Genomic DNA, 54,502 nt, shown 5'->3' on the forward strand with positions numbered 1-54,502 from the left:
TTTTTGTTTAACCCCCCCCGGGGGGGGGGCCCCCCGCACCCCCCGGGCCCCCCCCAACGGCGTTGCCGATCGGCTGGGGAGAGGTCAGCCGAGCGGAATCCCGTTGATCGGCAGGCCGTGCGTGGGCAGGCCGTGGAGCGGCAGTCCACCGAGGAGGCCGGCGACGGGCTTGGCCGGGCCGTCGGCGAGGACCTGCTGGACGGCGGGCTGGACGGCGGTCAGGCCGGCCCCCAGGGCGGTCTGCCCCTGCGCGAGGGCCCCACCGGCGCCCGGCAGGGCCTTGGCGACGTTCTCGACCGGCAGGGTCTTGGTGACGGTGCCCAGGGCCTGCGAGGCGTCCGGGACGGCCGGGGCCGCGTTGGCCGCGCCCGCGCCGGCGGCGGCGAAGGCGGCACCGAGGGCGGCGACACCGAGGGTCTTGGCAGCAGACTGCTTCATCGTTAATGCGTCCTTGGAATGCGGTGACGGGGATCGATAACGCGCTGAGCGGTCCTCGACCGTAAACATGCCGGGCCGCCCGCCGCAAACATCGAAATGCGGACGAACAGTGAAGGCCCGTCCGCATTCCGTTCCCCGCCCGGATACCCGATCAGCTCTCCGAATCGACAGAACCGCTGGTGGAGGCGGTCTGCCGGAACAGCCATTCGGATTTCAGCTCCGCATAACCGGGCTTGACGACGTCATTGATCATGGCAAGCCGTTCATCGAAAGGAATGAACGCTGATTTCATCGCATTGACGGAGAACCACTGCAGGTCGTCGAGCGTGTAACCGAACGCCTCGACGAGATGCTCGAATTCCCGGGTCATGCTGGTCCCGGACATCAGCCGGTTGTCGGTGTTCACGGTGGCCCGGAAGTGCAGCCGGCGCAGCAGCCCGATCGGGTGCCCGGCATAGGAGTCGGCCGCCCCGGTCTGCAGGTTGGAACTGGGGCACAGCTCCAGCGGGATCCGCTTGTCGCGGACGTACGACGCCAGCCGGCCGAGCTTGACCGTGCCGTCCTCGTGGACCTGGATGTCGTCGATGATCCGCACCCCGTGCCCGAGCCGGTCGGCACCGCACCACTGGAGCGCCTGCCAGATGGACGGCAGCCCGAAGGCCTCACCGGCGTGGATGGTGAAGTGGTTGTTCTCCCGCTTGAGGTACTCGAAGGCGTCGAGGTGCCGGGTGGGCGGGTAGCCCGCCTCGGCCCCGGCGATGTCGAAGCCCACCACCCCCAGGTCCCGGTAGCGGTTGGCGAGCTCGGCGATCTCCAGGGAGCGGGCCGCGTGCCGCATGGCGGTGAGCAGGGCGCCGACCCGGATCCGCCGGCCGTTCTCCCGGGCCAGGGCCTCGCCCTGGCGGAAGCCCTCGTTGACGGCCTCGACGATCTCTTCGAGGGAGAGCCCCTGCTCCAGGTGCTGCTCGGGGGCGTACCGCACCTCGGCGTAGACGACGCCGTCCTCGGCGAGGTCCTCGGCGCACTCGCGGGCGACCCGGACGAGGGCGTCCCGGGTCTGCATGACACCGACGGTGTGCGAGAACGTCTCCAGGTACCGCTCCAGCGAACCGGAGTCGGCGGCCTCCCGGAACCAGATGCCGAGCTTGTCCGGGTCGGTCTCGGGAAGGCCGGCGTACCCGGTCTCCCGGGCGAGGTCGGCGACGGTGCCCGGACGCAGGCCGCCGTCGAGGTGGTCGTGCAGCAGAACCTTCGGCGCCCGGCGGATCTGGTCCGGCGTCGGGGTGTTCGCGGTGCTCTGGCTCGTCATTTCCGCACTGTAACTCCTACGCGCGTAGATCGCCCGGTACTCGGAGATTCCCGTTTTCGTCGATACGCAATGGTGACCGCACGGACGGGTCGCGTACACCGCCTCTTCTGACACTGTTCTGTCATGGCACAGCAAGCGACGCCGACCCGAACGGCAAGCCTGAGCAGGCCAGTCGGCCAGGAACCGACGACGGCGACCGGGGCGGTCCTGCTCCTCCCCGGCGGGGAGGAGGTCTCCGCGCGCAAGCCGTCCCCCGTATGGGCGACGGCCTTCGTCCGCGCGCTCGGCCGCCGGCTCGCCCGGGACGGCCGGGACGAGGGGCTGGCCGCGCACGTCGTCCACTACCGCTATCGCGGCTGGAACGGCAACGAGGCGCATCTCGCGGGGGACGCCGGCTGGGCGGCGGACGAGGTGGTACGACGGTACGGCGATGTGCCGGTGTGCCTGCTCGGCGTGGGGATGGGCGGGCGGGCCGCGCTGCACGCGGGCGGCCACGAGGCCGTCAACTCCGTCGTCTCCATCGCCCCCTGGCTGCCCGAGACGGACGTGGCGGCGCCCGAGGAACCGGTTCGGCAGCTGGTGGGGCGGCGGGTGCTGATCGTGCACGGCACGAACGACGAACGGACCGACCCGGAGCTGTCGTTCCGGCTGGCGGCGCGGGCGAAGAAGGCGAACCGGGAGGTGTGCCGGTTCGAGGTGCACTCGGACGGCCACGGGTTGCATCAGCACCGGGACGAAGTCCTCGCTCTCGCTTCGGACTTCGTCATGGGGGCGCTGTACGGGCATGCGGTGTCGCGGCCGGTGGAGGACGCGTTGGCTGCGCCGCCGCCGATCGGGTTGCGGATGCCGTTGGCTGCGGGGTTCGGGCGGTCGCTTCGTAAGGGCTGAGGTCCGGTTTCGGGGTGCGGGTCGTGGGTGGTTTTGCGCAGTTCCCCGCGCCCCTAGGGAAGGAGACTCCCCCGCCTTGAAAGCAGAAACCTTTTGAAGGCGGCCACCGGGGGTGTGTCCGGGTGGCCCTCCAGCCATGCCACGCCGATTTCTCTCGCCGCTCTCGGGGCCGTGACCGTCAGTTCCACGACTCCCGGGCGGGGAAACGCGGGCGGGGGGAGCAGCGCCACCCCCAGCCCGGCCGCCACCAGGCCCCGCAAGGTCTCCGCCTCCTCTCCCTCGAAGGCGATCCTCGGCCTGAAACCCGCCTCCTTGCAGAGGTCGTCGGTGATGCGGCGCAGACCGTAGCCCGGTTCCAGGGTCACGAAGGTCTCGTCGGCCGCCTCGGCGAGGCGGATGCGCTTGCGGGACGCCAGTGGGTGGTCCGCGGGCACCACCAGGCGCAGCTTCTGTTCGTCGAGGCGGCGGGCGGCCAGGTCCGGGGCGTCCGGCACCGGGGAGGTCAGACACAGGTCCAGCTCGCCCGCCCGCAGCTTCTCGATCATCGCCTCGCCGTAGTTCTGGACGAGGCTGAAGCGGATGCGCGGGTGGTCGATCCGGAACGCCTGGAGCAGGCCGGGGACCGTCTCCGCGCCCATGGTGTGCAGGAACCCGAAGGCGACCTTGCCCGTGGTGGGGTCGGCGTCGGCGCGTACCTCGTCGGCGGCGCGCTGCACCTCGCCGAGGGCGCGCTCGACCGAGGTGAGGAAGGTGCGGCCGGCAGGGGTGAGGGAGACGGTGCGGCCGTGCCGGGTGAAGAGGTCGACGCCCAGGTCCTGTTCCAGGCGGACCAGCGCGCGGGAGAGGGTGGACTGGGGGACGCCGAGCTCCTGGGCGGCCCTGGTGACGTGCTCCGTACGGGCCACGCCGGCGAAGTACGCGAGGCGGGGCGCGAGCAACATCGTCATGTCTTCTGTGTCACTGTCCGGTGACAGGCGCTCCGCTGACCTCTGCTGATGCTCCATGGGAACGATTATGGCGATTCCATGCATTGGACGGATCAGCGTGGGGGTCCGTACGTTCGAGGCATGTCTCCCGCCAGTACCGGGGCGTCCACCACCGTGGACGCCGTCCCGTCCCTCCCCGCCTCCGACTCCCGCCTGACCCCGGGCGGTCCCGGCTACCGCCGGATGAGCTTCGCGCTCTTCCTCGCCGGTGTCGCGACCTTCGCCCTCCTCTACTCCACGCAGGCCCTGCTCCCGCTGATCTCGGACGGCTACGGCGTGTCCGCGAGCGACGCGAGCTGGACGGTGGCGGCGGCGACCGGCGGTCTGGCGTTGTTCGTCATCCCGATGAGCGCGCTCTCCGAGCGCTTCGGGCGTCGTACGGTCATGACGGCCTCGCTGGCGGTGGCGGTGACCGTCGGACTGCTGGTCCCCTTCGCGCCCTCCCTGGGCGTGCTGATCGTGCTCCGTGGCGTCCAGGGCGCGGCGCTGGCCGGCCTGCCGGCGTCGGCGACCGCGTATCTGGCGGAGGAGGTCCGCCCGAAGGCGCTGGTCACGGCCATCGGCCTGTTCGTCGCGGGCAACAGCGTCGGCGGGATGAGCGGCCGGGTCATCACCGGCTGGGTCGCGCAGGAGTGGGGCTGGCAGGTCGCCGTGGGCGTGATCGGTGTGATCGCGGTCGGCTGCGCGGTCGCCTTCCGGCTGCTCCTGCCCGCCCCGCAGCACTTCAAGGCGGGTTCGCTGCACCCGCGCCGGCTGCTCGGCACGGTCCGCGACCACCTGGCCGACCCGCTGCTGCGCCGCCTGTACGCGATCGGCGCGCTGTTCATGACCGTCTTCGGCGGCGTCTACACGGTGATCGGCTACCGCCTGACCGAGGAGCCCTTCTCGCTCCCCCAGGGCATCATCGGCTCGATCTTCCTGGTGTACCTGGTCGGCACGGTGTCGGCGTCGACGGCGGGCCGCCTGGTCGGCCGCCTGGGCCGCCGGGGCGCCCTCTACCTGGCCGGCGGCACGACGGCCACCGGCCTCCTGCTCTCCCTGGCCGACTCGCTCCCCCTGGTCCTGCTGGGCCTCGTCCTGATCACCGCGGGCTTCTTCGCTGGCCACGCGGTGGCCTCCTCGGCGGTCAGCAGGACAGCCACCCACGGCAGGGCCCAGGCGTCGGCCCTCTACCAGTCCGCCTACTACATCGGCTCCAGCGCGGGCAGCACGGTGGGCGCGATGGCGTTCCACGCCGGGGGCTGGGCGGGCACGGTGAGCGTGGGCCTGCTGGCGATCGCGGGTGTGGTGGCCATCACCCTCCTGGGCACGGTGGCGGCCCGCCGGCACGTGATGGCCAACGCCCACTGATTCAGCGCCCCCGCTGGAGCGCCCCGAAAGGGGCGCGGGGAACTGCGCGACAAGCGACGACGGCGCCGCCCACGGACCGGACCCTCCGAGCTCGTGGGCGTACCCCATCCCACCTGCACGTTTCCCCACTCCGGGGGCCATTGTCAGTCCCCTGCGGTAGCTTCCGAAGTGCTGGAGCGCAATGGCGCGCGGACAGGAACGGCCACAGGGGTGGGTGGACGGACGATGAGTGACAGCACGGCGACGGCGGAGCTGGACGTCGCACTGGACAAGTACCGGACCGAGTTGACCGGGTACTGCTACCGCATGCTCGGCTCGTCCTTCGAGGCCGAGGACGCGGTGCAGGACACGCTGGTGCGGGCCTGGCGGAGCTACGAGAAGTTCGAGGGCCGCTCCAGTCTGCGGTCGTGGCTGTACCGGATCGCGACCAACGTGTGCCTGGACATGCTCAGCGCGGGCAACAAGCGGGCCCGGCCGATGGACCTGAGCGAGTCGACCCCGCTCGCCCAGGCGGCGCTCTCCCCCCGGTCCGACAACACCTGGCTCGAGCCGGTGCCGGACGCACGCGTGCTGCCGACCGTGGACGACCCGGCGGAGGCGGCCGTGGCCAAGGAGTCCATCCGGCTCGCCTTCATGGCCGCGCTCCAGCAGCTGCCGCCCAAGCAGCGGGTGGTGCTGATCCTGCGCGAGGTTCTGGCCTGGAAGGCGACCGAGGTCGCCGAGCTGCTCGGCACCACCGTCGCGTCGGTCAACAGCGCGTTGCAGCGGGCCCGGGCCACCCTGGCCGAGCAGCGGCAGTCGGGCGCCGGCGCCGAGGTCTCCGACCCGCTCGACGAGGAGCAGCAGAAGCTCCTGGAGCGCTATGTCGCCGCCTTCGAGGGCTACGACATGACGGCGCTGACGGCACTCCTCCACGAGGACGCCATCATGACGATGCCGCCGTTCGACCTGTGGCTCACCGGCCACGACGACATCACCGGCTTCATGACCACCATCGGCTCCGCCTGCGAGGGCTCGCGGCTGTTCCCGGTCCAGGTCAACGGCCTGCCCGGGTTCGCCCAGTACAAGCCCGACCCGGACATCGGCGGCTGGAGCCCCTGGTCCGTCCAGGTCCTGGAGATCTCAGACGGCCGGCTGACCGGGTTCCACTTCTTCCTCGACACCAAGCGCTGGTTCCCGCTCTTCGATCTCCCCCTCCACCTGGAGGCGAAGGCCGACGAGACGGAGGAGGGAGCGTAGGGCGGGGTCGGGGTCGCGGAGCCGTATCCGCCCTCCGGCCCTCCGGGCCGCCAGCTCCAGCCGGGCCAGCAGGTCGACGGCCGCCAGGCCCGGCGGTCCGGGACCGAGTCCGCCCACATCGCAGACGACCGCTCCGGCACCGGTGACCGCCAGCAGCTCACGCACGTCGTCGCACAGCCCCGGCACCTCGTCCCTGGTGACGGGGCCCGACAGCACGATCACGGCGGGGGTCGCGGCATCCACGAGGCGGTAGACCCCCGACGGGTTCACAACTCATCGGTAGGGGCCGGCCACAGGGGTGCGGGCCGTCGGGGTGCGGATCTCCGCACGGTCGCGCAGATCACAAGCACCACAACGTTGACCTGCACCTGACCGACCCAGAGGGTTGGCTGCATGCCCCACGGATCAGCAGCGCCCGGTACGCCCTACGGTCTCCTCCCCCGCAAGGGGGTCCCGTGCAGGGGGTGCTGAGCGGCTTCGCGGTCATCGCGATCGTCATCGCCGTCGGCTACGTCCTGGGCCGCGGCGGCCATCTGGGAGCGAACGGCCGCGAGGTCCTCACCAAGCTCGCCTTCCACGTCGCCTCCCCCGCCCTGCTCTTCACCACCCTCGCCAGGGCCGACCTGGCGGTGATCTTCTCCAGCCGCCTGCTGGTGACGGCCCTGAGCACGGCAGCGGCGGCAGGCACGTTCGTGGCGGTGGGTGTCATACGGCACTGGGGCGTCGGCCGCACCACCATCGGCGCGCTGTGCTCCAGCTACGTCAACTCGGGCAACCTCGGCATCCCGATCGCGGTGTACGTGCTGGGCGACGCGTCCCTGGTGGCCCCGGTGCTGCTCTTCCAGGTGGTGGTCCTCACCCCGGTCGCCCTGACGATCCTCGACCTGGCCGGCACGGGCGAGAAGGGCCCCTGGTGGCGCCGCCTGCTCACACCGCTCCGCAACCCGATAGCCGTCGGCTCCCTCACCGGCGTCGCGGTCTCGGGGCTCGGTATCCATGTGCCCGGCCCGGTGATGGACCCCCTCACCCTGATCGGCAACATGTCCGTCCCGGCCGTGCTCCTCGCCTTCGGCATCTCCCTGCGCGGCAGCACCCCGCCGGGCCGCGGCCGCGACCGCCACCCGGTGTTCCTGTCCGTCGCCCTGAAGTCGGTGGGCCAGCCGCTCGCCGCCTGGGCCCTGGCCTCGGCCGTCTTCGACCTGCACGGGGCACCCCTGCTCGACGTCACGGTGACCTCGGCGCTCCCGGCCGCCCAGAACCTCTACACCTACGCCAGCACCTACGGCGTCGGCGAGGAACTGGCCCGCGACTCGATCCTGCTGTCGACGGTGCTGGCGGTGCCGGTGCTGGTGGTCGTGGCGGCGCTGCTGGGGTGACGTGACGGTCAGTCGACGGGGAACTCGCCGGTGTCGATGGTGAGGTCGAACGGCGCGGGCAGCTTGATGGGGTCACCGAACTTGACAGAGCTGAGCACCTGGTAGACATCGCCCTTCGGCTCGCCGTAGAGCGTTGCGGTGGGTCCGCCGGGGGCCCAGCGGTCGATCAACAGGTAGAGCGGGATGCCTGCGGTGGCGTAGGCGGCGGGCTTGCTGACGCGGTCGTGCCGGGCGTTGGACTTTGAGGTGACCTCAACGACGAGTTCGGCGAGGGCGGCGGGGATGTGGGAGTCCGCCTCCGGCTGCTCCGGTACGGGCGTCACCAGCAGGTCCGGGATGAGCATCCCCAAGCGCGACGGCACAGAGATCGCCAGCGTCTGAAAGATCTCCCAGTCCTCCGGGATCACTGAGTAGAGGCGGCGCTGGACGCGGACCGCGATGACGTTGTGGCGGAAGGCCGGAGCAGGTGACACGGTGATGATCCCCTCGATGATCTCCACCTTGCTGCCCTCGGGCCATTCCATCTCCTCCCAGTACCGGACGAGTTCGTCCCAGCTCTGCTCGGGGTCGTGGCCCACGGTGAGTGCGCTCATGGCGGTCTCCTATCGGTGCGTCACCGATCCCAGCATGCCGAACGGGACCGGCGCAGGTCCACCGATCCCGTTCACCCGATCGAGCAATCCCCTGGTCAGGCGATACGTTCCAGCACGACGGGCGACGCCGTGAAGGCCGTACCCGCCGCCGCGATGTCGTACGACCCCTCGACCGCCTGGAGCGCGTACTCGAAGCGCTCCGGCGTGTCCGTGTGCAGGGTGAGGAGGGGCTGGCCCGCCGTGACGGTGTCGCCCGGCTTGGCGTGCAGCTCGACGCCCGCGCCCGCCTGCACCGGGTCCTCCTTGCGGGCACGCCCCGCGCCCAGGCGCCAGGCGGCGACACCGATGCCGTAGGCGTCGAGGCGGGTCAGGACACCGGACGACGGAGCCTTGATCACGTGCTGTTCCTTCGCCACCGGGAGGACCGCGTCCGGGTCGCCGCCCTGGGCCGCGATCATCCGGCGCCAGACGTCCATCGCCGAGCCGTCGGCCAGGGCCTTCGCCGGGTCGGCATCGCGAACGCCGGCCGCGTCGAGCATCTCGCGGGCCAGGGCGATCGTCAGCTCCACGACGTCCGCGGGGCCGCCGCCGGCGAGGACCTCCACCGATTCGCGGACCTCCAGGGCGTTGCCCGCCGTCAGACCCAGCGGCGTCGACATGTCCGTCAGCAGCGCGACCGTCTTCACGCCGTGGTCGGTGCCGAGGCCCACCATGGTCGAGGCCAGTTCGCGGGCATCGGCCAGCGTCTTCATGAAGGCGCCCGTGCCGACCTTCACGTCCAGGACCAGGGAGCCGGTGCCCTCGGCGATCTTCTTCGACATGATCGAGGAGGCGATCAGGGGGATCGCCTCGACCGTGCCGGTGACGTCGCGGAGTGCGTAGAGCTTCTTGTCGGCGGGGGCCAGGCCGTCGCCCGCCGCGCAGATCACCGCGCCGGTGGTGTCCAGCACCGACAGCATCTCCTCGTTGGAGAGCAGGGCGCGCCAGCCGGGGATCGACTCCAGCTTGTCCAGGGTGCCGCCGGTGTGGCCGAGGCCGCGGCCGGAGAGCTGGGGGACGGCCGCGCCGCAGGCGGCGACGAGGGGGGCCAGAGGCAGGGTGATCTTGTCGCCTACGCCGCCCGTGGAGTGCTTGTCGGCGGTCGGGCGGGACAGGGAGGAGAAGTCCATGCGCTCACCGGACGCGATCATCGCCGCGGTCCAGCGGGCGATCTCGCGACGGTTCATGCCGTTGAGCAGGATGGCCATCGCGAGCGACGACATCTGTTCGTCGGCGACCTCGCCGCGCGTGTACGCGTCGATGACCCAGTCGATCTGCTGGTCGCTGAGTTCACCGCGGTCCCGCTTGGTGCGGATGACGGAGATGGCGTCCATGGTGGCCATGGCGTTCCCTTCGGAGAAGTGCGATGCGTACGGCCCCTCCGAACGCGGAGGGGCCGTACGGGAGTTACTTGGTGAGATGGGCCGGGCCGAAGGCCTGGGGCAGCATCTCGGAGAGGGGCAGGACGCCCTCCGGGGTGTCCAGGAGGAGGTCCGGGCCGCCGAACTCGTAGAGCAGCTGGCGGCACCGGCCGCACGGGACGAGCAGCCCGCCCGTGCCGTCCACGCAGGTGAAGTGCGTGAGGCGGCCGCCGCCCGTGCGCTGGAGCTCGGAGACCAGTCCGCACTCGGCGCACAGGCCGAGGCCGTACGACGCGTTCTCCACGTTGCAGCCGGAGACCGTGCGGCCGTCGTCGACCCGGGCCGCGACCCCGACCGGGAAGCCGGAGTAGGGCGCGTACGCGTGGGACATGGCCTCGCGGGCCTCCGCGCGCAGGGTCTCCCAGTCGACGCCGGCGGCCGCGTCGGTCACTTGCCCTGTCCCTTCCGGTACGGCAGGCCGTCCGCCTTCGGCATCCGCAGCGACTGCGCGGACAGCGAGAGGACGAGGAGGGTGACGATGTACGGGGTCGCGGTCACGAGCTGGCGCGGGACCTCGTTGGTGGTGGCGTACCAGATGAACATCAGGACCGAGATGACGATCGTGATGACGGCCGGGACGTACTTCTTGCGCCAGGCCAGGTAGGCGGCGCCGAACACCAGCAGGATCGCGAGCAGCAGGATCAGCGCGTGGACGTTCACCGTGCCGCCGCGCAGGTTGAGGCTGTCGGTGTAGCCGAACAGGCCCGCGCCGAGGGCGAGGCCGCCCGGCATCCAGTTGCCGAAGATCATCGCGGCGAGACCGATGTAACCGCGGCCGGCCGTCTGGCCGTCCAGGTACACGTTGGAGGCGACGATGGAGAGGAAGGCGCCGCCCAGGCCCGCGAAGCCACCGCTGATGAGCACCGCGATGTACTTGTACTTGTAGACGTTGACGCCGAGGGACTCGGCCGCGACCGGGTTCTCACCGCAGGAGCGCAGGCGGAGGCCGAAGGCGGTGCGCCACAGGACCCACCAGGTGATCGGGACGAGGGCGACGGCGACGACCGTCAGCGGGGACAGGTCGGTCAGCAGACCGCCGACCAGGCCCGCGATGTCCGAGATCAGGAACCAGTGCTTCTCGTTGAGCGTGTTCAGCCAGTCGGAAAGGCCGGGGACGCTGAAGGTGCCGAGTGAGTCGATCGGCGGGGACTGCTTGGAGGAGCCGCCCTCGGCGTTCTCGAAGGTGAACTTCGAGAGGTAGCGGGTGGCGCCCAGGGCGAGGATGTTCAGGGCCACACCGGAGACGATGTGGTTGACGTTGAAGGTGACGGTGGCGACGGCGTGCAGCAGGGCGCCGAGTGCGCCGCCGAGGATGCCGAAGACCACACCGACCCAGGGGCCCCACTGGTAGCCGGCCCAGGCGCCGAACCAGGTGCCGAGGATCATCATGCCTTCGAGGCCGATGTTGACGACGCCCGCGCGCTCGGCCCACAGACCGCCGAGACCGGCGAGGCCGATCGGGACGGCGAGGCGCAGCGCGGTGGACATCTGGCCGGTCGAGGTGATGCCGTCGGCGCCGGTGATCAGGCGCACGGCCGAGGTCAGGATCAGTACGCCCGCGATGACCAGCAGGAGTACCGGGAGCGACATTCGGCGGCCGCCCTTGCCGGGCTGCTTCGCCTGCGGCTTGGCGATGGTCGCGGTGGACATCAGGCCGCCACCTCCTTCTTGGTGTTCTTGGCGGCGGCCGCGGCGAGCTCCGCGCCGACCTGGCGCTGCTGGCGGCGCAGACCCCACTGCCGTACGGCTTCGTAGGAGATGACGACGGAGAAGACGATCAGGCCCTGCATGATCGTGGCGATCTCCTTCTCGTACGCCACCGGGGTCGCGTAGTCGAGGGCGGGCGAGGCCTTGTCGAGGAAGGCCCACAGCAGGGCGGCGAAGGCGATGCCGCCGGGGTTGTTGCGGCCGAGCAGGGCGATGCCGATGGCGGTGAAGCCGAGGCCGGCCGGGAAGTCGAGGCTGTAGGTGTGGGAGTCGCCGAGCAGCAGCGGGAGGCCCGCGAGGCCGGAGACGGCGCCGGAGATCAGCATGGAGACCAGGACCATGCGCTTGGCGTCGACGCCGGAGGCGGCCGCGGCGGACTCGGAGGCGCCGGTGGCGCGCAGGTCGAAGCCGAAGCGGGTGCGGTTGAGGACGACCCAGTAGCCGATGCCGAGGGCGATGGCGACGAAGACCATGCCGTAGATCTCGCCGACGTCGGAGCCCAGGTTGATGCCGGGGAACCAGCCGGACTTCTTCATCACGCCGGTCGTCATGTTGTTGCCGACCTGGACGCCCCACACGTTGGAGAGCGTGATGTAGCCGATGACGCTGGTGGCGATGGCGTTCAGCATGATCGTGGCGACGACCTCGCTGACGCCCCGGGTGACCTTGAGGACGCCCGCGATACCGGCCCAGAAGGCGCCGGTGAGCATGGCGACCAGGAGCAGCATCGGGATCTGCAGGAAGGCGGGCAGGCCCACGTTGGCGCCGACCACGGCCGTCATCACGGCGGCGAGGCGGTACTGGCCGTCGACGCCGATGTTGAACAGGTTCATCCGGAAGCCGAGGGCGACCGCGATGGCCGCGATGTAGTACATCGCCGCCTGGTTGATGATCAGGACCTGGATGTCCGAGTACGGCAGCTGCTGGAGCATCAGCACGTACGGCTCGAACGGGTTGCGGTTCGAGGCCAGCAGGACGATCGAGGTCAGGGCGACCGCCAGGACGAGCGCGATGACCGGGCCGGCCACCGCGAGGAGCACCCGCTCCTTGTCGAACTTCTTCATCGGGCCTCGTCCTCCGGACCAGCGGCGCCTTCGTGTTCTTCTGGGGCGGTGTCTACGTGTTCCAGGTGGCCGGACGCGGCACCCGTCATGGCGGAGCCCAGCTCCTCCGGGGTGATGGTGGCCGGGTCGGCGTCCGCGACCAGCTTTCCGTCGTAGATCACGCGCAGGGTGTCCGACAGGCCGATCAGCTCGTCCAGGTCGGCGGAGATCAGCAGCACGGCCAGGCCCTCGCGGCGGGCCTCCCGGATGCGGTCCCAGATCTGCGCCTGGGCGCCGACGTCCACACCGCGGGTGGGGTGGGCGGCGATCAGGAACTTGGGGCTGTGGCTCATCTCGCGGCCGACGATCAGCTTCTGCTGGTTGCCGCCGGAGAGGGAGGCGGCGGTGACGTCGATGCCGGGGGTGCGGACGTCGAACTCCTCGACGATCCGGCGGGTGTCGGCCTGAGCGCCCTTGATGTCCAGCCAGAAGCCCTTCGCGTTGGGCTTCTCGGTGACGTGGCCGAGGATGCGGTTCTCCCAGAGCGGGGACTCCAGGAGCAGGCCCTGGCGGTGCCGGTCCTCGGGGATGTAGCCGACGCCGGACTCGCGGCGCTTGCGGGTCTGCCAGCCGGTGATGTCCTCGCCGAGGAACTCGATCGCGCCGGAGTCGGCGTGCTTGGTGCCGATGAGCGCGTCGATCAGCTCGGTCTGGCCGTTGCCCTCGACGCCCGCGATGCCCATGACCTCGCCGGCGTGGATGGTGAAGGAGACGTCGTCGAGGACGCGCTTGGCGGCGCCGGGGGTGGTGGCCTCGGTGAGCACGTCGGCACCCGGCGCGGCACCGGACGAGCCGACCGTGGCGGTCTCGGGCTGCGCGCCGAGCTCGCCGAGGGAGGCGATGCCGCCGCCGGCGTAGACGGTGAGGTTCTTGACGGTGACGACGGCCTTGTCGGTGACCGTGGACTCGGCGGTCTCCGGGGTGGGCAGCTCGCTGCCGACCATCAGCTCGGCGAGCTGGCGGGGGGTGGTCTCGGAGGGGATCGCGGTCCCGACCGTCGTACCACGGCGGATGACGGTGATGTCGTCGGCGACGGACAGCACCTCGCCGAGCTTGTGGGAGATGAAGATGACCGAGAGGCCCTCGGACTTCAGCTCGCGCAGGTTGTCGAAGAGCGCGTCGACCTCCTGCGGGACGAGGACGGCGGTGGGCTCGTCGAGGATCAGGGTCTTGGCGCCGCGGAAGAGGACCTTGAGGATCTCCACGCGCTGCCGGTCGGCGACGCCGAGGTCCTCGACCAGAACGTCCGGGCGGATGCCGAGGCCGTAGCGGTCGGAGAGCTCGCGGATCTTCTTCCGCGCGTTGCCGCCGATGCCGTACAGCTTCTCGCTGCCGAGCACGACGTTCTCGAGGACCGTCAGGTTGTCCGCCAGCATGAAGTGCTGGTGGACCATGCCGATGCCGCGCGCGATGGCGTCGGCGGGGGACGAGAAGGAGACCTGCTCGCCGTCGATCGCGATGGTGCCCTCGTCCGGCTTCTGCATGCCGTAGAGGATCTTCATCAGGGTCGACTTGCCGGCACCGTTCTCGCCGACCAGGGCATGCACGGTGCCCTTGCGGACGGACAGGTGGATGTCGTGGTTGGCTACGACACCCGGGAATCGCTTGGTGATCCCCGCCAGCTCGACCGCGGCTGTCGTCTCTGCGGTGAGCGGAGGGCTGCTGGACGCGTCGATGGCGCACTCTCCTAGAGAAAGGGGTCGCTCTACGCGCGTAGCGCCCCTGCTTTAAATAGTGCCCGGACCTGACCGAGCTTTTTCGACTCTCGATCCGTTCCGAGCATTCTGCCGCGCGAACGGGGGTTGCCCCTGCCGCCGATCCACCGGACCCGTACCGAGATTCCTGACCGAACTCTCGGATCCGCGCCCAGGGCCCCGTGCGGGTCCCCGGATCATGGCAGGGGGCGCGGGAAGAACATCCTTCCCGCACCCCGTTCCGTGGCCGTAACGCTGCCATTACAGCGCCTCTTTGACCATGCCTACGACAAGCTCATGACTCCTGGGTCAGGAGGTCTTGACCGTGATGGAGCCGTCCTTGATGCCGGCCTCGGCCTTCTTGAGCGCGGCCTGCAGGGTGGCGTTGTTCTTGAAGACCGGGTTGGAGTCGGCCAGGCCGACGCCGCCGTTGTTCAGGGAGCCGCGGATGTCGCCGGACAGCGGCTTCTTGTCCTTGATGACGGACTTGGCGAGGTCGTACACCGCGCCCTCGACGTTCTTGAGGGCCGACGTCAGGATGTAGTCCTTGTACTTCGACAGCGCGGCCTGGCTGTACTGGTCGGAGTCGACGCCGATCGCCCACACCTTGTGCGCGGCGGCGGCCTTGATGACGCCCTGGCCGGAGAGGCCGGCGGCGGCGTAGACCACGTCGGCGCCCGCGCCGATCTGGCCCTCGGCGGCGGCCTCGCCCTTGTCGGGGCTGGAGAAGCCGCCCTCCTGGGCGGTCTGGGTCAGGTACTGGGCCTTGACCTTGACGTTCTTCTTGGTGTCCGCGACGCCCTGCTCGAAGCCCGCCTCGAACTTGTGGATCAGCGGGACGTCCACGCCGCCGATGAAGCCGACGGTGTTCGACTTGGTGGTCAGCGCGGCGGTGACGCCGGCCAGGTACGAGGACTGCTCCTCGTGGAAGACCATGTCCGCGACGTTGCTCGACTGGTCCTGGTTGTCGTCGATGATGCCGAAGGTGACCTTCGGGAACTTCGCGGCGGCCTCCTTGACGGCGGGCGCGTAGGCGAAGCCGACGCCGATCACCGGGTTGTAGCCGGCCTTGGCCAGGGTCTCCAGCCGCTGCACCTTGTCCGCGTCCGACTCGCCGTCCTGCGGCTCGATGTCCCGGCCGGTGACGCCGAACTCCTTGTCGGCCTTCTGGAAGCCGGCGTAGGCGGCGTCGTTGAAGGACTGGTCGCCCTTGCCGCCGACGTCGTACGCGAGACCGACTCCCTTGGACGCGCCGGCCTTGCCGGTGGACGAGCTGGACGAGCTGCCGCACGCGGAAACGGTGACGGCAAGGGCTGCGGTTGCAACGCCCGCAACGGCGATTCGGGACACCCGGCGCATGGAACGAGACTCCTTCGTGCAAGCGCCCAAACCAGGCGCTGGTTCCGCGGCAGCGTAACGCGCGTAGACCTGACGGAAAACCCCCAATGTCCGGTCCGTTATCTAGCTGTGGCCACAGTCACTGCCAAGGCTACGGACAGCAGTACGCCCCTTGCGGGAGGCAAGGGGCGCAGGAACTGCAACGGCGCGCGGGCGGCCGCACCCATGGGTACGGCCGCTCACCCGGCGACTTATATATGTCGCATTACTTCGTGTTGACGGTGACCTTGCCGTCGATGATGTCCTGCTTGGCCTTGTCGACGGCCGCGACGACCTTGGTCATGGCCTTGTACTTCGGGTTGGTGTCCGCGAAGCCGACGCCGCCGGTCTTGAGGGTGCCGTTGACGACACCGCTCTCCGGCTTGCCCTCGTGGACGGACTTCACGAGGTCGTACACCGCGCCGCCGACGTTCTTCAGGGCGGAGCCGAGGATGTAGTCCTTGTACTTGGCGAGCGCACTCTGGCTGTACTGGTCGGAGTCGACACCGATCGCCCACACCTTGGCGGTGGAGGCGGCCTCGATCACGCCCTGGCCCGAGAGACCGGCCGCGTGGTAGATGACGTCGGCACCGGCGTCGATCTGGCCCTGCGCGGCGGCCTTGCCCTTGTCGGGGCTGGAGAAGCCGCCCTCCTGAGCCGTCTGGGTCAGGTACTGCGACTCGATCTTGATCTTCGGGTTGACCGACTTGGCGCCCTGGTCGAAGCCCGCCTCGAAGGTGTGGATGAGCGGTATGTCGACGCCGCCGATGAAGCCGATGTGGTCCTTCTTGGTGGCGGACGCCGCGGCCACACCCGCGAGGTACGACGACTGCTCCGCCGCGAAGACCATGTCGACGACGTTGGAGGCCGTCACCTCGTTGTCGTCGATGATGCCGAAGGTGATCTTGGGGTACTTGGCCGCGACCTCCTTGACGGCGGGCGCGTAGGAGTAGCCGACCCCGATGATCGGGTTGTAGCCGGCCTTGGCGAGCGTGTCGAGGCGCTGCACCTTGTCGGCGTCGGACTCGCCGTCCTGCGGCTCGATGTCCCGGCCGCTGATGCCGAAGTCCTTCTCGGCCTTCTGGAAGCCGGCGTACGCGGCGTCGTTGAAGGACTGGTCGCCCTTACCGCCGATGTCGTAGGCGAGGCCGATGCCCTTGCCGTTGTACTTGCCGGACGAGTTGGTGCTGGTCGCACCACTGTCCGAGCTGGACTTACCGCAACCGGCCGCGGCGAGGGCAAGGACCGCGACGGTCACCGCTGCCTGGGAGAACCGTGTCCTCCGACCCGAGATATGACGCACAGCAAGCACCCCTTCGTCCCCACGGCACCGTCACCGGCCCGCTTCCCCAACCGTCCACCCTCGGTGGCGATTTCGGCGCACAGTAACGCGCGTAGAAGCGGAGGGGAACGGGGTTTCTCCGGGCCGTTATCGAACCGTGCCGACTCCGGGTTACAAGCGGGGGCCAACGGTTACGGCGGGGTGACACAAGGGGGCGAAGGGGTACCGACCGGGCGCCCTCCGCCCTCCTGCGTGATCTACGGGAATCTGTCGGGTCTGCGGCAAGCTGACCGTTTCTCCCGCCGTCTGATACGACTACCGCCGTTACGACTACATGGTCGCGTCGATCAGGGCGGCGGCCGTGAACAGCTCCACCCCGACGGTGATGGCCCGCTCGTCGGCGTCGAAGTCACCCTGGTGGAGATCGCGCGCGGTCCGCTCGCCCGGCGTGCGCACCCCGAGCCGCGCCAGCGCGCCCGGCACGTGCTCCAGGTACCAGGAGAAGTCCTCGCCGCCGAGGCTCTGCTCGGTGGTCTCGATGGACTCGGTGCCGCGCCGGGCGGTCATCGCGTCCCGCAGCAGCTCGGTGATCACCGGGTCGTTGACGACCGGCGGCACGCCGCGCACGTAGTTGATCTCGGACTTGGCCCGGTGCAGGGTCGCGACCTCGTCGATCGCCGCGTGTACGACGTCCGGCGCCGTCCGCCAGGCCGCCAGGTCCAGGCAGCGCACGGTCCCGGACAGCTCGGCGTGCTGCGGGATCACGTTGGGCGCGTGCCCGCACTCGATCCGGCCCCAGGTCACGGCGAGCCCGCTGCGGGTGTCCACGCGCCGCCCGATGAGCGCAGGCACGTCGACGGCGACCCGGGCGGCGGCGGTGACCAGGTCGGTCGTCAGATGCGGGCGTGCGGTGTGCCCGCCGGGCCCGTCCAGGGACACCTCGATCCGGTCGCAGGCGCTGGTGATCGCGCCGGTCCTGAGCCCGATCCGCCCCACGTCCACCCGGGGGTCGCAGTGCACGGCGATGATGCGCCCCACCCCGTCCAGCACCCCGGCCTCGATGGCGTCGGCGGCGCCGCCGGGCAGCACCTCCTCGGCGGGCTGGAAGAGCAGCCGTACGGGCCGCGGCAGCTGCCCGCGCTCGTGCAGGTCGGCGAGGACCAGTCCGGCGCCCAGCACCACCGTCGTATGCACGTCGTGACCACAGGCGTGCGCCCGGTCCGGCACGGTGGACCGGTAGGAGCACTCGGTCTTCATGTCCGGGATGGGCAGGGCGTCGATGTCGGCGCGCAGGGCGAGCACCGGAAGCCCGTCCCCGACCGGCCCGATGTCACAGATGAGTCCGGTCCCCGACGGGAGGACGCGCGGCCGGAGACCGGCCTTTTCCAGCCGTTCCTTGATGGCGGCCGTGGTGCGGAACTCCTGGTTCCCTAGCTCGGGGTGCATGTGCAGGTCGCGGCGGAAGGCGACGAGTTCGGCGTGCAGTTCCTCGCTGAGCACGCCGGGGAGCACATCTCCGGGAAGGTCGGCCTCGGTCTCTGTGGACATCAATTGGTTCACCCTCTGAAGGGTAGGACGCCCGAAGGGTCAACTGACCCGAGATCAACAAAAGTTCAGCCCGTTAGGGGAAGAAAATCTGACCGCGGACGCATGACCTCGGACGTGGCTGGGTAACACCTATGTTTCCTCTTCCACGCATACCACGCCTGGCGACGATCACGCCGGTCCTGTCCATCCACCGAAACGGGACCGAGCCGCAACCGCGACTTCGCCACGCGGACCGCGTCCGCCCGGTAGCGTGCGCGACCGTGACGGACCCGGAGACCCCCGACTTCATACAGACCACCCGTACGTCCTACGACACGATCGCCAAGGACTACTCCGCCGCCTTCCCCGGCCTGCCCGAACGGCCGGTGGACATGTCGATGATCGCCGCCTTCGCCACGCTGGTGAAGGCGAACAGCACCGCCCCGGTGGCCGACCTGGGCAGCGGCCCCGGCGACATCACGGCCCACCTCAACGACCTGGGAGTCCCGGCCTTCGGCATCGACCTCTCCCCCGCCATGGTCACCCTGGCCCGCGAGGCCCACCCCGCCGTGCGCTTCCACCGGGGCTCCATGACGTCCCTGGAGCTGCCCGACGAGACCCTCGGCGGCATCCTCGCCCTCTACTCGATCATCCACGTCCCGGACGACCACCTTCCGGCGACCTTCGCCGGCTTCCACCGCGCCCTGGTCCCCGGCGGCCACGTCCTGCTGTCCTTCCAGAAGGGCGAGACGCCCGGCCTCCACCTCACCGAGCGTTTCGGCCACGAGATCGACCTGCGCTACTACTGGCGCCCCGCGTACGCGGTCGGCGACATGCTCGCCAAGGCCGGGCTGGACGTGGCGGCGACCCTGATCCGTGAGCCGGTGGAGTCGGAGAAGTGGCCCCGGGCATTCGTCCTGGCCCGCAAGCCGGGCTGAGCGGGTACCGGGCGAGGGCGCCCCGGGCGAGGTGCGGGGCGTCACTCCAGGGTGCGCTGCCCGCACCCGGTGACGACGCCCCGCAGGCTCCCCACACCCTCCAGCAGTGCCCTTGACGCGGTTCGCGGAGGCACGACACTGCAAGGAAGCGGGCGGCCCCGACGTTCACTCCCCGACGAACAGCTCCGCGGCGTCCGTGATGTGCACTGCGCGCTGGGCCCAGATCTCGAGCCGGTCCAGATCGGTACAGGCGTCCACCCGCTCGCGCACCGGGTCACTCACCGGAACACCGCGCCACTCCAGAAGCCGCAGAACCATCTCCGCACGCTCCTGGACCCGCCCCTGCTCCCGACCTTCCTCCCGGCCTTCCTCGCGTACCTGCTCCGCCAGCGGGTGCCGCCAGAAGTACTGGATCGCCGTCATCAGGTCCCTCCACATCTGCTTCGCCCACCGAGCTGGAGCACCACGCAGGACGGGCGGGTGTGGAAACCCGTGTCCTCCGCAGGGTCGTCGGTGTCCTGTGCCTTCTCTGATCACGAAGATCTGTAGCAATGTCCGCTTGTCACTGCGAGCCTGTGGCCACCAGGGTCGCGGTGATGGGTTCGAGCTCGGTGATCAGTTCGTCGAGCTCGGCGGGGGACAGGGCGTCGTAGGGCGGGGTGGCGAGTTCGTCGGTGAGGGTTTCGATGCGTTGTCTGGTCGCGCGGCCGGCGTCGGTGAAGCGGCCGTCGGTGTCGATGAGTCCGCGTTCGCGCATGCCGTCCATGACCGCGGCCAGGCGCTCTTTCGGCAGGTGATGGATGCGTCCGAACGACTCCGGGGGGTGGATGCCCTGTTCCAGAGCGCAGAGCACGTGGGCCTCCGTGCCGCCGATGCGCGCGCCGACGAGAGCGGCGATGTGCCCGTCGCCGCGGTGCTCGCGCAGCATGTTCGCGGAATGCCACAGCCGGGCGACGGGGTCGCTGGGCACCTCAAGGGTGCGCAGGCCGGCGTACATCACCCGGCCTTCGGTGGGGGCGCTCGTCGCGGCCTTGGTGGTCAGGTCTGCGGCGCGCACCAGGCCCGGGGAGTCGGCCAGTTCGTCGCCGAGGATGCGCCGTAGGGAGGCCGCGCTGCCCCGCTCCCGCGCGGCGACGGAGGCCTCGGGCGGGATCGTCTCCCAGGCGCTGGGGATGTGCCGTGCGGCTTCCCCGTCGGCGAAGTTGTAGAAGGCCGCGTGCACGACCTGGGCCGGCACCCGTCCCAGTGGTGCGGCGCGGCTGGCGAAGTAGCCGTCCCAGTAGGTGCGGTGGCCGAGTGCGGCCAGTTCCTGGTTGCACTCGTCGGCCATGTAGGTGACCACGCAGATCGGCTCCAGGAGCTCGAACATGCGACGGGCGATGTGAGTCGTCGGATGCAAGCGCGTCTTGCCCATCGGGTTCTCCCTTTGTCAGGTGTGCCGACTTGGACCGTCCGGCACACCGAAACTCATCGGCGGCCGAAGGGAAACAGTGCAGATGGGTTGGCGCCTGCGTGGCCGTGTATGCGAGATCGGGTTCGTCGGCCGGGGCCCCTTTTTCGCGGGCCCCGACCGCATGCTGGTGGGCTCGCACGATCGTGGAGTCCACCGAAACCGCCCGGTCGAGGTCCTCATCGGCGTCGGCCTGGGCCATCAGGGCGGTGTCGGCGTCCGCACCCCTAGTTGCGCAGCATCACCACGAGCAGCACCACCAGGGCGATCAGGAGCGCGGCGCCCACCGACGCCAGGGTGATCTTCAGCGCGCTGTACGGCCGCTCTCCGACGACCTCGCCGGTGCGGGCGTTGACCATCACCGGCCACGCCTTGCCGGCGTGGAGGTAGGTCAGGAACCAGACGGGCAGCAGGACCAGCTTGTAGGTGAGGCCGCTGTAGGAGGTGGACATCGAGTGCACCCGCTGCTCGTCGCCGCCGATGTCCCGCTTGCAGTCGGCGCGGATCACCGGTGCCATCCGCGCCTTCGCCGCCTCCAGGCCGGCCTCCGGCTCGACGTCGTACCGGACGGTGCGGAAGCCCGCCAGGTACTCCTCCTGGTAGGGAACCGTCTCCGCCAACGGCCAGGGGGTCAGCTTGTCCAGTTCCTTCACCGGCACCTGGCCGCTGCCGGGCACCAGCACGTCGTCGAAGAACCGGCCGACCGTCCCCGACGTGTGGTGCCAGCGGGTCTTCCGCACCTGCCGCTTGTGGCCCTGGGAGTCCTCCTCCTCCACCCAGTAGTACTCGCCGCGTTCGCCGGTGTACCCGGTGGTGGTCTGCGCGTCGTACGTCCAGTGCGGCAGGTAGCTGCCCCGGAAGGTCTCCGCCTCGGTGACCTTCTTCAGCTCGTTCGGCGCGAACCAGCGGGACGTGGTCCACTTCGCCAGCGCCGCACGGGCCTGCTCACGGCCCACCCCGAAGGGCAGCACCGCCTCGGGCACCACGCGCTCGGTGCCGGAGGCGTCCGAGACCAGCGGGGTGGCGCAGAACTGGCACTTGTCGCTGAGCGTGTCGCTCTCGGTCACCGCGTGGCAGCCGGGGCAGGTGTACACCTTCACCCGGCCCGGCGCGACGGCCCGGCGGGGCAGTGCGGCCAGTTCCTCGATCGGGTGCTCGGTCACCTGCCGCGGTATCGGGGTGATGTCCTGCTCGTGCTTGCAGTACGGGCAGCGCAGCGCGTAGGTCCCGGGCGCGTACTCGCTGACCCCGCCGCACGCCTCGCACTGGAACGCCCGGTCGGGCGCCGGCACGACGTCCTGATCCGTCAACTCACTTCTCCTTGTGTCCTGTTGCCGGGAGGTGCCGGGTGGCGGAGTTCAGCCCTGCGGGGGCAGCGGCGGCGGGACGTCGGCGAGCAGCGAAGTGAGCTCCGGGACCTGGTCCGCGGGCTGCCAGGCGGCCTGCCCGCTGCGCCAGACCAGTGTGGTCCGGGTCAGATGGCCGGCCGCCACCTGCCCGGCCAGCGCGCCCTCGTCGTAGGGGCCCTGCTGCTGTCCGCCGACCGCGATGAACCAGCGGGGCGCGGTGGGCAGCGGCGGCGGTACGTCGGAGGGGGCGGGAGCGGGAGCGGGCTGCGCCGGGGCCTGCGGCGCCGGGACCGCGGCAGCGGCCGCACCGGACGTGCTCTGCACGATCCGCTGGCCCAGTGCCATGCCCACGCCCAGCCCGACAGCGTCGCCGCCGGTGCCGGGGTTGGCGGCGGCGATCGGGATCGCGTCGGCCGCCTGGAGCTTGGCGTAGTCGTCCAGGTTGCCGGTGATCGCCATCCGGGAGCGGGTGTCGATCGCCGCCTCGACCTCCGGCGGGACGCTGATGTTCTCGATGTAGAACCGGGGGATGGCGATGCCGGTGGCGGACAGTTCCAGGGTCAGCGCCTTGGCCAGCTGCTGCCCGATGCCGTCCTGCCGGGCGGCGAGGTCAAGGAGCGGCACACCGGCCGCGCCCAAGGCCGAGCCCAGCTTGGAGACGATCAGCTGCCGCAGGTGCTCGCCGACCTCCTCGGTGCGGAACTGCGGGTCGGTGCCGACCAGTTCGCGCAGCAGGGCGGCGGCGTCCACCACCTGGGCCGCGAAGGTGCCGAAGGCACGGACCCGGACCATGCCGAACTCGGCGTCCCGCAGGATCACCGGGTTCTGGGTGCCCCACTTGAAGTCGGTGAACTGCCGGGTGGTGACGAAGTAGACCTCGGCCTTGAACGGCGACTCGAAGCCGTGCTTCCAGCCCTTCAGGGTGGACAGGACCGGCATGTTCTGGGTCGAGAGGGTGTACGTGCCGGGCTGGTAGACGTCGGCCAGCCGGCCCTCGTTGACGAAGACGGCCACCTGCGACTCGCGCACCACGAGCCGGGCACCCATCTTGATCTCGTTGCCGTAGCGCGGAAAGCGCCACACGATGGTGTCCCGGCTGTCGTCGGTCCACTCGATGATGTCGATGAACTCACCGCGGATGCGGTCCATCAGCCCCACAGCAATCCCCCACTCCGCGCGTTTCCCGAGACCACCGCGTGCCGGCCGGTCCCGGGACGGCGACCGCGCGGCGATCAAACGATCAGCCGACAGTATGCCCAATACGGTCAGTGCGGCTACGGGCGGGCTCAGGCCTCTGAGCTGCGCAGCGGGTCGTCACTTCCACGGCGCGTCGAACGCCTTCCCCGGTACCGGCTCCGCGATCAGGGCGACCGGGATGAAGAAGTTGACCTGGCCGATCACGAACATCAGCGTGGCGAGGGCTTTCGGCTCGTGCATCTCGCGCGCCGACGCGTCACAGCCCCGTCGGCGCGGGGCCGGTGCGGGTGAGGCGGGCGCGCAGGCGGGCCCCGTCCTGGACGGGCGGGAGACCGTAGGCGGTGCGGTACTCGCGGTTGAACTGGGTGGCGCTCACGTAGCCGACCGCCTGGGCGATCTGGGCGGCCGTGGCGTCGTCGGCGATCAGACGGCGCCGGGCCTCCTGCAGCCGCAGGTGTTTCTGGTACCTGAGCGGGCTCATGCCGGTGGCCGCCTTGAAGTGCCGGTGCAGGCTCGCCGCGCTCATGTGTGCCACCGCGGCGATCTCGTCGATGCCGAGCGGCTCCGCGTAACGGTCACGGATCCAGCGGGCCACCTCGCGGACCCGGGTCGTGGTGGAGTCGGCCAGCGACCACTGGCGCAGGACGGGGCCGAGGGAGCTGCGCAGCAGCCGGTAGAGGATCTCGCTCTCGATGCGGCCGGCGAGGGGACGGATGTCGTCGGGGGCGTCGAGGAGTCGGACCCAGCGGGTGACCGCGTCGGTGAGTTCGGGGGGCATCGGCGCGGCGACGTGCGCGGAGGCGGGCGCAGGCGCGGGCCCGCCCGTCTCGTCCAGCTCCACCAGCAGTTCTGTGAACGCCTCGCCGTCGAGACGCAGGGACGCGGACCGGTACGGCACCTGCTCCAGGTCGGCGGTGACGGGCAGGTCGATGGTCGTGAGGAGCATCTGGCCGGGGGCGGCGACCCGGACCAGCTCGCCCGCGGTGGTGCGTTTCGTGCCGGCGGCGACGAAGCAGATCGTCGGTTCGTAGAGGAGATGGGCGGGCTCGACGGGCTCGTCGACCGCGGCCAGGGAGAGCCGCGGAACGGCGGTGTCCGCGCCCGATGCCACACAGTGCCGGTCGATGGCGGCGACGAGTCGGTCCAGCACAGCGCACTCCGCTCCTGAGAGGATCAGGCAATCCTATGCGAGCGACGGCCCATGCCCCCCGGGCGTCGCGTCCCTAGCGTTGACCGCATGGCAGAGCACACCACACACCTTCCCCGGCGCACCCTCGGCACCCAGGGCCTCACGGCCGGGGCGATCGGTCTCGGCACCATGGGCATGACGATGGCGTACGGCACCCCGGACGAGCGGAGCAGCATCGCCACCCTCCACCGGGCCCACGAACTCGGGGTCACCCTCTTCGACACGGCCGAGCTGTACGGCCTCGGTACCGGCAGCAACGAGCAGTTGCTGGGGCGCGCGGTGAAGGGCTTCCGCGACGAGATCCTGATCGCGACCAAGTTCGGCTTCGACCTCTCCGATCCGGCGCGGATCGGACACGCGCTGGACAGCCGTCCCGAGCACATCCGGGAGGTGACCGAGAACAGCCTGCGGCACCTGGGCACGGACCGTATCGACGTGCTGTACCAGCACCGTGTGGACCCCGGCGTCCCCATCGAGGACGTGGCGGGCACGGTCGGCGAGCTGATCGCCGAAGGCAAGGTCCGCTACTTCGGGCTGAGCGAGGCCGGGCCCGAGACCGTCCGCCGCGCCCATGCCGTTCACCCCGTCTCGGTGCTCCAGACCGAGTACTCGGTGTTCGAACGGGCCGTGGAGGCCGAGGTGCTGCCCGTGGTCCGGGAACTGGGCATCGGTTTCGTGCCGTACTCCCCGCTCGGGCGCGGCTTCCTCACCGGCGCCGTCAAGCCGGCCGCGGAGTACGACGCCGACGACATGCGGCACACCATGGACGAGCGCTGGCGGCCCGGCAACTACGAGAAGAACGTCGCGGCGGTACAGCGGCTGACCGCCCTGGCGGAGAGCAAGGGCGTCACGGTCACCCAGCTGGCGCTGGCCTGGCTGCTCGCGCAGGGCGACGACATCGTGCCCATCCCGGGCACCCGCAGCCCGCACCGGGTGGCGGAGAACGTGGCGGCCGCGTACGTCGACCTGACGCCCGGGGACCTCGCCCGGATCCAGGAGATCCTGCCGCGGGGAGCGGCCGGTTCCCGCTACCCGGCCGCGGTCATGCCGACCTGGCGGTGATCGCGCCGCCGCGTTCGGCGAGCCCTGTAGATTCGGCGGAGAGCCGGTGAGAGGGGTTGGTCGGGATAGCCACGCAGGCCGGTGCCGTCGCGCAGCCGCGGGTGCCCCTGAGCCGGACGCGGGTGCTGGACGCGGCCGTCGCCCTCGCCGACGACGGGGGCGTCGACGCACTCAGCATGCGCAGGATCGCGCAGGCGCTCGGTGTCGTACCCATGGCGCTGTACAAGCACGTGGCCAACAAGAACGAGCTGCTGGACGGGATGATCGACGTCCTCGTCGGGGAGATCGATCCGCCGGCCGACGGTATCGGCTGGAAGGACGCCGTGCGGCGGCGGGTGCTGTCGGCCCGCCGGATGCTGCTGCGCCACCCGTGGGCGCCCGAGGTGATCGAGGCCCGGACGAAGGCGCGGGCCACCCCGACCCCCGCGCTCCTGGCGTACCTGGACTCGATGGTCGGGATCTTCCGGGCCGGCGGGTTCCCGGTCGGCCTGGTCCATCACGCGCTGCACGTGATGGGCAGCCGGCTGCTGGGCTTCTCGCAGGAGCTGTTCGAGGACAGGCCCGGCCGGGCCCCGGACGCGGACGCGCTGCCGGCCGAGGAGATGGCCGCGCGGTTCCCGCACCTCGCCGAGCTGGCCATGGCGGTCGCCCACGACCCGGAGTCGGTCGTCGGCTCCGGCTGCGACGACCAGTTCGAGTTCGAGTTCGCCCTGGACCTGACGCTCGACGGCCTTGAGCGGCTGCTCCGGAACGCTTCCTGAACTCCTGTTGAACCCGTGCCCGGCCCCTTGACGGGTGTACGGCGTACACCTACCTTGCCCGCAAGGGGGTGTACGCCGTACACCACAAGGGGGGAGATCCCGATGAAGGCGATCGTCCAGGAGCGGTTCGGGCCGCCGGACGTGCTGCGGCCGGCGGAGATCGAGTCGCCGTCGGCCGGTCCGGGCCAGGTGCTGGTTCGGGTGCGGGCGGCGGCCGTCAATCCGTACGACTGGCATCTGCTGCGCGGCGACCCGTACGTCGCCCGGCTGCTGGGGGGTGTCGGGCTGACCCGGCCGAAGTCCCGGGTGGCCGGGATCGACGCGGCCGGGGAGGTGGCGGCGGTCGGCGCCGGGGTGGACGGGCTGCGGCCCGGTGACGAGGTGCTGGGCTTCTGTCCGGGCGCCTTCGCCGAGTTCGCGTGCACCACCCCCGACCTGCTGGTGCCGAAACCCGCCGGGCTCACCTTCGAGGAAGCCGCGGCCGTGCCGATGGCGGCGGTGACCGCGCTGCGCGGGATCCGGACCGTCGGCCGGGCGCAGGCCGGGCAGCGGGTGCTGGTCAACGGGGCGGGCGGTGGCATCGGCACCTTCGCCGTGCAGATCGCCGTGGACCTCGGCGCCGAGGTCACCGCCGTGTGCAGCACGCGCAACGCCGGGCTGGTGCGCTCGCTGGGCGCGGCGCACGTCGTCGACTACGCGCGGGAGGACTTCACCGACCGGGGCGAGCGCTACGACCTGATCCTCGACAACGTGGGCGGCCGTCCGCTCGGCCGGCTGCGCCGGGCCCTCGCCCCGCGCGGGACGCTGGTGGCCAACGGCGGCGGTTCGCCCGGCCATGTCTTCGGGGCGATGGGCTCACTGCTGCGGGTCGTCGCGGCCGACCCGTTCGTCCGGCAGCGGCTGCGGCCGCTCGTCCCCACGGTCCCGGACGGACCCGTCCACCAGGACCTGCTCGCCGTGACCGCCCTCGTCGAGGCCGGCCGGCTCGCCCCGGTGGTCGACCGGACCTACACGCTGGCCGAAGCGGCCGCGGCCGTACGGCACGTGGAGCAGGGACACGCCCGCGGCAAAGCCGTGATCACCGTGGCGTGAGACCGCCGGCGGCCTCCGCCGCGGGCGTCACCCCAGGCCGGCGGGAGTCACCCCAGGCCGGCGGGCGTCACCCCAGGCCGGCGGCGATGCCGGCCGCGGCCGTGCGCAGCGGCGGAAGAAGTGGCTCGATGTCGGCGTGCCCGAGCCGGGTGCCCGGTGCCGAGACGGTGACCGCGGCCACGCACACTCCGGCGGAGTCCCGGACCGCCATGCCGATCGCGTGCACCTCGGTGACGCTCTCGTCGAAGTTGAGGGCGTATCCCCGGGCCCGGCTGACGGCCAGGTCGGCAAGGAGGGCTTCGAGGTCGGGGAGGGTGTGGGGGGTAAGGCGGCTGAGGCCCTGCGGGTAGCGCATCCGGAGCGTCTCGGGGGGCAGTTCGGCGAGCAGCGCCTTGCCTCCGGCCGCGCCGTACGCGGCCAGGTGATCGCCCGTGCGCGCGGCGACCCGCAGCGTGCGCGGCCCTTCCACCCCGTCGAGGAAGAAGGCGTCGGGCCCGTCGAGGACGAGCAGGTTGGCCGTCTCCTGGGTGACCTCGCGCAGCGCCTCCAGATGCGGGCGCGCGACCCGGATCAGCGCCCGTTCGTCGACCATGCCGCGCGCCAGCGCGAGCAGCGCGGGACCGAGCCGGTAGCGCTTTCCACCGAGCTCCTGCTCCACGAAGCCGTGCGTGCGCAGGGTGGACAGCAGGCGGTGTGCCGTCGAACGCGCGATGCCCAGGTGATCACTGACGTCCGTGAGCCGCACGGACTCGCGCCCGCGCAGAAACAGCAGCGTGCGCAGGGCGTTGGCCACGGAGGCGGCGCCGTAGGGGTCCCGGGCGGACATGTCTGACACAGGATTACTTTTCGGCATGGCAGAAATACTAGTCGGCATTGTTCCGCAAGGTGGGAGTACTTCCTACGGTGGGCCCACGAAAGGCACCGACCGTCCCCGCCCGCCCTGGAGAGCCGCCATGCAGTCCGAAACCGCAGACACCCCACCCCCCATGGCGCCGGCCGAGCCGGACCGGGCCGCCGACGCGAACGCAACCGGCCGGAGGATCAAGCCCTGGCACAGCCTGTGGCTGCTGCTGATGCTCGGCTGGACGGTGAGCGCGGCCGACCGCTCCGTCACCGGACCCGTCGTCACCTGGATGATCAACAACAACGTCGGCTTCCTCGCCGACGCCGACCGCCCCTACGCGCTGGGCGGTCTGATCGGCGGCCTGTTCTTCGCCGGCTACATGCTCACCCAGTTCCCCGGCGGCTACCTGGGCGACCGGTACGGCCACCGGACCCTGATCGTGGTCAGCCTCGTCTGGGCCGGTATCGCCACCCTGGTCACCGGGATCGTCGGCGGACTCGTGACGTTCATCGTCGTACGCGTCGTCACCGGCCTCGGGGAAGGCGCCTACTACTCCAACGACCGCACGGTCATCACCGAGACGACCCCGGAACGCGAGCGCAGCCTCGGCCTGGGCGTGGTCATCACCGGCCTCGCCCTCGGCATCACCATCGCCACCGTCTTCACGCCGAACTTCATCGACCTGGGCAAGCTGTGGCTGCCCGACGTCGACGCCTGGCGGATGACCTTCTACATCCTCGGCACCGCCACCCTGCTCGCGGCCGCCGCCCTCGCCTGGCGGTTCCGCAAGGACCTGAACGCCCGCGTCGTGGGCCGCGCCACGCTGCACCTGGCCGGATACTCCGCGGTCTCCCTCGCCCTGATCATGGCCGTCTACCTGCTGGGCACCCGGGCCGGACTGTCGGACCTGTGGATCGCCGTCCTTGAGGTCGTCCTCGCCGTCGGCCTGGTGCTGTTCACTCTGGCCCGCAAGGGCGAGGAACTCGGGCCGGTCCTGAAGAACCGCAGCCTCTTCCTGATCTACCTCTCCTACATCGCGGTGCTGTGGAACCTGTGGTTCTTCAGCTTCTGGTCGGTGTCGATCGTCGCGGGCGCCGCCCACTCCTCCTTCGCCAGCGCCGCGCTCACCGCCGGCTTCAACGCGGGCGCCGGCATCCTCGGCTTCCCGGCCGGCGGCTGGCTCTCGGATCTCGCGGTGCGCCGCGGCTGGGGCCGCAAGCCGATGCTGCTGTCCTTCACCGGCGTACAGGCCGTGCTCACCGTGGTGTTCGCCTGGTACCTCGCCGCCGCCGGCAAGCCGTCGCTGCTGGTCATGGGGGTGCTGCTGTTCACCGCGAGCCTGTTCTTCAACGCGCTGCAGCCCATCGGGCACGCCCTCACCGCCGAGCTGGCCCCGCCGCGGCTGCGCGGTTCGGCCTTCGGCATGCAGAACCTCATCGGGGAGACGGGCGCCGTGCTGTCGCCCGCCGTCGGCGGGGTGCTGCGCGACCAGACCGGCGGCTGGACGGCGGCGGTGTGGCTGGACGCCGCGATCATCATCGTCGGCTTCTGCCTGCTGATACCCGTACGCGACCCGCGCCGCGGCGGTACGCCGACCTGATGGACGCCCTGTCCCAGAGCCTCCCCGACACGGAAACGGAAACGGAACCCCCCACCATGCGAACTGTGCGAGACGCCGCCTTCGACGTCCTGCGCCTGCACGGCCTCACCACCCTCTTCGCCAACCCGGGTTCGACCGAGGTGGCGCTGCTCACCGACCTGCCCGACGACCTGGACTTCGTCCTGGCCCTGCACGAGGGGTCGGTGGTCGGCGCCGCCACCGGCTGGGCCGTCGCCCGCCAGGAGCCCGCCCTGGTCCTGCTGCACACCACGGCCGGTCTGGGCAACGCCGTCGGCGCCCTGGCCACCGCCAGGGAGAACCGGGCGCCGCTGGTGGTACTGGTCGGCCAGCAGGACCGCCGCCACCTAGCCCAGGAGCCCTTCCTCGCCGGGCGGCTGGCGGGGCTGGCCGGTGACTATCCGGTACGGGTGGAGACACCGGCACGCGCCCAGGACGTACCCGGCGCGATCGGCCGGGCGGCCCACGCGGCGCGCCTCGGGCGGGGCCCGGCGCTGGTGGTGGTGCCGATGGACGACTGGGCGCAGCAGGCGGACGACCTCCCGGTGCCCGCCCCGAGCGCGCTGCGGCAGGCCATCGGCGCCGACGCCGGCGCGGTCCGGGAGGTGGCCGCCCTGCTGGACGCCGCCGCCCGTCCCGCGCTCGTCGTCGGAGCCGGCGCGGACGACGCGGCGACCTGGCGGGCGCTCACCGCGCTGGCCGAACGACTGCGCTGCCCGGTGTGGCAGGAGCCGTTCGGGGCGCGCGCCGGGTTCCCGCAGGACCACCCGCTGTTCGCCGGGCATCTGCCCGCCGAACGCGGGCGGCTGCGCGCCGCGCTCTCCGCGTACGACCTGGTGCTGGCCGTCGGCGCTCCGGTGCTGCGCCAGAACCTGTACGAGGACGGCCCCCTGGCCGGGGCCGGGACACGGTGGGCGATGGTCACCGACGATCCCGCCGAGGCACAGCGCGCGCCCGTCGGCCTGGCCGTCGTCACGCCGCTGCCGGCGTTCTGCGGCGAGCTGGCCGCCGGTGTGCGGGCCCGCGCCGAGGCCCCGATGCCGGTTCTCAGCCGCCCGGCCGCGCCCCGCCCGCCGCGCGCGGGCGAGGACCTGCGTGCCGCACAGGTCCTGGCCGCCCTCGCCGAGCGGCTGCCGCCGGACACCGTCCTGGTGGAGGAGACCCCGTCCAGCCGCCCCGACCTGCACGCGCTGGTACCGGCCCGGCAGCCGCTCGGCTTCCTCAGCGCGGCGCAGGGCGGGCTCGGCTTCGCGCTGCCCGCCGCGATCGGGGTCCGGATGGCCGCTCCGGAGCGGCCGGTGGTCGCGGTCGTCGGCGACGGATCCTCGCTCTACCAGATCCAGTCCCTGTGGACGGCGGCCCACTACGGCGTCGGCGCGCTCTTCGTCGTCCTGGCCAACGGCCGCTACGCGGTCATGGACCAGCTGGCCGACCGGCACGGCGGCAAGCCGCCCTGGCCGGCCTTCGAGGAGATCAGCGTCTGCGGGCTGGCCCGCTCACTGGGCTGCCCGGCCCGCCGGGTGACCGACGGGCCCACCCTGCTCGCCGAACTCGACGCACTCCTGCCGGGCCTGGCGCACCGCACCGAACCACTCCTGCTGGAAGTGGCCGTGCGGCCCGACCGGCCGCTCGCACCCGACTCCCACCCCGCACCCGAGGAGCTCGCATGACCGTCACCCGTGACCTGTTCATCGGCGGCAAGGACGTGCCCGCCGCGTCCGGCCGTACCGAGGAGGACATCAACCCGTACACCGGCGAGGTGTACGCGACCGTCGCCGCCGCCGGGCCGGAGGACGTACGGCGGGCCGTGGACGCCGCCGACGCGGCCTTCGCCGAGTGGGCGGCGCTCGCGCCCTTCGCCCGCCGGGCGGTCTTCCTCAGGGCGGCCGACCTGCTGGACGCCCGGGCCGAGGAGGTGGCCGGGCTGATGGCCCAGGAGGCCGGCGGCACCCGCCCCTGGGCGTACTTCAACGTCGCCCTCGGCGCGAACATCCTGCGCGAGGCGGCGGCCGCGATCACCGCGCCGCGCGGGGAGGTGCTGAGCGCCCAGGAGCAGGGTGCGCTGGGCCTGGCGGTGCGCGAACCGCTGGGCGTGGTCGCCGCGTTCGCGCCGTGGAACGCGCCGGTCATCCTCGGGATCCGGGCGGTGGCGGCGCCGCTGGCGGCCGGGAACACGGTGGTGGTGAAACCGAGTGAGGACGCGCCGATCGCCTGCGGGCTGCTGGTGGCCGACGTGCTGCGGGCGGCCGGGCTGCCCGACGGTGTGCTCAACGTGGTCACCAACGCCCGCGAGGACGCGCCCGAGATCGCCGAGGTGCTCATCGCCGACCCGCGGGTGCGGGCGGTGAACTTCACCGGCTCCACCGAGGTGGGCCGGATCATCGGCGGTCACGCGGCCCGCCATCTCAAGCCCGCCGTACTGGAGCTGGGCGGCAAGAACGCGGTGATCGTACTGGCGGACGCGGACGTGGACTACGCGGTCGACGCCGTCGCCTTCAGCGTGTTCATGAACTCCGGGCAGATCTGCATGTCCGGCGACCGCGTCCTGGTCCACGAGTCCCTGGCGGACGAGTTCACCCGCAGGTTCACCGCGAAGGCCGCCTCACTGCGGGCGGGTGACCCGGGCGATCCGGGTACCGTGGTCGGCCCGCTGGTCAGCGCGCGGTCCGCGCACCGGGTGGCGAGGCTGGTCGGGGACGCGGTGGCGAAGGGGGCCACGGTGCTGGCCGGCGGCGGGGAACCGGAGGGCGCGCTGCACCCGGCGACCGTGCTCACCGACGTGCCGGAGGCCGCGGACCTCTACCACGCGGAGGTCTTCGGCCCGGTCTGCGTCATCGAGAGCTTCCCCGACGACGACACGGCCGTGGCCCTCGCCAACGCCACGGACCAGGGTCTGACCTGCGGCATCATCACCGAGAACGCCACCCGTGGACTGGCCGTGGCCCGGCGCGTCCGCACCGGCATCGTGCACGTCAACGACCAGTCCGTCGCCGACGAGCCCCAGGCCCCGTTCGGCGGCGTACAGGCCTCCGGTTACGGCCGCTTCGGCGGGCGCTGGGGCATCGAGGCGTTCTCCAACACCCGCTGGGTGACCATCGCCACCCAGCACGCCCACTACCCGTTCTGAGCCCACTGAGCGCTCTAAGCGGGTGCGGCGAAGTCCGCTGCGGTTCGGCAGCGCCCCCGAAGGGGCGCTGGGGGTACCCCCAGCCGAAGGCTGGGGGAGGAACTGCGCGACCAGCCACGACGGCGCCGCGGTCGGCAGACGGCACATCGCGGCACTTCCAGCGGAGCGCTCAGGCAGGGCCGACGACCGCCGCCAGGCGGTGCACGTCCTTCGCGGTGCCCGTGACGCCCGACAGGAAGCCCTGGGCGCGCGGGGAGGCGGTCTCCGTCAGCCAGGTCGGGTCGATGTCGCAGACGGCCACGCGGACGCCCGTGCCCGCCAGGGCCAGGGGCAGGGTGTGGACGACGGTGGAGGGGAAGCTCAGGATCGTGCGGCCGATGGGGCCGCGGCGGGCGATCAGTTCCAGGGGGAGGTCCGGGCGGACTATCTCCAGGCCCGTCTCGGCCGCCAGGCGGTGGAGTTTCTCCGTGCTCTCGCGGCGGTGGGCGAAGTAGCGGGTCGCGCCATGGGCCTTGGCCAGGGTCTGGACGGCCTCCAGGTAGCGGTCGCCGTCCACCACGCCCGTCTCCACCAGGGACGTGCCGACCATGTCGGCGCCCTTGGTGATGCGCGGCGGGCCGAAGCGGGCCCGGGTCCAGCCGAAGTCGTTCGCGGTGACCGTCACCCCTGTCGGCGTCTCCGTCATCGGCATGGAGGAGAAGACCTCCACCCGGCGGCGGGCGCTCGGCGTGAGGCGGCGGCGGGCGGAGGAGGAGACCGGCGCGAAGAGCAGGTCCCGCGCGCCGGGCCGGCCGCCCTTGCGGTGCCAGCGGACCAGGCGTTCGCCGCGCGCCAGCTGGGCGACGAACTCCATCGTCGCCGTGCCGTCGTCGACCACGACCAGGTCACTGGCCCGGGTGATGGTCAGGAGCAGTTGCACGTAGCGGGAGAACGGGTCTCCCATCACGATGCGGTCGGCCCGGCGCAGCGAGCCCGCCAGGCCGCCGATCGTCTGGAACGGGGCGGTGGTGCCGCCCCGTGCTTCCTCCCAGCGGACCCGGTACCCCTCGTCCCGGGCCAGGTCGGCCATGCGGCGCAGCTGGCCCCGGGTCATGGGGTCCGTCGGGGACAGGACGACGATCGTGAGTTCCGCGCCGGGTGCTGATATGCCGGATGCCGAGCGCCGTACCTGGCCGGGTACGGCCGGCATCGGGTCCGCCGACCCGCGCAGGGCGTGGACATGCGCCCACTCCAGCACGTTGAGCAGCTGCACCGGACTCTCGACGAACGCGAGTGTGTGGGGGCCGGTGTTCCCGGCGCGGGGGCTCATCGACGTACGACCGTCCCGTCGTCGTAACAACAGAGGTGTCAGACCTGGACCGGCTCGCCGGCGGCCGCGGCGATCTCCGCCTCGGCGACGACACCGGTGACGCGGCGCAGCTTCTTCATCGGGCCGAGCTCCGAGTCGTAGACCTTCTTGACGCCGTCGCCGAGGGAGGCCGAGATGGTGCGGATGTCGCGGACCAGGCGGGTCAGGCCCTGCGGCTCGACGGAGGCGGCCTGGTCGGAGCCCCACATGGCGCGGTCGAGGGTGATGTGGCGCTCGACGAAGGTGGCGCCGAGGGCGACCGCGGCGAGGGTGGTCTGCAGGCCCGTCTCGTGGCCGGAGTAGCCGATCGGGACGTTCGGGTACTCCTTCTCCAGCGTGTTGATCACGCGGAGGTTGAGCTCCTCGGCCTTCGCCGGGTAGGTGGAGGTGGCGTGGCAGAGCAGGATGTTGTCCGAGCCGAGGACCTCGACCGCGTGGCGGATCTGCTTCGGGGTGGACATGCCGGTGGAGAGGATGACCGAGCGGTTGGTGGCACGCAGGGCCTTCAGGAGCTCGTCGTCCGTGAGGGAGGCCGAGGCGACCTTGTGGGCGGGGACGTCGAACTTCTCCAGGAAGGCGACGGCCTCGGTGTCCCACGGGGACGCGAACCAGGCGATGTTCCTGCTCTTGCAGTACTCGTCGATCTGGCGGTACTCGTCCTCACCGAACTCCACGCGGTGGCGGTAGTCGATGTAGGTCATGCGGCCCCAGGGGGTGTCGCGCTCGATGTCCCACTGGTCGCGCGGGGTGCAGATCTCCGGGGTGCGCTTCTGGAACTTGACGGCGTCGCAGCCGGCCTCGGCGGCGACGTCGATCAGCTTGAAGGCGTTCTCCAGCTCACCGTTGTGGTTGATGCCGATCTCGCCACAGATGTAGACGGGCTGGCCGGGGCCGACCTGACGGGAACCGAACGTGCGCAGACGGGAGTTGCTCATGACTGTGGGGTGTCCTTACTTCGGGAGGGAATCGAGAGAGGGGCCGAGGATCCAGCTGGCGATCTCTCGGATCGCGCCGTCACCGCCGGGGAGGGTGGTGACCGCGCGTGCGGCGCCGCGTACGACGTCGTGGGCGCTCGCGACCGCCACGGGCCAGCCGGCGACGGCGAAGCACGGGAGGTCATTGACGTCGTTTCCGACGTAGAGCACGCGCTCGGGAGCGATGCCCTGCTCCTCGCACCACTGCTTGAGTGCGAGGTCCTTGCGGTCGATGCCGTGCAGGACCGGAATCTGTAGCTTCCGGGCCCGGGCGGCGACGACCGGGTTCTGCTCCGTGGAGAGGACCAGCATCTTGAGCCCGCTCTTGCGCAGGGCGGCGATGCCGAGTCCGTCGCCGCGGTGCACGGAGACGAACTCCTTTCCATCGGCGTCGATCAGCACCCGGTCGTCGGTCTGGGTGCCGTCGAAGTCCAGTACGACCGCGTCGACGTCGTCGGCGGTCGGGAGCGCGCCGGGGCGGTCCGCGTCGAAGAGCGGGGCCAGGGCGCGGGCGCGGGCCAGCTCGTGCGGGTCGTCGATCTCCAGCACGCGGGCCGGGTCGGTCCGCACCAGTTCGGTGTGGCCGAAGAAGCGGTGCTGGTGCTCGCGGAAGCCGTCGGCGCGCATCGCGTAGGCGGCGCCGGTCTCCAGGAAGTCCTGGGGGCGGTCCTGGCGGCGCGGGCGGAACGACTTGTCGTGGTTGACGCCGAAGCCGCCGCTGGCGGAGGCCTCGTCGGCGTCACCGACAGCCGGTACCGGCACCGGGGCGTGCACCTCGTCGCGCCAGACGAAGCCGTGGAAGGGGGCCACGGTCAGGGCGGTGTCGGCACCGTTCCGGACGACCGCGCCGGCCACCCCGTCGATGTCCTCGCGGACGATGAACGGGCTGGTGCACTGCACGAGGAGGACCACGTCGACCGGGGCGCCGTGCAGCGCCTCGTGGGCGTCCATGGCGTGCAGGACGGCGGCCTCGGAGGTGGCGGTGTCGCCGGCGATGGCGGCGGGGCGCAGCACGACCTCGGCGCCGGCGGAGCGGGCGGCCGCGGCGATCGCCTGGTCGTCGGTGGAGACGACCACGTCGGTCACCAGGCGGGCGGCTACGCACTCGCGGACCGCGCGGGCGACCAGCGGGACGCCGCCGACCGGGGCGAGGTTCTTCGCGGGGACGCCCTTGGAGCCGCCCCGGGCGGGGATCACGGCGAGGACGCGGGGCACTACGGCGGCTTCGGGGTGGGGCATCGGCTCTGTTCCTTCAGGTCCGTCGGACGCCGGCGGCGTCTGACGCGGGATCCGGTCGCTCACAGCTCTCCCATTCGTCGGATCACGGGGGCCACCCGCTGGACGCCGTGGCGGTAGGCGCCGCGTGCGGCCCGACGCACGATCTGGCGGACGGGGCCCGGGGCCTTGTCGGCGGCCGGCGCGCCCGGAAGCGGGGCGCCGTCGGGGCCGAGGTGGTGGCGGGCCAGAATGCCGGGCAGGTAACCGGACGCGGTCTCGGGTGTGTAGTAGGGGGTGAGGGGCGGCAGCCCTCCAGGCCGTCCGAGCAGCTTCGCGATGCGTTCGCGGGCCGCGTCGAAGGCCTGCTCATACGTGCCTCCCCCGGAGGGGGTACCCCCAGCGGCGACGCCCTGCCGTGAGACCCACTCGGCGTCGGGCACCGGGCGGTGTCCGGCGTCGAGCTGGTCCCAGGAGGCGAGGCAGCCGGAGCCGACGAAGTGGTGGTTGCCGAGCGCCTCGCGGATGCCGAGGTCGGTGAGGACCACGGTCGGGATCCGGCGGTGCAGGGACTCCAGGGCGGCCGTCGAGCTCATCGTGACCAGGAGGTCGGTGCGGTCGAGCACCTCGCCCATGTGGCCGTAGACCAGCCGGAAGTTGGCGGGCACGTCCTTGCCCTGGACCAGCTTCTGGTACGGCAGTTCCTCGATGTGGGTGGTGTGCTCGCCGGGCTTGGAACGCAGTTTGAGCAGCACTTCCCGCTCGGGGTGCTTGCGGGCGTGCTGGATCAGCCGGTTGAGCAGGTAGGTACGGTCCCTGCGGCTGTCGGGGACCGAGGGCTGGGCGGCGAACACCACGGTGTACGGGTCGTGTTCGCCTTCGTAGGGCGCCCCGCCCAGGAACGGCAGCGCGACCTCGGTCACCGACGAGGAGTCGGCGCCGACCCCGTCGTACACCGCCCGGAAACGGTCGGCGTCCTGGCGGGAGTTGGCGAGGACGAGGTCCGCGCCGTGCCGCAGCAGCAGGCCGTCGGCGAGCTTCTCGTAGACGACGCCGACGTAGCCGGTGACGACGACGGGCCGCTTCTCCCGGCCGGCCCAGGCGCTGCGCAGCCCGTGCAGCATGGCCTGCGTCCCGCCGCCGACGAGGGAGAGGACGAGGATGTCGTACGACTGCTGTTCCATGTCTCTCAGGAACTCGACGGCCGTCACTTCGCGGAGCGAGTCCGCGTGAACGCCGACTTCCTGGAGCTGGCGGGCGGTGGGGGTGGCACGGCCACGCAGAAGGTAACCGTCGAGCCGAACGTCCGAATTGTCGCTTTCGTTGGGAATCAGGCGCTTCGCGGTCAGCGCCCCCCACTTCCACCGAGTATCGGAATCCGCCAGGACGGCCACCCGCAGGGACTTCGTTGCACTTGCTGGCACGTCGAAGACGCTAGGAAGCCATTCCGAGGAACTCCCGAACCCGAATCCAACAAAAGGTTAACAACACGTCTCCGGATGGCGAATCAGCTCGAGATAAGCCTTCAAATTCAGCTGGTTCACAGCTTCGCCACGCGTCGTTCACCTCGAATCAAGGAAACGGCCAAGACGGATGACGGGCGCCCGCCTAACGTCCTCCACGTGGTCAAGCTCTCCGTCATCGTGCCGTTCTACAACGTGCAGCAATACGCGCCCGACACCCTGAGGAGCCTGCGCGCGAACGCGCGTGAGGACTTCGAATTCATTCTCGTCGACGACTGCTCGACCGACGGGACACCAGAGATTCTCGCGCGAGCAGAGCGCGAGCTCCCTGGCGCGGTCCATGTCAGACACGAGCAGAACGGGGGGCTGGCCACCGCGCGCAACACCGGCATCGACAACGCACGCGGCGAGTACGTGACCTTCCTGGACGGCGACGACTGGCTGGCACCGGGCTACTACCCGCAGCTCGTCGCCGCGATCGAGTCGCTGAACTGCGACTTCGTCCGTACCGACCATGTGCAGTGCACCGCGCGCGCCCGGGTCGTGACCCGGGTGCCGGTCGGCCGCCGGAACGTCGTGATGAACCCGCGGGACGCCATCCTGCCCGCCGACCGGTCCACCTCCGTCGACTACGCCTACGCCTGGGCGGGCGTCTACCACCGCCGGCTGGTGGACAAGGGGCTCGTGCATTTCACGGACGGGCTGCGCACGGCCGAGGACCGGCCGTGGATCTGGAAGCTGCACCGGGAGGCCGAGTCCTTCGCCGCGGTGAACCTGCTCGGCGTCTTCTACCGGCGTGGCGTAGCCTCTTCACTCACACAGATCGGCGACGTCCGTCAGCTCGATTTCATTCGCGCGTTCGACCAGGTGATCGAGGAAACGGCACAGGACGCCGACGCGAAGGAACTCCTGCCGAAGGCCGTCCGTACGTATTGCGCCATCATTTCCCATCACCTGGGATCCATCGAAAGGTTCGAGCCCGCGGTGGCGAAGAAGCTGAAATCCATGAGTGCGGCCGCACTGCGGCGGATGCCGCAGGACGTGCTGGACGAGGCCCTGGACTCCATGGACCTCCAGCGCGCCACCAAGCTGCGCCGGCTGCGCCGCCGTCCCGCCCCCGCGGGAGCCGCCGCGTGACCACCCAGATCTTCCAGGCGTCCACCCTCTACGGCACCGCCACCCTGGCCGCCGCCCTGGACTCCGGCGCCTTCCGCCCGGCCGACCGGCGCATCCTGCTGGTCTGCAACAACGCGGCGACCCCCGAGACCACCCCGGGCCTGGACGAGGCGCCCGGCTTCGAGCGGCTGCGCGACCGCTTCGACGACGTGATCTCGTACAACGAGACGATCTTCCCGTTCCACCCGGGCGGCTGGGCCCCCCGGCTCGAAGACCACCCGCTGTGGGAACGCTTCCTGCGCCACGAGTGGCAACTGGGCGACGACGACGTCGAGTTCGCCGTCGAGTCGATCCAGGTCAACCCCTCGCTCAGCCTCACCCAGATCTTCACCGGCGCCCCGGTCACGGTCTATGCCGACGGCCTGATGAGCTACGGCCCGACCCGCAACAAGATCGACCCGCTGGTCGGCACCCGCGTCGACCGGGTCCTCCACCTCGACCTGGTGCCGGGCCTGCAGCCGATGCTGCTCACCGAGTTCGGCGTCCCCGGCGAGGTCGTGCCGACCCCCGCGTTCACCAAGGTGCTCGCCGAACTCGCCCCCAGCGGCGACGAGTTGCCCGAGATCGAGGAACCGGCCCTGCTGCTCGGCCAGTACCTCTCCGCGCTCGGCATCCTCTCCCCCGAACAGGAGGAGAACCTGCACGTCCGGATGCTCAAGGGCGCCGTCGAGCTCGGCCACACCAAGGTCGTGTTCAAGCCGCACCCCTCCGCCCCGGCCCGGTTCGTCCGCACCCTGGAGCAGGAGGCCGAGAAGCTCAAGGTCGACCTCACGGTCCTGGACACCACGGTCCTCGCCGAGGTGCTCTACCAGCGGATGCGTCCCGCCCTGGTCGTCGGCTGCTTCTCCACCGCGCTGCTCACGGCGTCCGCGCTGTACGGCCTGCCGACCGCCTGCATCGGCACCGACACCCTTCTCGACAAGCTCACCCCGTACGAGAACAGCAACCGCGTCCCGGTCACCGTCGTCGACGCGCTGATCCCCGAGCTCACCGACCGCAAGGCGGTCGAGGCGCAGCGCCCGCGGATGAGCGTCGAGGCCCTCGGCGAGCTGATCCGTGCGGTGGGCTTCGCCATGCAGCCGAAGATCCATCCACAGCTGCGCGCGGAGACCGAGCGCTATCTGACGAAGCATCTGAACGACACGACCACCCGGTACTTCAAGCGCAAGCGCCTGACCTCGCTCGGGCTGCCCGGCGGGGTGCCGGCGCAGCTGTCGTTCCCGTTGCGCAACGCGACCGTGCGGCGGATGGCGCGTAAGGCACGGAACCTGCGGCGGGTCGTGCGGAAGTAAGCTCCGCGTCATTTCGTCTGCGGCGCCGTCGTGGCTGGTCGCGCAGTTCCCCGCGCCCCTTACGGGGCGCTGCCCATGGGGCGGGTCCTGATCGGACCCGCCCCTTCGGTGTCACCTGCCCAGGATCTTCTTGATCGTGGCGCGGTTCTCCTCGGTGACCTTCCACAGCTGTTCCTGCCGGTCGTGCACGTCGGCGACGGTACGGCTGTGGTTGTCGAGGATGCCGATCGCGCGCTCGGTGAGGATCTCGCCGAGGTCCCGCTCGTGCACCGAGACGCCCCACTCGGGCCGCTCGATGTCGTTCAGGAAGTACGCCATCTTCGGGTGCGAGATGAGGGAGATGATGGGCGTGCCGACCCCGAACGGGATCATGCCGGCGTGCCCGCGCATGCCGATGACCAGGCGGGTCTTGGCGTACGTCTCGCGGATCTCGTCGTTGGAGAAGTCGTACATCGGGATCACCGGCAGCGAGATGCCGTGCTCGCGGCGCAGGTCGAAGGCGATCTTCTCGTCGTCCAGGGAGTGCGCGACGCACTTGACCTCGGTGTGCTCGCCGATCTTGCGGACGGCCTTGGCCATCTCGGCGAGGAAGTGCGCGTAGTCGTGGCCGAAGCGCAGCCCCGCCCGGTCGTAGGCCGCGTTGAGCATGACCGTGTCCTCGCGGTACGCCGGGTCGGTCCAGCCGGTCACCAGCTGGCGCATGACCGTGGTGGGGCAGGGCTGGAAGACGACCTTGTCCTGGAGCTCCGGCGGGAGCATGCCGCGGACCTTGGCGATGGAGCCGTGGTTGCGCAGACCGAAGAAGGAGGACTTCTCGACCAGCAGCCGCAGGCTCTCGTTGAACCGGTTGGCCCGGTAGGACTGGCCGTCGAAGGCGTTGAAGCCGACCGCGTAGACCATGATCGGGACGTCGATGGCGCGCAGGTGCTCGTCCGGGACGTTCCACTGCCAGGCGCTGTTGCCGTTGGGCATGGTGTCCGGGATGAACAGACCGCCGCCGCCGATGACCAGGCCCCGGCGGGCGTTGACGCGCTCCACGGCGGCCTTGTCGAAGTAGCGGTGGGCGTGCACCGAGTGCCAGCGCCGGGAGGTGGTGTCCGGGCCGAAGCCGAGCCGGACGGTCTCCGGGAGCAGCTTGTCGCCCGCGTTGCCCTGCCGGTCCATGTAGAACGCGACGTGCGCCAGCTGGTCCTCGGCGCTGCCCTGCTCCTGGGAGGGGACGGCGGCCGCGCGCTGGGCCCACAGGCGGCTGGAGCGGTGCGTGGGGTCCACGGTGAGGCCGGCGGTGGCGTACTTGAGGGCCTCGGTGTTGTCGCCGTGCACCCAGGCCATCTGGGCCAGCCGCGCGAAGGCGGTCGCGGCCCGGTTGGGGGCGGCGCTGGCGAGCAGCAGCTGGGTCTTGGCCTCGTCGTAGCGGGAGACGCTCATCAGGGCGTGGCCGAGCACCTCGTGCGGCCAGGCCTCGTCCAGCGGGATGTGCACGCTGCTCATGACGTCGACGGCGTCCTGGTAGTCGCCGGACGCGATGTGCGCGGCGGCCACCTTGCGGGCGATCTCGACGTCACCGGTGCGCTTGACGTGCGGGGTGCCGAAGTGGACCACCAGGTCGTGGTGGAGGCCGCCGGGGGCGGCGAAGTAGGCCGCGTGGAACTCGGCGTCGGTCAGCTCGAACTCGCGCCAGCGGTCCTCGGCCTGCGCGTAGCCGGTCTCGCCGCCCTGCCAGGGCTTGTGCCGCCCGGTGAAGTGCAGGATCTTCGTCTCCTCGGGGACCGGGAGGTCGCCGGAGAGCCGCCGCTTGACGAAGTTGTACTTGGCGTCGAGGCGGACGAAGTCGCCGTCCAGGACGGCGTTCAGGATGCCCTGGTCGTGCTTGTCCAGCTCGTAGTCGCCGCTGCGGCCGGTCTTGTCGATCTTCGCGCAGAACTCGTCGGACAGGTACTCCTTCTGGATCACCAGAAGGCCGGAGTTCAGCTTGTGCTGCCCGTAGAAGAACTGGGGCACGGCCGCGAGGCCCTCGCGCAGCTCCAGGAGCTCGCCGAGACCGCCGAGGACGACCATGTCGGTGTCCAGGGTGATGACCGTGTCGTAGTCGCGCAGCCGGAAGATGTCGAGGATGAAGTACGCCTTGCGGACCAGGTAGTTGTCCTGGTCGCCCTTGACGTACGAGTCGTAGTGCGTGTCGTTGACCCGCTGCAGCACGATCCGTGGGTGCAGGGCGCGGATCTTGGCGATGGAGGCCGGGCGCAGGTCGTCGTAGAGCACGACGAAGTCCTCGCAGACGCCCGGGTTGGACAGGGCGAGGCTGCGCAGCAGGACCAGGAAGCCGGGCAGGTAGTTCTCGTCCACGTAGGACGCGAAGGCTATCCGGCGCTTCTTGGTGAGGGCGCTCGCGTCGGTGTTCGGCACCGCCGGGGTGAAGGTGGTCGTCATCGCAGGGAGATCCTCATGTCGGTCACGCTCTGGGCCCGCTGCATGACCCAGTCCTTCTCGCTGGTGTATTCGTGCACGGAGGTGATGGCCAGCTTCATGGCCTCCTGCACGCGGTAGGCGCCGCTCTCGTAGAAGTCGAAGCCGATCAGGTCCAGGGTCGGGCTGACGTCCAGGAAGTCCAGCAGCCACAGCATGTTGAAGCCGGACGTCGGGATGCCCGACCAGGTGTCGGTGCTGATCTGCCCGATGTTGCGCATCGGCCAGCGCAGCGACTCGTCGCCGAGGTACTTCTGCGCGCCGGGCACCAGCTTGTTGCGCAGCGAGTGCTTCCAGTCGCCCGAGACGCCGCCGAAGATCAGCCGGGTGGTCACCGGCTTCTCCCAGTTGAAGGCGTGCTTGTGGATGCTGACGTGGATGTCGGTGCGCGCGCCGGTGTGCTTCGGGTCGATCTTGTACGAGTTGAAGCGGACGACCAGGTCGTAGTCGTCGATCTGCTTGCCGATGCCGCCGGCGCCGACCCGGCCCGAGTTGGCGATCAGGCAGACGGACTTGCCGGCGATCTGGTTGCGGAACTCGCCGAGGCTGATCCACTGCACGCCGTCGACGGTCGGGTTGGCGACCGGGCCGCGCATCCGGATGCGGCGCTGCTCGGCGTAGAGCGCGACGGCCTCGGCGAGACCGGCGTCGTTGCCCTCGGCGAGGCGCAGGTCCAGGTACTGGCTGAGCAGTTCCTGGCGGTCGTTCACCGGTGCCTCGTCCTCGGCGAGGGCGAGCAGCGCGCCGACCAGGCGGGGCTCGGCGGCCTGCCAGTCGCCGGCGGCCTGCAGGGCGAGGCCCTCGGCCCAGGTGGCGGTGGAGGGCGTGCGGACGTGCTCCGCGGCGGCGGGGACCTGGCGCTTCAGGAGGCCGAGCAGTTCGCCCTCGCGCTCGGCGGCGCGGCGCATGCCGCTGACCCGGTTGGCGACGCCGAAGCCGTCGTCGGTGGTGAGTTCGAGGTAGCGCTCGTAGGCCTCGACGGCCTCGCGCTCCTCGCCGAGGCCCTCCAGGATGCGGGCACGCAGCCGCCAGCCGGCGCGGGAGTTCTTGCGCTGGGCGAGGACGGTGTCGCTGATCACCAGGGCGAGGTTCAGCTCGTCGTTGTAACCGCACTCCAGGGCCTTGTTGGCGACCGCGAGCAGAGCGTCCAGCAGGTCGTTGTTGATCCCGCCGGAGGGGCTGGCCGCGCCCTTGACGGCGCGCTTGAGAAGCGCCGTCGCACCGCCGGCCGAGGCAGGCGCCGGCGTGGTGGTGCCTTCCGTGGCAACGACCACCAGCAGCTTGCGCAGCTGCTCCGCCAGCTCCGCGCGACGGCGGTCGAGGCTGCCGACCACTTTGCCGCTGTGCACGGCGCAGGCGTGCAGGCAGTCGTCCAGCTCCCCTCCGCGCGCAGGTGCCCGCCTGTTCTGGACCCTCGTCATAGCTCTCCTGATTTTGCCAAGCAAAGCTTGTGTAATGGCTGTGTGTGGTGAGGCGACCCGCACCGGGGGGATGGATGGAGAAACTAGGAAGCCAAAACGACTATATGGTTAACGAACACCGACGTGTAAGAGAATGGTTAGCAGGTTCACCGCACACTTTCTATGATTCCCCCAGGTGACGGTATTGGACTTCCCACCTGCCGGGGACTTCACGAACAGATCGGATGATTAACCGTCCGGACCCGGGTAGGCATCCCGGACCATGTCACTCGCGACCCCCACACTGGCGCCCCCGCCTGCGCAGATCCCGGTCGTCCCGGCCCCACCCGGACACCCCCGCACCCGCCTTCTCGCCCTCGACGGACTACGGCTCGCCGCCGCCCTGATGGTCTGCCTCTACCACTACGCGGGACGCGGCGGAGTCGTCGCCGCGTCCTGGCACCAGAACCCCGAGCAGGTCTTCCCGACCCTGTCCCGGCCGGCCGCCTACGGCTGCCTCGGCGTCGAGTTCTTCTTCGTCATCAGCGGCTTCGTCATCTGCATGAGCAGCTGGGGCCGCCCCCTCGGCGACTTCTTCCGCTCCCGCGTCGCCCGCCTCTACCCCGCCTACTGGGCCGCCCTGGCGCTGGTCACCGGCGCGTCCCTGATCCTGCCGGCCGTCATCCACGCCGTGCGCCCCGACGAGTTCCTGGTCAACCTGACGATGCTGCAGCAGCCGATGGGCGCGCCCCGCGTCCTCGGCGTCTGCTGGACACTCTGGGTGGAGGTCCGCTTCTACGCCCTGTTCGCGCTGACGGTCGTCCTGCCGGGCGTCACCTACCGCAGGGTGGTGCTGTTCTGCTCGGTGTGGACCCTGGCCGCCGTCCTGTCCACCGCGGCCGGCGACGGGTCATGGGCCGAGCTGGTCGTGATGCCCCGGTACGCTCCGTACTTCGTCGGCGGCCTGGCCCTCTACCTCGTCCACCGCTTCGGCGGCCGGCTGCTGCCCTGGGGCATCGTGGCGCTCTCCTGGATCCTCGGGCTGCGCACCGCCACCGAGGCGCTGTGGCACCCGGGCGCCCCGCGGAACCCGTACGTCGCGATGCTCGTCGTCACCCTGGCGTTCGCCGCGGTCGCGGCGGTGGCGGCGGGCTGGACGCGCCGGGCTGCCTGGCCCTGGCTGACCACGGCCGGGGCGCTGACCTACCCCTTCTACCTGGTCCACGAACACATCGGATGGTTCGTGATCCGGGTGCTGCACCGGGGGTGGGGAATTCCGCCATGGCCGACGCTATTGCTCACGGTGTGCGGGATGCTCGGACTGGCCTGGCTGATCCACCGGTTCGTGGAGACACCGTTCGGGCCAAGACTGAAAAGGGCCCTGAAGACGTCGTGATTCGTTTCTGATTCACCTCTCGTTCACTTTGGGAAGTTGGCCCGTCGTTCACCTCTCCGTTGGTTTCGGAGGTGTACGGCGGGCAGGCACCGTAGAGCCCTGCCGCGCACAGGCGTTCCGCAGGTTTCTCACAGGCTTCCGTACCGCGTATCGAGGGAGTGCTCCTTCCGTATGGCCACCACCCAGGAAACGATCCGACCGCCGCACCGTCTCGACGACGTCCCCGGCTGGTTCCCCGTGCTCGACCAAGTGCTCTTCGACTGGTTCCTGAGCCGCCAGGAAGCCTCCGGAACGCGGGGCGACCTGCTCGAGGTCGGGGTCTACATGGGGAAGAGCGCCATCTTCACCGGCCGGCATCTGCGGCCCGGCGAGTCGTTCACGGTCTGCGACCTCTTCGAGGGCGACGCGCCCGACGACGCGAACCGCGCGGAGTCGACGAAGTCCTACGGCAGGCTGACCCGGCAGATCTTCGAGGAGAACTACCTCGCCTTCCACGACGCTCTGCCCCGGGTGCTCCAGGGGCCCAGCTCGGTCGTACCGGGCGAAGTGGCGCCGCGCTCCTGCCGGTTCGTGCATGTCGACGCGTCGCATCTGTACGAGCATGTGAACGGCGACATAAGGGCGGCCCGCGAGCTGCTGCTCCCCGACGGGATCGTGGTCCTCGACGACTTCCGCTCCGAGCACACGCCCGGCGTCTCCATCGCCACGTGGGAGGCGGTTCTCAACGGGGAGCTGCGGCCGATATGCATCAGCACCCAGAAGCTGTACGGGACGTGGGGGGACCCCGGGCCGGTGCAGGAGGAGCTGATCGAGACGGTGCGGGGGCGGACCGACTGCCACCTGAGCATGCAGGAGGCGGCGGGGCACCGGATCATACGGCTGAAGTCGAAGGGGATGCGGGCACCGGAGTTCCCGCCGTCCCGCTACTCGGTTGCGCCGGAGGCGCCGGAGCCGACTCCAGCGCCTGCGGCGCCGATGGTGTCGCCGTCGGTTCCTCAGAGGCGGAGCCGGGTGCGGAGGGTTGCGGTGGATCTGCTGCCGCCCGTGCTGACGCGGGTACTTCGGAGGGCGATGCGGTAACGCGTGGCGGGGGGGCCGAGGGGGGCCGTCGGGCGGGTGCGGGTGCGTTGTGGCTGGTCGCGCAGTTCCCCGCGCCCCTTACGGGGCGCTGTGGTTGCTCGCGCCCGCGCGGCGGAGCCGCGTATTCGATACAGCCCCCCCGCTCCTTAGGAGTGCGCCGGTCTCAAGCGATCTTGTAGCGGGCGCTGATTCCGTCGATGACCAGTTCCAGGCCCTCCTCGAACTGGCGGTCGTAGTCGGTGAAGAGTTCCCGGCCCGCCGCTGCCGACAGGGGGAAGTCGGCCAGGAGGCGGGCGCGTTCGTCCACGTCGTAGCCCGCCCGGCGTTGGCCCGGGAGGGGTTCGACGCCCTGTTGCTCGGTCACGAAGCCGACGGTGTAGGCGTTCGTCGTCATGCCCGCCTGGGCCGCCTGGGCGAGGGTGAAGCCGGCCTCCGTCATGATGCGCAGGTAGGTCTCCTGCTCCGGGGCGTGCTCGATGCCCGTGAAGCGTGAGCCGCTGTAGACCCTGGCGCCGTCGCGGTAGCCGAGCAGGGCCGTGCGCAGCCTCCGGCCCGCCGTGCGCAGCCCGTCCTGCCAGGTGCCGGCGGGGTCGAGCTGCGTGTCCGCGACCATGCGGCGGTACATCTCCGTCGCCATCTCGTCGAGCAGCGCCTGCTTGTCCTTGAAGTGCCAGTAGAGGGCCGGGGCCTTGACGTCCAGCTCCCTGGCGATGGCCCGGAGGGTCAGGCCCTCCAGGCCGGCCTCGTTGAGCAGGCGCAGGGCCGTGTCGGCGACCCGGCGGCGGTCGAGGGGGGCGCGTCGTTCCGTACTCACGCTTGACAGCTTAACAGCGTTAAGGGCAGCCTTGTCGGCAACGGCACTTAACAGCGTTAAGGAGAAATGTGATGGATGCGGTGGATGTACTGGTCGTGGGCGCCGGGCCCGCCGGGCTCGCCCTCGGTATCGAGCTCGCCCGGCGCGGGGTGGACGCGCTGGTCGTGGAGGCGGGCGAGAGGCTGTCCCCGGGCTCGCGCGGCAAGGGGATCCAGCCCCGCACCCAGGAGGTCTACGACGACCTCGGCGTGCTCGACGCGATGCGCGCGGCCGGCGGCCCCTACCCGCCCCGGCTGCTCTGGAAGAACGGCGAGCCGCTGGAGACGGAGCCGATGTTCGACGCGGTCGCGGCGGACGAAGGGGCGCCGTACACCGAACCGCTGATGGTCGCGCAGTGGCGCACCCAGGAAGTGCTGTACGCGCGGCTGCGGGAGCTGGGCGGCCGGGTCGGGTTCGGGCGCGGGCTGACGGGTCTGGAGCAGGACGCGGCGGGGGTGACGGCCCAGTTCGCCGACGGTACGACGGCTCGCGCGCGGTACGCGGTGGCGGCGGACGGCGGCCGTTCGACCGTACGGCGTGCGGTGGGCGTCGGGATGACCGGCGAGTCGGTCGACCCGAGCCCCTTCCTGGTGGCCGACCTGCGGGTGCGGGGCCTCGACCGCGACCACTGGCACACCTTCGCCGGGGACGACGGCTGCGGTGTGGCGCTGTGCCCGCTGGCCGGGACCGACGACTTCCAGCTGGGCGCCCGGCTGCCCGAGGGCACGCGGATCGACCTGTCCCTGGAGGGGCTGCGCCGGCTGGTGACGACGTACAGCCACCTCGACGCGGCGGACATCACCGAGGTGCGCTGGGCCTCCGACTTCCGCCCCCGTGCCGCACTGGCCGACCGGTTCCGGGTGGGCCGGGTCTTCCTGGCCGGAGACGCGGCCCATGTCCACTCCCCGGCCGGCGGCCAGGGCCTGAACACCAGCGTCCAGGACGCCTACAACCTGGGCTGGAAGCTGGCGGCGGTCCTCGCAGGACGGGCCCCCGAAGTCCTCCTCGACACCTACGAGGAGGAGCGCCGCCCGAACGCCGCCGCCATGCTGGGCCTCTCGACGAGCGTCCACCACGGCGAGGTACGGCGGGGCGAGGCGACGGTCCAGCTGGCGCTCGGCTACCGGGAGTCCTCACTGACGGAGGAGACCCGGGTGCACCCGGGTCCGGTGCGGGCCGGCGACCGCGCACCGGACGGCCGGAACGCGGACGGGGTGCGGATGTTCGACGCGTTCCGGGGACCGCACTGGACCCTGCTGACCCCGGAACCGGTGGCCGGCGTCCGCAGCCTGCGGGCCCCGGAGTCGTACGGCCCGGGCGTGTTCCTGGTCCGCCCGGACGGCTATGTGGGATGGGCGGGCGAGACGGCCGAGGAGCTGCGGCCGTACGCGGCGCGCACCGGGGCCTTCGACGCCTGAGCGCTCCGCTGGGAGCGCCGCGTCGGGTCGTCAGTCGACTGCGGCGCCGTCGTGGCTGGTCGCGCAGTTCCCCGCGCCCCTTACGGGGCGCTGGAGACCGCGTAGGCAGAACCGGATCGCCGGGAGCAGAGCCCAGCACAGGGACGCCCAGTGCGTGACCAGCGCGACCGGTATGGAGATGAGGAAGGCCAGCATCATCGCGGTCAGCCAGCCCAGCATGTTCGACACGGTCTCCGACGGGTCGGAGGTGCTGAGTACGCCCGACCTGCGCAGGTCCGCGAAGGCCAGCCGGAAGAACAGGCAGGCCAGGACCTGGTCGGCCGCGTACACGATGAACTGGACCTGGTACGCGTCGGCCTCACTGGTCAGCAGCTTCGTCGTGAACGGCATGAGGACGATCGCGAGCAGCCACAGCAGGTTCCAGCGGATGGCACCGCCCGAGAGTCCGGTCGCGTACCGGAACAGGCGCTGATGGATCATCCAGTGGACGGCGATGGCCCAGAAGCTGACCAGGAACGCGATGTACTCCGTCAGGTGCTCGCGCAGGAAGTGCAGGACACCGCTGTTGCCGTGCACGTCCCCGGTGGGGACCGGCAGCTCCAGGGCGAGCAGGGTGATGGCGATGGCCACCACCGCGTCCGAGAAGTAGATCAGCCGCTCCGGACTCACCGGCCGGCCGCCGTGGGTCTCCCCGGCCTGCTGCGCCTCCCCTGCCTGCTCGGTCTTCGCGGTTTCCTGTTGCGGCCCGGCGGTGTGCTGCGCGCGGGTGTCGGGCATCTTCTGCTGCTTTCTCGTAGAGCTGTGGACGGTCACGAGCTGTGGACGGTCACGCCATGGCCTGCGCGGCGCGGGCCCTGGCCCGTGCCGCGTACCGGCCGCCGACGGCGAAGGGGAGGACGAACGCCAGGATCTGGGCGGTGACGAGCGGCGCCGTCGCGGAGTGGTCGTAGTCGACGACGGCGGCGCAGGCGAGCGCGCCGAGGGTGAACCCGGCCGCCCAGATGGCGGTCAGCACCATGTTGACGCCGAGGAACCGGGGGGAGTCCCAGAACTCCCGGGGCACCTCGGACCGGGCGAAGGCCAGGGTGAACGGGCGGCGGACGGCGAGGGAGGCCAGGGCGGTGGCCGCCAGGGTGGCGTTCGCCAGGGCACAGATCCAGTGCTGGAGGCCGTTGCCGGGATCGGTCAGCGCGATACCGGCCATGACCACGAAGAACCCGCAGGTGGCAGCGGTCAGCAGGTCGACCGCGCGCGTGCGGAGCTGCCGGGCTGAAAGAACCAGCGCGGCCAGGGCGGCGGCGCTCGTGCCCAGTCGCCAGTCGACCGGGCTCAGGGCTGCGTAGCACAGCCAGGGCGCGAAACCGCGGACGTAATTCACCGGGTGTCTCCTCAGGGACAGACCGAGAGTCCAATGTTGGACGGTCCAAGGATGGCCGGTCGATCTTGCTCTGTCCAGCCGTGACGGGTGAATTCCGGAAAGGTAGGGTGAGGCCATGAGCTTGCCCCACGCACTCCTCGGTCTCCTGGCCGAGCAGCCCGCCAGTGGATACGACCTGCTCAAGCGGTTCGAGTCGGGCCTGTCCGCCGTGTGGCCCGCCCAGAAGAGCCAGGTCTACGGCGAGTTGGCGAAGCTCAGCGAGAAGGGGCTGATCGAGGTCACCGGGACCGGCGCGCGCCAGCGCCGCGAGTACGGCATCACCGACGCCGGGCGCGCGGAACTGCGCGGCTGGCTCACCGAACCGGGCACCGACCTCGCCTTCCGCAGCGCCGCCCTGCTCCGGGTCTTCTTCCTGTGGACGCTCAGCCGCGAGGAAGGCGTCGACTACCTGGAGAACTTCGCCCGCATCAACCGCGAACGCCTCGCCGCGCTGGAAGCCGTGCGGGACAACGCCGAATGGGTCGGCGACCCGGTGCAGATCTGCGGTTGGCTGATCCTCGAATACGGCCTGCGCGGCTCCACGACCTCGGCGGAATGGGCCGACTGGGCAGCCGAACGGCTCGCCGAACACCTGTGACCCAGCCGGCCGGGGTCGCCGTCAGGCCACCGTCCCGGCCGTCCTGCCGTCCGGCGACTCAGGCGCCGGCCAGCGTCAGCTTCACCGCGAAGCCGAGGAACAGCACGCCCGCCGCCGAAGTGGCCGTCGCCGACATCCGCCTGCGGCGGCGGAACGCGTCGGCCAGCCGGGTGCCGCTGAATATCAGGGCGCTGAGGTAGAGGAAGCTGGCCAGCTGGGCGAAGGCGCCCAGGACGACGAAGGACACGGCCGGATAGGCGTACCCCGGGTCGACGAACTGCACGAAGAAGGCGATGAAGAACAGGATCGCCTTCGGGTTGAAGAGGCTGATCACCAGGGCGCGGCGGTACGGGCGCTCCTGCGCCGGCGCGGCGGCCGGTGCCTCCTGCCCCGCCGTCTGCTCCTTCCGCGACCGCCACATCGACCAGGCCGCCCGCAGCATCCCTATCGCCAGCCAGGTGAGATAGCCGGCGCCCGCGTACTTCACGATCCCGAACAGCACGGCGTTGGCCTTGAGCAGCGAGGCGACCCCGGCCGCGGACAGCGTCATCAGCACGGTGTCCCCGCACCACACGCCCGCGGCGGCGGTGTAACCGGTCCGAACGCCCTGCCGGGCGGCGACGGACAGCACGTACAGGGAGTTGGGGCCGGGCAGCAGGACGATCAGGACGAGTCCTGCCAGATAGGTGGGGAGGTCGATGACGCCGAACATGCGAAGAAGTCTCGCACGGACGTCTGACAATGCCCCGCCGCGGTCAGAAGGCGTCCGTCGGGACGTACCCGCCCCACACCTCCCGCAGCGCGTTGCACACCTCGCCCACCGTCGCCCGCGCCCGCAGCGCCTCCTTCATCGGGTGGAGGATGTTGTCGTCGCCCTCGGCGGCCTTCTTCAGGGCGGCGAGGGCCGAGCGGACCGCCGGTCCGTCCCGGTCGGCGCGCAGCCGCGCGAGGCGCTCCGTCTGCCGGGCCTCGATGGCCGGGTCGACACGGAGCGGCTCGTACGGTTCCTCCTCGTCGAGCCGGAAGCGGTTGACGCCGACCACCACCCGGTCGCCGGCGTCCGTCTCCTGGGCGATGCGGTAGGCGTTGCGTTCGATCTCGCCCTTCTGGAAGCCGTGCTCGATCGCCGCCACCGCGCCGCCCAGGTCCTCGACCTTCCGCATCAGCCCGACGGCCGCCTCCTCCAGGTCGTCCGTCATCCGCTCCACGGCGTACGAACCCGCGAACGGGTCCACGGTCGCCGTCACGTCGGTCTCGTACGCCAGTACCTGCTGGGTGCGCAGCGCCAGCCGCGCGCTCTTGTCCGTCGGCAGCGCGATCGCCTCGTCGAAGGAGTTGGTGTGCAGGGACTGGGTGCCGCCGAGGACCGCGGCCAGGGCCTGCACGGCCACCCGGACCAGGTTCACCTCCGGCTGCTGGGCCGTCAGCTGGACCCCCGCGGTCTGGGTGTGGAAGCGGAGCATCAGCGACCTGGGGTCCCGCGCGCCGAACTCCTCGCGCATCACCCGTGCCCAGATCCGGCGCGCCGCACGGAACTTGGCGACCTCCTCCAGGAGCGTCGTACGGGCCACGAAGAAGAAGGACAGCCGGGGTGCGAAGCCGTCGACGTCCATGCCGGCCGCGACCGCCGTGCGCACGTACTCGACACCGTCGGAGAGCGTGAAGGCGATCTCCTGCGCGGGGGACGCCCCGGCCTCGGCCATGTGGTAGCCGGAGATGGAGATGGTGTTCCACTTCGGCATCTCCGCCCGGCAGTATCTGAAGATGTCCGCGGTCAGCCGCAGGGAGGGCTTCGGCGGGAAGATGTACGTTCCGCGCGCGATGTACTCCTTCAGGACGTCGTTCTGGACCGTGCCGGTCAGCCGGTCCGCGCCGACGCCCTGCTCCTCCGCCACCAGCTGGTACAGCAGCAACAGCACGGCCGCCGGGGCGTTGATCGTCATCGACGTGGAGACCCGGTCCAGCGGGATCCCGCCGAACAGCACCCGCATGTCGTCGATCGAGTCGATCGCCACGCCCACCTTGCCGACCTCGCCGTGCGCGAGGGGCGCGTCGGAGTCGTGGCCCATCTGGGTGGGCAGGTCGAAGGCGACGGAGAGGCCGGTGGTGCCGTGCGCGATGAGCTGCCGGTAGCGGGCGTTGGACTCCGCGGCCGTACCGAAGCCGGCGTACTGGCGCATGGTCCAGGGGCGGCCGGTGTACATCGTCGGGTAGACGCCCCGGGTGAACGGGTACGACCCCGGGTCGCCGAGCTTCCCGGCCGGGTCCCAGCCCGCCAGGTCCCCCGGGCCGTAGACCGGCTCGACGGGCAGTCCGGACTCCGACTCACGGACCATGATGGACGACCTCCGCAGTACGCCGGTACTTCTGTACGCCGATATCCAGGTACGTCTGTCAGTTCCCACCATGCCCCCTAGTTCGGCGGCGGTCACGCGGGGAAGCATCCTCGGCATGAAGGTCTCGGGGTACTCAGGGATCCTGGGGCGGCCCGGCATGGCGCTCGCCTCGGCCGCCGTACTGACCGTGCTGTGCGGGTGCACCGTGCAGCCGCCGGGCGGCGACGACGCCAAAGGCCGCTCGCCCGTCCACGTCGACCTCCCGGACAGCACGACGCCCGGCGGGACGGCCGGCACGACGACCGCCGGCACCCCCGCCCCGGCCCCGTCCGCCGTCGAGACCGTCCCGCCGCACATCGTCTTCACCCGCGGCGACACCGGCACCGGCGTCCGTGAACTCCAGGCCCGGCTGCGCCAGGTCGCCTGGCTGTTCGACGGGCCGACGGGGACCTACGACGACCTCACGGCCCAGGCCGTCAAGGGCTTCCAGGGCAAGCGCGGGCTGCCGCGGACGGGTGAGACCGACGCCGTGACCTGGCGGCGGCTGGTGCGGATGACACACGAGCCGGGCAAGTGGGAGCTGTACCTGATGGGCGGTCAGCCGGCCGCCGCGCCCGATCCGCGGTGCCTGACCGGACGGGTGCTGTGCATCAGCAAGACCAGCCGGACGCTGCGCTGGATGATCGACGGGCGCACCGTGTCGACGATGTCGGTGCGGTTCGGGGCGCAGTACACCCCCACCCGGGAGGGTGTGTTCCACGTCTACTGGAAGTCCCGCCACCACGTGTCGACGCTCTACCACTCCTCGATGCCGTACGCGATGTTCTTCAGCGGCGGCCAGGCGGTGCACTACTCCTACGACTTCGCGGCCCGGGGCTACGCGGGCGGCTCGCACGGATGCGTCAACGTGCGGGACGAGGCGGCGATCGCGGATCTGTTCGCGCAGGTGCGCAGTGGCGACAAGGTCGTCGTCTACTGGTGAGCGGGAGACGCGCGAAGGACGTGCGGGGCGCGGGCGGGACCGAGAATGCTGAATCATGGCAAGACCACCAGGGCACGGACCCGGGCGGCGATGGCCGCCGCGCTAACTCCCGAAGCGGGCACAGGGCAGCCT

General features: G+C 70.9%; 48 protein-coding genes and 2 pseudogenes. 18 read left to right on the plus strand and 32 right to left on the minus strand.

What is annotated here, in order from left to right:
- Positions 1-84: 84 nt before the first annotated feature.
- Together ACFWPS_RS10020 and ACFWPS_RS10025 are read right to left on the minus strand one after the other, a co-directional pair.
- Complete coding sequence (locus ACFWPS_RS10020) at positions 85-438, minus strand: ATP-binding protein (RefSeq protein WP_383703002.1); 354 nt, start codon at positions 436-438, stop codon at positions 85-87.
- 151 nt (positions 439-589) lie between these two features.
- Positions 590-1,747: an adenosine deaminase gene (locus ACFWPS_RS10025; protein WP_383703004.1), complete on the minus strand. Its 1,158-nt coding sequence runs from the start codon at positions 1,745-1,747 to the stop codon at positions 590-592.
- A 123-nt stretch (positions 1,748-1,870) separates the two neighbouring features.
- Here ACFWPS_RS10025 and ACFWPS_RS10030 point away from each other — a divergent pair, with 123 nt between their 5' ends.
- Entirely contained in the window at positions 1,871-2,635 is a 765-nt protein-coding gene (locus tag ACFWPS_RS10030; protein WP_383703006.1) for an alpha/beta hydrolase, read from the plus strand.
- Between the two features lie 53 nt (positions 2,636-2,688).
- Here the strand turns inward: ACFWPS_RS10030 and ACFWPS_RS10035 are convergent, their stop codons facing one another.
- Positions 2,689-3,639 (minus strand): LysR family transcriptional regulator, encoded by a 951-nt coding sequence (locus ACFWPS_RS10035; protein ID WP_383703008.1) that lies wholly within the window; start codon positions 3,637-3,639, stop codon positions 2,689-2,691.
- A gap of 63 nt (positions 3,640-3,702) precedes the next feature.
- On the opposite strand from ACFWPS_RS10035, the gene ACFWPS_RS10040 reads away from it, so the two are divergent.
- A complete protein-coding gene (locus tag ACFWPS_RS10040; protein WP_383703009.1) occupies positions 3,703-4,971 on the plus strand; it encodes an MFS transporter in 1,269 nt (422 codons plus the stop codon).
- Between the two features lie 225 nt (positions 4,972-5,196).
- The gene (locus tag ACFWPS_RS10045; protein ID WP_383703011.1) at positions 5,197-6,210 is read left to right on the plus strand and encodes a sigma-70 family RNA polymerase sigma factor; all 1,014 of its coding nucleotides are present in this window, start codon (positions 5,197-5,199) and stop codon (positions 6,208-6,210) included.
- Here the strand turns inward: ACFWPS_RS10045 and ACFWPS_RS10050 are convergent.
- Entirely contained in the window at positions 6,094-6,480 is a 387-nt protein-coding gene (locus ACFWPS_RS10050; protein ID WP_383703013.1) for an STAS domain-containing protein, read from the minus strand. The two genes, ACFWPS_RS10045 and ACFWPS_RS10050, sit on opposite strands and share 117 nt — an antisense overlap.
- Positions 6,481-6,665: 185 nt before the next feature.
- Here ACFWPS_RS10050 and ACFWPS_RS10055 point away from each other — a divergent pair, with 185 nt between their 5' ends.
- Positions 6,666-7,586, plus strand: coding sequence for an AEC family transporter (locus ACFWPS_RS10055; protein ID WP_383703015.1), 921 nt, complete (start codon positions 6,666-6,668; stop codon positions 7,584-7,586).
- A gap of 8 nt (positions 7,587-7,594) precedes the next feature.
- Here the strand turns inward: ACFWPS_RS10055 and ACFWPS_RS10060 are convergent, their stop codons facing one another.
- From ACFWPS_RS10060 to ACFWPS_RS10100, 9 genes are all read right to left on the minus strand, one after another.
- The gene (locus tag ACFWPS_RS10060) at positions 7,595-8,179 is read right to left on the minus strand and encodes a Uma2 family endonuclease (protein ID WP_383703017.1); all 585 of its coding nucleotides are present in this window, start codon (positions 8,177-8,179) and stop codon (positions 7,595-7,597) included.
- Between the two features lie 95 nt (positions 8,180-8,274).
- Positions 8,275-9,552: a thymidine phosphorylase gene (locus ACFWPS_RS10065; RefSeq protein WP_383703333.1), complete on the minus strand. Its 1,278-nt coding sequence runs from the start codon at positions 9,550-9,552 to the stop codon at positions 8,275-8,277.
- A gap of 73 nt (positions 9,553-9,625) precedes the next feature.
- A complete protein-coding gene (locus ACFWPS_RS10070) occupies positions 9,626-10,030 on the minus strand; it encodes a cytidine deaminase (protein ID WP_383703019.1) in 405 nt (134 codons plus the stop codon).
- A complete protein-coding gene (locus tag ACFWPS_RS10075; protein ID WP_383703021.1) occupies positions 10,027-11,289 on the minus strand; it encodes an ABC transporter permease in 1,263 nt (420 codons plus the stop codon). The genes ACFWPS_RS10070 and ACFWPS_RS10075 overlap by 4 nt, the downstream gene beginning before the upstream one ends.
- Positions 11,289-12,410 (minus strand): ABC transporter permease, encoded by a 1,122-nt coding sequence (locus tag ACFWPS_RS10080; RefSeq protein ID WP_383703024.1) that lies wholly within the window; start codon positions 12,408-12,410, stop codon positions 11,289-11,291. The genes ACFWPS_RS10075 and ACFWPS_RS10080 overlap by 1 nt, the downstream gene beginning before the upstream one ends.
- The gene (locus tag ACFWPS_RS10085) at positions 12,407-14,125 is read right to left on the minus strand and encodes an ABC transporter ATP-binding protein (protein WP_383703335.1); all 1,719 of its coding nucleotides are present in this window, start codon (positions 14,123-14,125) and stop codon (positions 12,407-12,409) included. The genes ACFWPS_RS10080 and ACFWPS_RS10085 overlap by 4 nt, the downstream gene beginning before the upstream one ends.
- Before the next feature lie 327 nt (positions 14,126-14,452).
- Entirely contained in the window at positions 14,453-15,502 is a 1,050-nt protein-coding gene (locus ACFWPS_RS10090; protein ID WP_383703026.1) for a BMP family protein, read from the minus strand.
- 244 nt (positions 15,503-15,746) lie between these two features.
- On the minus strand, positions 15,747-16,778 hold the full coding sequence (locus tag ACFWPS_RS10095) for a BMP family protein (RefSeq protein ID WP_383703028.1): 1,032 nt from the start codon (positions 16,776-16,778) through the stop codon (positions 15,747-15,749).
- Between the two features lie 354 nt (positions 16,779-17,132).
- A complete protein-coding gene (locus ACFWPS_RS10100; protein ID WP_383703030.1) occupies positions 17,133-18,350 on the minus strand; it encodes a M20 family metallopeptidase in 1,218 nt (405 codons plus the stop codon).
- 260 nt (positions 18,351-18,610) lie between these two features.
- Here ACFWPS_RS10100 and ACFWPS_RS10105 point away from each other — a divergent pair, with 260 nt between their 5' ends.
- Positions 18,611-19,267, plus strand: coding sequence for a class I SAM-dependent DNA methyltransferase (locus ACFWPS_RS10105; RefSeq protein WP_383703032.1), 657 nt, complete (start codon positions 18,611-18,613; stop codon positions 19,265-19,267).
- A 165-nt stretch (positions 19,268-19,432) separates the two neighbouring features.
- Here ACFWPS_RS10105 and ACFWPS_RS10110 read toward each other — a convergent pair.
- The 7 genes and pseudogenes from ACFWPS_RS10110 to ACFWPS_RS10140 form a co-directional block, all read right to left on the minus strand.
- A pseudogene (locus tag ACFWPS_RS10110) lies at positions 19,433-19,714 on the minus strand (hypothetical protein); the annotation flags it as partial.
- A 115-nt stretch (positions 19,715-19,829) separates the two neighbouring features.
- Positions 19,830-20,681 (minus strand): MarR family transcriptional regulator, encoded by an 852-nt coding sequence (locus ACFWPS_RS10115; protein ID WP_383703035.1) that lies wholly within the window; start codon positions 20,679-20,681, stop codon positions 19,830-19,832.
- 115 nt (positions 20,682-20,796) lie between these two features.
- Positions 20,797-20,910, minus strand: a pseudogene (locus ACFWPS_RS10120) (IS5/IS1182 family transposase); the annotation flags it as partial.
- A 34-nt stretch (positions 20,911-20,944) separates the two neighbouring features.
- Positions 20,945-22,027, minus strand: a complete 1,083-nt coding sequence (locus ACFWPS_RS10125; protein WP_383703037.1) for a hypothetical protein — start codon at positions 22,025-22,027, stop codon at positions 20,945-20,947.
- Positions 22,028-22,075: 48 nt separating this feature from the next.
- On the minus strand, positions 22,076-23,224 hold the full coding sequence (locus ACFWPS_RS10130) for an SPFH domain-containing protein (RefSeq protein ID WP_383703039.1): 1,149 nt from the start codon (positions 23,222-23,224) through the stop codon (positions 22,076-22,078).
- Between the two features lie 156 nt (positions 23,225-23,380).
- Positions 23,381-23,503 carry a hypothetical protein gene (locus tag ACFWPS_RS10135; RefSeq protein WP_383703041.1) on the minus strand — a complete coding sequence of 41 codons (123 nt, stop codon included), beginning with the start codon at positions 23,501-23,503 and terminating at the stop codon, positions 23,381-23,383.
- A gap of 16 nt (positions 23,504-23,519) precedes the next feature.
- A complete protein-coding gene (locus ACFWPS_RS10140) occupies positions 23,520-24,413 on the minus strand; it encodes an AraC family transcriptional regulator N-terminal domain-containing protein (protein ID WP_383703043.1) in 894 nt (297 codons plus the stop codon).
- An 87-nt stretch (positions 24,414-24,500) separates the two neighbouring features.
- On the opposite strand from ACFWPS_RS10140, the gene ACFWPS_RS10145 reads away from it, so the two are divergent.
- The 3 genes from ACFWPS_RS10145 to ACFWPS_RS10155 all read left to right on the plus strand — a co-directional run bounded on the left by ACFWPS_RS10145 (position 24,501) and on the right by ACFWPS_RS10155 (position 27,367).
- Positions 24,501-25,514, plus strand: coding sequence for an aldo/keto reductase (locus ACFWPS_RS10145; protein ID WP_383703045.1), 1,014 nt, complete (start codon positions 24,501-24,503; stop codon positions 25,512-25,514).
- A gap of 56 nt (positions 25,515-25,570) precedes the next feature.
- Positions 25,571-26,275 (plus strand): TetR/AcrR family transcriptional regulator C-terminal domain-containing protein, encoded by a 705-nt coding sequence (locus ACFWPS_RS10150; RefSeq protein WP_383703047.1) that lies wholly within the window; start codon positions 25,571-25,573, stop codon positions 26,273-26,275.
- Between the two features lie 102 nt (positions 26,276-26,377).
- Positions 26,378-27,367 (plus strand): NAD(P)-dependent alcohol dehydrogenase, encoded by a 990-nt coding sequence (locus tag ACFWPS_RS10155; protein ID WP_383703049.1) that lies wholly within the window; start codon positions 26,378-26,380, stop codon positions 27,365-27,367.
- A 67-nt stretch (positions 27,368-27,434) separates the two neighbouring features.
- Here the strand turns inward: ACFWPS_RS10155 and ACFWPS_RS10160 are convergent, their stop codons facing one another.
- The gene (locus ACFWPS_RS10160; RefSeq protein ID WP_383703051.1) at positions 27,435-28,193 is read right to left on the minus strand and encodes an IclR family transcriptional regulator; all 759 of its coding nucleotides are present in this window, start codon (positions 28,191-28,193) and stop codon (positions 27,435-27,437) included.
- Between the two features lie 127 nt (positions 28,194-28,320).
- Between ACFWPS_RS10160 and ACFWPS_RS10165 the strand changes: the two genes are divergently transcribed.
- From ACFWPS_RS10165 to ACFWPS_RS10175, 3 genes are read left to right on the plus strand one after another with little or no spacing between them, the layout of a single operon-like run.
- Positions 28,321-29,811 carry an MFS transporter gene (locus ACFWPS_RS10165; RefSeq protein ID WP_383703054.1) on the plus strand — a complete coding sequence of 497 codons (1,491 nt, stop codon included), beginning with the start codon at positions 28,321-28,323 and terminating at the stop codon, positions 29,809-29,811.
- Between the two features lie 56 nt (positions 29,812-29,867).
- Positions 29,868-31,499 carry a thiamine pyrophosphate-dependent enzyme gene (locus tag ACFWPS_RS10170; protein ID WP_383703056.1) on the plus strand — a complete coding sequence of 544 codons (1,632 nt, stop codon included), beginning with the start codon at positions 29,868-29,870 and terminating at the stop codon, positions 31,497-31,499.
- Complete coding sequence (locus tag ACFWPS_RS10175; protein ID WP_383703058.1) at positions 31,496-32,956, plus strand: aldehyde dehydrogenase family protein; 1,461 nt, start codon at positions 31,496-31,498, stop codon at positions 32,954-32,956. The genes ACFWPS_RS10170 and ACFWPS_RS10175 overlap by 4 nt, the downstream gene beginning before the upstream one ends.
- A 169-nt stretch (positions 32,957-33,125) precedes the next feature.
- Here the strand turns inward: ACFWPS_RS10175 and ACFWPS_RS10180 are convergent, their stop codons facing one another.
- Genes ACFWPS_RS10180 through ACFWPS_RS10195 form a run of 4 tightly spaced genes read right to left on the minus strand, consistent with a single transcriptional unit; the run spans position 33,126 to position 37,917 of the window.
- Positions 33,126-34,265, minus strand: a complete 1,140-nt coding sequence (locus ACFWPS_RS10180; RefSeq protein ID WP_383703060.1) for a hypothetical protein — start codon at positions 34,263-34,265, stop codon at positions 33,126-33,128.
- 38 nt (positions 34,266-34,303) lie between these two features.
- Positions 34,304-35,239 carry an N-acetylneuraminate synthase family protein gene (locus tag ACFWPS_RS10185; protein ID WP_383703062.1) on the minus strand — a complete coding sequence of 312 codons (936 nt, stop codon included), beginning with the start codon at positions 35,237-35,239 and terminating at the stop codon, positions 34,304-34,306.
- Between the two features lie 15 nt (positions 35,240-35,254).
- Entirely contained in the window at positions 35,255-36,517 is a 1,263-nt protein-coding gene (locus tag ACFWPS_RS10190; protein WP_383703064.1) for a cytidylyltransferase domain-containing protein, read from the minus strand.
- Positions 36,518-36,576: 59 nt separating this feature from the next.
- Positions 36,577-37,917: a DUF6716 putative glycosyltransferase gene (locus tag ACFWPS_RS10195; protein ID WP_383703066.1), complete on the minus strand. Its 1,341-nt coding sequence runs from the start codon at positions 37,915-37,917 to the stop codon at positions 36,577-36,579.
- A gap of 198 nt (positions 37,918-38,115) precedes the next feature.
- Between ACFWPS_RS10195 and ACFWPS_RS10200 the strand changes: the two genes are divergently transcribed.
- Positions 38,116-39,093 (plus strand): glycosyltransferase family 2 protein, encoded by a 978-nt coding sequence (locus ACFWPS_RS10200; RefSeq protein WP_383703337.1) that lies wholly within the window; start codon positions 38,116-38,118, stop codon positions 39,091-39,093.
- Positions 39,090-40,424 carry an alpha-2,8-polysialyltransferase family protein gene (locus tag ACFWPS_RS10205; RefSeq protein WP_383703068.1) on the plus strand — a complete coding sequence of 445 codons (1,335 nt, stop codon included), beginning with the start codon at positions 39,090-39,092 and terminating at the stop codon, positions 40,422-40,424. Before ACFWPS_RS10200 ends, ACFWPS_RS10205 begins: the two co-directional genes overlap by 4 nt.
- Before the next feature lie 111 nt (positions 40,425-40,535).
- Here the strand turns inward: ACFWPS_RS10205 and ACFWPS_RS10210 are convergent, their stop codons facing one another.
- Positions 40,536-42,854 carry a glycosyltransferase gene (locus ACFWPS_RS10210; RefSeq protein WP_383703070.1) on the minus strand — a complete coding sequence of 773 codons (2,319 nt, stop codon included), beginning with the start codon at positions 42,852-42,854 and terminating at the stop codon, positions 40,536-40,538.
- Positions 42,851-44,311: a hypothetical protein gene (locus ACFWPS_RS10215; RefSeq protein ID WP_383703072.1), complete on the minus strand. Its 1,461-nt coding sequence runs from the start codon at positions 44,309-44,311 to the stop codon at positions 42,851-42,853. The genes ACFWPS_RS10210 and ACFWPS_RS10215 overlap by 4 nt, the downstream gene beginning before the upstream one ends.
- A gap of 262 nt (positions 44,312-44,573) precedes the next feature.
- Here ACFWPS_RS10215 and ACFWPS_RS10220 point away from each other — a divergent pair, with 262 nt between their 5' ends.
- Entirely contained in the window at positions 44,574-45,686 is a 1,113-nt protein-coding gene (locus tag ACFWPS_RS10220; RefSeq protein ID WP_383703074.1) for an acyltransferase family protein, read from the plus strand.
- A 171-nt stretch (positions 45,687-45,857) separates the two neighbouring features.
- Complete coding sequence (locus tag ACFWPS_RS10225) at positions 45,858-46,766, plus strand: class I SAM-dependent methyltransferase (protein ID WP_383703076.1); 909 nt, start codon at positions 45,858-45,860, stop codon at positions 46,764-46,766.
- Positions 46,767-46,929: 163 nt separating this feature from the next.
- Here the strand turns inward: ACFWPS_RS10225 and ACFWPS_RS10230 are convergent, their stop codons facing one another.
- The gene (locus tag ACFWPS_RS10230) at positions 46,930-47,580 is read right to left on the minus strand and encodes a TetR/AcrR family transcriptional regulator C-terminal domain-containing protein (RefSeq protein WP_383703078.1); all 651 of its coding nucleotides are present in this window, start codon (positions 47,578-47,580) and stop codon (positions 46,930-46,932) included.
- Positions 47,581-47,651: 71 nt separating this feature from the next.
- Between ACFWPS_RS10230 and ACFWPS_RS10235 the strand changes: the two genes are divergently transcribed.
- The gene (locus ACFWPS_RS10235) at positions 47,652-49,037 is read left to right on the plus strand and encodes an FAD-dependent monooxygenase (protein ID WP_383703080.1); all 1,386 of its coding nucleotides are present in this window, start codon (positions 47,652-47,654) and stop codon (positions 49,035-49,037) included.
- Positions 49,038-49,067: 30 nt separating this feature from the next.
- Here the strand turns inward: ACFWPS_RS10235 and ACFWPS_RS10240 are convergent, their stop codons facing one another.
- Both ACFWPS_RS10240 and ACFWPS_RS10245 read right to left on the minus strand, forming a co-directional pair.
- On the minus strand, positions 49,068-49,814 hold the full coding sequence (locus ACFWPS_RS10240; RefSeq protein ID WP_383703082.1) for a TMEM175 family protein: 747 nt from the start codon (positions 49,812-49,814) through the stop codon (positions 49,068-49,070).
- Between the two features lie 49 nt (positions 49,815-49,863).
- Positions 49,864-50,415 carry a hypothetical protein gene (locus tag ACFWPS_RS10245; protein WP_383703084.1) on the minus strand — a complete coding sequence of 184 codons (552 nt, stop codon included), beginning with the start codon at positions 50,413-50,415 and terminating at the stop codon, positions 49,864-49,866.
- Positions 50,416-50,530: 115 nt separating this feature from the next.
- Here ACFWPS_RS10245 and ACFWPS_RS10250 point away from each other — a divergent pair, with 115 nt between their 5' ends.
- A complete protein-coding gene (locus tag ACFWPS_RS10250; protein ID WP_383703086.1) occupies positions 50,531-51,052 on the plus strand; it encodes a PadR family transcriptional regulator in 522 nt (173 codons plus the stop codon).
- 58 nt (positions 51,053-51,110) lie between these two features.
- On the opposite strand, the gene leuE is transcribed toward ACFWPS_RS10250, so the two are convergent.
- Positions 51,111-51,764: a leucine efflux protein LeuE gene (leuE, locus tag ACFWPS_RS10255; RefSeq protein WP_383703088.1), complete on the minus strand. Its 654-nt coding sequence runs from the start codon at positions 51,762-51,764 to the stop codon at positions 51,111-51,113.
- A gap of 43 nt (positions 51,765-51,807) precedes the next feature.
- Positions 51,808-53,388 (minus strand): methylmalonyl-CoA mutase, encoded by a 1,581-nt coding sequence (locus ACFWPS_RS10260; protein WP_383703090.1) that lies wholly within the window; start codon positions 53,386-53,388, stop codon positions 51,808-51,810.
- A 115-nt stretch (positions 53,389-53,503) separates the two neighbouring features.
- Here ACFWPS_RS10260 and ACFWPS_RS10265 point away from each other — a divergent pair, with 115 nt between their 5' ends.
- Entirely contained in the window at positions 53,504-54,370 is an 867-nt protein-coding gene (locus ACFWPS_RS10265) for a L,D-transpeptidase family protein (RefSeq protein WP_383703092.1), read from the plus strand.
- Positions 54,371-54,502 lie beyond the last annotated feature (132 nt).

This window comes from Streptomyces sp. NPDC058457 (assembly GCF_042720695.1).
Lineage (GTDB): Bacteria > Actinomycetota > Actinomycetes > Streptomycetales > Streptomycetaceae > Streptomyces.

Bases quoted from the DNA above. Each gene is read 5' to 3' on its own strand.
- ACFWPS_RS10020 (WP_383703002.1), bottom strand. From the start codon at position 438: ATGAAGCAGTCTGCTGCCAAGACCCTCGGTGTCGCCGCCCTCGGTGCC.
- ACFWPS_RS10025 (WP_383703004.1), bottom strand. From the start codon at position 1,747: ATGACGAGCCAGAGCACCGCGAACACCCCGACGCCGGACCAGATCCGC.
- ACFWPS_RS10030 (WP_383703006.1), top strand. From the start codon at position 1,871: ATGGCACAGCAAGCGACGCCGACCCGAACGGCAAGCCTGAGCAGGCCA.
- ACFWPS_RS10035 (WP_383703008.1), bottom strand. From the start codon at position 3,639: ATGGAGCATCAGCAGAGGTCAGCGGAGCGCCTGTCACCGGACAGTGAC.
- ACFWPS_RS10040 (WP_383703009.1), top strand. From the start codon at position 3,703: ATGTCTCCCGCCAGTACCGGGGCGTCCACCACCGTGGACGCCGTCCCG.
- ACFWPS_RS10045 (WP_383703011.1), top strand. From the start codon at position 5,197: ATGAGTGACAGCACGGCGACGGCGGAGCTGGACGTCGCACTGGACAAG.
- ACFWPS_RS10060 (WP_383703017.1), bottom strand. From the start codon at position 8,179: ATGAGCGCACTCACCGTGGGCCACGACCCCGAGCAGAGCTGGGACGAA.
- ACFWPS_RS10065 (WP_383703333.1), bottom strand. From the start codon at position 9,552: ATGGACGCCATCTCCGTCATCCGCACCAAGCGGGACCGCGGTGAACTC.
- ACFWPS_RS10075 (WP_383703021.1), bottom strand. From the start codon at position 11,289: ATGTCCACCGCGACCATCGCCAAGCCGCAGGCGAAGCAGCCCGGCAAG.
- ACFWPS_RS10080 (WP_383703024.1), bottom strand. From the start codon at position 12,410: ATGAAGAAGTTCGACAAGGAGCGGGTGCTCCTCGCGGTGGCCGGCCCG.
- ACFWPS_RS10090 (WP_383703026.1), bottom strand. From the start codon at position 15,502: ATGCGCCGGGTGTCCCGAATCGCCGTTGCGGGCGTTGCAACCGCAGCC.
- ACFWPS_RS10100 (WP_383703030.1), bottom strand. From the start codon at position 18,350: ATGTCCACAGAGACCGAGGCCGACCTTCCCGGAGATGTGCTCCCCGGC.
- ACFWPS_RS10115 (WP_383703035.1), bottom strand. From the start codon at position 20,681: ATGGGCAAGACGCGCTTGCATCCGACGACTCACATCGCCCGTCGCATG.
- ACFWPS_RS10135 (WP_383703041.1), bottom strand. From the start codon at position 23,503: ATGCACGAGCCGAAAGCCCTCGCCACGCTGATGTTCGTGATCGGCCAG.
- ACFWPS_RS10145 (WP_383703045.1), top strand. From the start codon at position 24,501: ATGGCAGAGCACACCACACACCTTCCCCGGCGCACCCTCGGCACCCAG.
- ACFWPS_RS10155 (WP_383703049.1), top strand. From the start codon at position 26,378: ATGAAGGCGATCGTCCAGGAGCGGTTCGGGCCGCCGGACGTGCTGCGG.
- ACFWPS_RS10160 (WP_383703051.1), bottom strand. From the start codon at position 28,193: ATGTCCGCCCGGGACCCCTACGGCGCCGCCTCCGTGGCCAACGCCCTG.
- ACFWPS_RS10165 (WP_383703054.1), top strand. From the start codon at position 28,321: ATGCAGTCCGAAACCGCAGACACCCCACCCCCCATGGCGCCGGCCGAG.
- ACFWPS_RS10170 (WP_383703056.1), top strand. From the start codon at position 29,868: ATGCGAACTGTGCGAGACGCCGCCTTCGACGTCCTGCGCCTGCACGGC.
- ACFWPS_RS10175 (WP_383703058.1), top strand. From the start codon at position 31,496: ATGACCGTCACCCGTGACCTGTTCATCGGCGGCAAGGACGTGCCCGCC.
- ACFWPS_RS10180 (WP_383703060.1), bottom strand. From the start codon at position 34,265: ATGAGCCCCCGCGCCGGGAACACCGGCCCCCACACACTCGCGTTCGTC.
- ACFWPS_RS10185 (WP_383703062.1), bottom strand. From the start codon at position 35,239: ATGAGCAACTCCCGTCTGCGCACGTTCGGTTCCCGTCAGGTCGGCCCC.
- ACFWPS_RS10190 (WP_383703064.1), bottom strand. From the start codon at position 36,517: ATGCCCCACCCCGAAGCCGCCGTAGTGCCCCGCGTCCTCGCCGTGATC.
- ACFWPS_RS10210 (WP_383703070.1), bottom strand. From the start codon at position 42,854: ATGACGACCACCTTCACCCCGGCGGTGCCGAACACCGACGCGAGCGCC.
- ACFWPS_RS10215 (WP_383703072.1), bottom strand. From the start codon at position 44,311: ATGACGAGGGTCCAGAACAGGCGGGCACCTGCGCGCGGAGGGGAGCTG.
- ACFWPS_RS10220 (WP_383703074.1), top strand. From the start codon at position 44,574: ATGTCACTCGCGACCCCCACACTGGCGCCCCCGCCTGCGCAGATCCCG.
- ACFWPS_RS10225 (WP_383703076.1), top strand. From the start codon at position 45,858: ATGGCCACCACCCAGGAAACGATCCGACCGCCGCACCGTCTCGACGAC.
- ACFWPS_RS10235 (WP_383703080.1), top strand. From the start codon at position 47,652: ATGGATGCGGTGGATGTACTGGTCGTGGGCGCCGGGCCCGCCGGGCTC.
- ACFWPS_RS10240 (WP_383703082.1), bottom strand. From the start codon at position 49,814: ATGCCCGACACCCGCGCGCAGCACACCGCCGGGCCGCAACAGGAAACC.
- ACFWPS_RS10250 (WP_383703086.1), top strand. From the start codon at position 50,531: ATGAGCTTGCCCCACGCACTCCTCGGTCTCCTGGCCGAGCAGCCCGCC.
- leuE (WP_383703088.1), bottom strand. From the start codon at position 51,764: ATGTTCGGCGTCATCGACCTCCCCACCTATCTGGCAGGACTCGTCCTG.
- ACFWPS_RS10260 (WP_383703090.1), bottom strand. From the start codon at position 53,388: ATGGTCCGTGAGTCGGAGTCCGGACTGCCCGTCGAGCCGGTCTACGGC.
- ACFWPS_RS10265 (WP_383703092.1), top strand. From the start codon at position 53,504: ATGAAGGTCTCGGGGTACTCAGGGATCCTGGGGCGGCCCGGCATGGCG.